This is a genomic window from Natronincola peptidivorans (assembly GCF_900111615.1).
In the GTDB taxonomy this organism is placed as follows: domain Bacteria; phylum Bacillota; class Clostridia; order Peptostreptococcales; family Natronincolaceae; genus Natronincola_A; species Natronincola_A peptidivorans.
This window is the reverse complement of sequence record NZ_FOHU01000009.1, coordinates 1-57,671: the sequence shown is the minus strand read 5'-3', so window position 1 is coordinate 57,671 and position 57,671 is coordinate 1. Positions and strand designations below refer to the sequence as shown.

Sequence of the window (57,671 nt, the reverse complement as noted above, 5' to 3'; positions counted from 1 at the left end):
AAGCTTTATATATTTGAAAAATAGCTGCATAAGGAGTATATAGAAGATGGAAAAAGTGTCAAATTTCCAACAGGTGATCATGTATACCATATCACTGATAGTGAAGAGTAATTTAAAAAGCTATTTAAAGAATTTGAATAGAATCCAGACATAAATTTTGTTGAAATACTCAGAAAAAAACAGACTGTTGAAAAGTCTTTGCTAGAATCTAAGCAATCAAGTAGATAAAGACCTTTCAATAGTCTAATTAAATTTTGTAATGCAGAACCATCATAATATTGCCACATAATTCTCTAACTAATAGATAGTGATTAAACATTTTTTCAACAGCATTAATTATTTGCCCCCTGGAGAGTTTAGACTGGACATCATTGATGATCTCATAAACCTCTACCTGGACGGGATCCCAGTGTAGCCGCTGCAGCTTAGTTGATTGTCCATCCTCTATTAATGCTAGAGGTACTGTTGCAAATATATTGCCTCCACAAACCTCGTGAGCCTTCCAGAATCTATTGTGAATATCAAAAGCACCTGAGGTTTTTAAATCAGAAGTTCTTATCTCTGAAAATCTTTCCAAATAATCACCATCATAATAGTTTTTAACCATGACAGATTTATATAAAAAGATCTCCTCTGATATTTTTTCAATTTGCAGATCCACATTATCTATATGGATGACTGCTTTTTCTTGTTTTTGGAGATTTTCTATATGTAGCAAATGCTTCTTACAAGCTTCGGCAGAAGCGATTAACTCCTGTAAAAGACTTATTTGTGACTGGGGATTTGAGTCCTTTTCTAAATCTAGTACAAGCGCTTTAATTTTTTTAACCTGATTATCCAAATTAGCCACCGTCCCTAACCCTATTCACTTGCATTTTCTCTTATATTATATTACAAATTCGACAATATAAAAATAGAATTTAAGTCATGAAATGATTTATTTTATTATCTATATCATTTGAAACATGATTAAAACAACAAAAACTATACATATAATAACCCTGCAAATAGGAATATCAAAGAAATATTATAATATAATTACTGAAAAAAATAAAGGAAATTGTAAAATAATGGAGAAGTATAATTCAAAATCAGTATATAGAAAACAAGTATTCTCTATTTTTATAGACTAGAGGAAATGCTTTTTAAAATCCTAGGAATGTTAATGAATGATAAGGCATCTATAATAGGTAATTAATAATAAAGGGAGTGGACGTACTGTGCTTGTTAAGAACAAATATTTTAGGGTGTTTGAAGAAAATGATCATGATGTTTTTATAGTTGTAGATAAATCGGGGTATGACATTAAAGATTTTAATGAAGACGTATTAAAGAAGAATCCGAGAATTACCATTACTAATTTTCTGAAACTAAAGGATACTCTAGAGGTTGAAACAGGTATCCCTATAAATATTGGGATATTAAAGCCAAAGATTCAAGTGGTTTTATCTTCTGACAAAATGGAAGCGAAAATAAAATTTAATGTTAACGAAGCAGAGTTTGAAAGTATGAAAAGCAACCTGCAGACAGAAATCCTAAGTGCCTTAGAATATGAAAATGTTACCTATGGTATTTTATATGATATTTTAAAGCAAGAATTACAATTTCAGAAAGAAATGGTTATAGCTAAAGGAGTAGCTCCTATCAATGGTGAAGATGCAAAGATAAAGTATGTAGATTTATTAGAAAAAAAGCCTGTTATTAGAGAAGATGGCAAAGTGGATTATTATGAAATGAATCTAATACACAAAGTCAATACCAATGATTGGATAGGAGAGAAAATATCTGCAACAGAAGGTGAAGCTGGAAGAACAGTGACAAATCAGATATTACCTCCAAAGGCGGGCAAAGATAATTTGTTGCGGTATGATACCAAGACCGTAAAGGAAAGCCTAGAGAACGGAAAAATTGTTTTGCGGGCATTGGTGGATGGTGCTGTTACTTTTGAAGAAGGTAAAATTAAAGTATTAAATCACCTTATTATCAATGGTGATGTTGATTTTGATACGGGAAATATCAATTTTAACGGTTATGTCACAATTAAAGGAATTGTCTCTGATGGATTTAGTGTCAAAGCCGATAAGGATATTTCCATAGAAGGTACAATGGGTATCGGTGCAATTGAGAGACTTACATCAAAGGATGGAGATATATTTATCAAGGGTGGTATTTCTGGTAAGGGGAAAGCAATAATTGAAGCGGGTAAAAATGTTTTTGTCAAATATGCTAATGATTGCACTATTTTTGCAAAAGAAAATATTAATATAGGCCTATATGCAATGGATACCCACCTTCATGCAAAAAATATATTGGTTAATTCAGAAAAAGGCAAGATTATCGGAGGCTCCCTCAATGCAGAAGCTAAGATAAAGGTTTATACAATCGGTAATATTTCGGAAAGAAGAACTGTCGTTAATGTGAAGGGATTTGATAGACAAGCCTTTAAAAAAGAATTAGATGATTTGCTGGTACTCTATAAGAAGCATCTGATAGATTTAGAAAAAAACAAAAGACAGATGAAAATATATGAGATGAAATTGAAAACTGACGATAAAAGTGTTCAAGGTCATGAATATAGTGCCTATATACAAGTAAATGATACCTTGCTAGCTAAAATAGCTAAATTAGAAGAAAGAAGAAAAAGGTTGATTGACTTTTTAGAATCAAAAGGTGAAGGAGAAATAAATATTCTAAGGAAAGCTTATCCTCAAACCTTTATTGAAATAAAAAATATTCAAAAGAGAATAAGCAAAATAACTAGTGGAACCTATTACGCAATGGATAATAAGCTACATTTCCTTTAGTAGGAGCTTTAGAGAGAGAGGAATTATCTTGAGAGAATCAAATATAACAAATACAATGTATAGATATGAGGCATTGATACAAGCAATAGGTTTTTTCACACAAAGGTTTAGCCTGCAACAACTAAGTGAGTATTCCTTTGATTTTACTAATGAAATCTTAGTACTAAATGCATCTGCTCTTTTTATGTTAGAAGACAATGAATACAAATTAAAAAACCAAAGGCTGTATAAGATTAATAACTATACTATAAAAAATAATGAAAAGCTTCAAAAAATAGCTACATTACATGGAAGCGTGATGCTTAATAATTTTAACAATTATTTTGAAAAGAAGGATATAGATCATCTAAACATGGCAATGGTTCTTCCTCTGATTATTGATGACTTATTGATAGGATTTATTGTTGCTGATGGAAAAGCTATGGGAAGCTTTCAAGAAGATGACTATATTATAGCCATGTCCTTAATGCGTTTATTTAATAACTCTCTTGAAAACAGCAAAAATTTTATGGATTTAAAGGATAAAAATAAGCAATTAGATGAAAAAATCTTTAATCTATTTGCAATTAACCAAAGTGCCAAATCGTTATTAGCAGAGTTGGGAATAGATAAACTGAAAAAAATGGCGGTAGATGTTTTTAGTGAAATTGCCTGTAGTAAAATCACATCCTTTGGAGTAGTAGATGATATATCCGGCAATCTAAAAATACTAGGTTATAGAAATATCGATAACTTCTCCACTTGTTTAACAGAATTTCACATAAAGCCATCTGTAGTTTTGGATCATAATAAGATTGTGCTTAATATAGAAAAAGATATGGAAATAGTAAAGGAAATATTTGTTAACTGGGAGGAATTTCATTCCCTCGGGGCTCAATATATCGTTTTACTTGTGCGAGACAAATTAATTGGGTTGGTTACACTAGGAGAACCCATTAATCAAACCCATTACCATCCATCCATGTTTGAGTTAATTGAATCTTTGGCATCTTTCACTTATATAGCACTTAAAAACGCAATGCTTTTTGAGGAAATCCAGCAGCAAAAACAGATTATTGAAGCAAAATTTCATATTTTAACCAAGCTTAATGGACTTATCAATAATATAAACCAATGTATTTCTATTGAAGAGTTATGCGATGTTACGCTGAAAACCCTGAATATATCCTTCGGTATACAGAAAGCATTTATTGCATTTAAAGAAGAAAATCAATACAAAATCCTCCATAGCATTGATGGTATAGGTGTAGGATTGTGTTTTCAACTAAACAACAAATGGGATGAAACCTTTGATGGTGATAGTGTTTATGATTTTGCAGCTGAAGGCATGTATGATTATTTAGATGAGGCATTATGTAGATCATTTCACGATGCAACAGGTATAGTTATAGCGCCTATCAAAACATGTGATTTCAGTTTTGAAGACAATACAAGTCCAGCGGCGTACCTTATTATATTGAAGACCTATAGCAACCTTCAACCAGAGGAAATATTATTAATTGATACAATTGCAAAAAATATTTCACCAATTATTTATCATATGAATGCATTAGAAGAATACAAGCAAGACTATGTACCGAATTATAAGAGGCTATTTCATCAGTCCCTCTGTAAAAAATTAGAGGATAAAAACAAATATCATGTTGACTTCAATGTTTATTATTCCATGATAAGAAAAAATCCATTAGACGAAGTGGATGTATCCATCTATGAAGCCTATGAGCATTATTTAATTGAGAACTATTTGTTCATTATTAGCTACGATGATTTAGACTTAAAGGACTTCAGAAAAACACCTCCTATTGAGGAAATTGAAGATATCTTGAAGTACGATTTTATAGAATAAATTGATATACATAAGCTTTAGGTTAAAAACAATCTCTTCAATTGGGAGATTGTTTTGTTGTCTAAGCATCTCAAATTCTTCTTTTAAAATATATGCATAATACAGAAAAAACTTTTAGCATTGCTTAATAAGCAGGGAAATGTCTATAATGGTAAAGAGGCATTTGATATATTCATAAGAAATGGGCTTAGACCTATGGGAGATGTGATAGATAATGATTAAGCTGTTTAAAGATTTAAAGGCATTTACAGCTGGTATTATAGCTGTTTTTATATTTGTTTTTCTACAATCCATTGCGGATCTATATTTACCCACCCTAATGGCAGATATCGTAAATAATGGTATGCTTCAAGGAGATATAGGCTATATATGGAGAGTTGGGGTTGTGATGCTTGCTGTAGCTGGAGGTGGCGCTATTGTTTCCATCATAAGCAGTTTTTTATCCTCTAGGATAGCTATGGGCTTCGGAAAAAACCTTCGAAACAAGATATTTTCCAGAGTGGAGAGCTACTCTCTCCATACTTTTGAAGAAATAGGAACAGCATCTCTTATTACCCGGACTACCAATGATATTACACAAATACAAACAGTATTGGTAATGATGCTTAGGATGATGGTTAGTGCCCCAATGATGGGCATTGGTGGTATCATTATGGCAGTGTCCATGAATAGAGGATTGACGATAATCCTAGCTGTTGCTCTGCCAATTTTAGTTATCTTTATTGCAACAGTTGCAAGAAAAGTGATTCCTTTATTTAAAGCCATACAAAAAAAAATAGATAAACTAAATTTAGTTTCCCGTGAAAATCTTACAGGGATAAGAGTTATACGTGCCTTTAATCGTATTGATGATGAAAAGAAACGCTTTGATGAAGCGAACCTTGATTTGACCAACACCGCAATAAAGGCTAACAAAATGATGGCAGCGATGATGCCTGTCATTATGCTGATTATGAATTTAACCACTGTAGCAATTATTTGGTTTGGAAGTATAAGGATTGATTTAGGGGACTTGCAAATCGGGGACATGATGGCTTTTCTTCAATACGCTATGCATATTATGATGGCTCTGTTAATGCTCTCTATGATGTTTGTTATGATACCACGAGCACAGGCTTCAGCTGTTAGGATTAATGAAGTACTTGATATGAAGCCGGAAATCACTGATCCATTAAATCCTAAAAAGCCAGAGATACAAAAAGGATACTTAGAATTCAAAGAGGTTACCTTTAGCTATCCTGGTGCTGAAAATCCTGCTATCAAGGATATCTCCTTTTCTACGGCTCCGGGGGAAGTGACAGCTATTATTGGAGGTACTGGCTCTGGCAAATCTACACTTATTTATCTCATACCCAGGTTCTATGATGTTGATCACGGTTCAGTATCCATCGGTGGTATTGATGTAAGGGAAATGGCTCAGGAAGACTTGAGGTCGAGAATAGGATTTGTTTCACAAAAAGCAGTACTCTTTACTGGCAGTATTATGGAGAATATACAATATGGGAAAGAAAATGCAACTGAAGAAGAAGTTAAGCATGCAGCTGAAGTGGCACAGGCTTCTGAATTTATCTCTAGTATGGAAAAGGGCCTTTATTCAGAAATTGCACAGGGGGGTGTTAATGTTTCTGGAGGACAAAAACAACGGCTTTCTATAGCCCGTGCATTGATTAGAAAACCAGAGATCTATGTCTTTGATGATAGCTTCTCAGCACTGGATTTTAAAACAGATGCAAGGCTAAGGACAGCTCTTAAGAGAGAGACGGCAGATGCTGCAGTTATTATGGTTGCTCAAAGAGTAAGTTCTATTATGGATGCAGATAGAATTATTGTATTAGACCAAGGAGAAATAGTGGATATAGGCACACATAAAGAGTTGTTAAAGAACTGTGATATTTACCGTGAGATTGTAGCTTCACAGCTTAGTCAGGAGGAATTAGCATGAAAAAAGAACAAAAATCCAATGACTCCAGACAAAGTGAAGGAAGAGGACCCGGTAGAGGCTTTGCTATGGAAAGACCGGCGGAGAAACCAAAAGATTTCAAAGGCTCTTTAAAAAGGCTCCTTGGTTACCTAAAGCCGCAGAAAATCAAGCTGATTGCAGTATTTTTTCTAGCAATAATAAGCACAGCCTTCAATATACTGAGTCCTAAGCTTATGGGGGCTGCAACCAATAAAATAGCAGAAGGTCTCAAAGCTGAACCAAGATCAGGGATTGACTTTCAATATATTTGGCGTATTGTCTTAATACTGATAGTGCTTTATGCTTTAAGCTCCCTATTTAACTTTGCCACCGGCTATATCATGTCAGGGGTTGCACAAAAAACTGTTTATAGAATAAGAGATGATGTAAATAACAAGCTTCCCCGGTTACCCCTAGAGTACTATGATTCCCATACTCATGGAGAGATATTAAGTCGTATTACCAATGACCTAGATACTGTAGGCAGTACATTACAGCAGAGTTTAACGCAGCTAATTACTGCCATTGTCACACTAGCTGGTGTCACCATCATGATGCTGACGATAAGTCCTGTATTGACCCTAATAGCTATTATTACTTTACCACTTTCGGCAGTTGTGACAATAGCAATAGCTAAGAAATCACAAAAACTCTTTGTAGTAAGGCAAGCCGCTTTAGGTGAATTGAATGGTCATGTAGAAGAAATGTATGCCGGTCATGAAGTAGTGAAGGTTTTTGGGCATGAAAAGAAATCTATTGCAAAATTTGATGAAATTAATGAAAGACTTTATGATGCAGGCTGGAGGGCAGAATTTATCTCAGGGATTATTATGCCGCTATTAAATCTTGTAAACAATATAGGCTATGTATTGATTTGTATTGTTGGAGGCATTTTTGTGGCAATGCAGAGAATCCAAATAGGTGATATACAAGCATTTATCCAATACGCCAGACAGTTTACCCACCCAATTGTTCAGACAGCCAATATCACCAATGTAATTCAATCCACCATCGCATCGGCAGAGCGGGTATTTAAGCTTCTAGATGAGAAGGAAGAGTTTCCTGACAAAGAGGATGGGAAAGTTATTGTCTTTCCAAAAGGAGAAGTGAAGCTTGAGCATGTACAATTTGGATATAAGAAGGACGAACTTCTTATAAGGGATATGAATATAGAGGTGAAGCAGGGGCAAACCATAGCAATCGTAGGGCCTACTGGAGCTGGGAAGACTACCCTTGTAAATCTATTAATGCGATTTTATGAAATAAAAGAAGGGCGTATTACCATAGATGGAGTAGATATTAGGGAGGTAAAGCGTGGAGATCTAAGGAGTATGTTTGGCATGGTATTGCAGGATACATGGTTATTTAATGGAACCATAAGAGAAAACATCGCCTATGGAAGACAGGGTGCTACTGAAGAGGAAATCATGAAAGCTACTGAAGCAGCCCATGCAGATCATTTTATAAGAACATTACCAGACGGCTATGATACAGTACTGGATGAAGAAGCCTCCAATATATCACAAGGACAAAAACAACTCATTACCATTGCCAGGGCTATACTAGCGAACCCAACTATATTGATTCTTGACGAAGCCACCAGTAATGTTGATACAAGAACAGAAGCACTCATACAGAAGGCAATGGCTAGGCTGATGGAGGGAAGAACAAATTTTGTGATAGCCCATAGGTTATCAACTATAAGAGACGCTGATTCAATTCTTGTGATGAACCATGGAGATATTATAGAGCAAGGTACCCACCAACAGCTTCTTGAAAAAAAAGGATTTTATGCTGACCTTTATAATAGTCAGTTTGTTGGTAGACATGGAGACAAAGCTATATAAAAGCTCATCTCTGGTAGTTAGTACAACTATCAGAGATGAGCTTTTATATACTTTCAATATATTTTTGTCTGCATTCCCAGCTGCAAAAATAATGGGTTCTATCATCCTCCACTACTTGATAAGCTTTTGGCTTTGGTACATAGGTTTCACATATAGTATCAAAGACCATATCAATAGCAACTTCTTTTTCCTTCTCCTCCACTTTAGAAAAGCTCTGTACAGTATCTATATCAGCTTCAATCTTTTGTTTTTTCCCAAGCTTTACTTTAAAAAGGATATTTAAAACTGTTCGAATAGCAAAAAATATTAAAAAGAATCTAAAAAAGCTTGTAATCAGCTCCAAAAGTCATACCTCCTTGTACGTACAATTTATTCCTTATGTATCTATTATAACAAGTAAGTATAAACTGACAATAAACAAATTCTTAAATATTTATAAACTAAAGAAAATAGTAAGAATAAAAGATTAAATATATAAGAACCTCTAGTTTAGAAAAATTTAAGAAATACTTTATTAGTAGTTTATAAAGGTCATATATAATAAAGTCATAGTATAAACTTTCTTTTTATAAAGGCTAATGTAGTTTTTGATAGAATTAAGTATAATATTCTTAAGGCAAATAAATTAGGAGGCTATTATGTCTATACGATTTAGATTATTATTATCCTATATAGCATTACTGCTGGTGCCAATTATCTTAACCATCATCGTAGGGGTATTTGCAGGATTTTACTATATTGAAGACGTTCATAGAAATTATCCTGGCATTGAAAAGGTGCACACTATGAAACAGGCAGTTACCAAGACAGAAGTTCTTTTTTCAGACATAAAGAAGATTTCTCTAAGGAATCCAGAGAAATTTCTAGAAGAAGAATTTTTAAATGATGTAGAAGAAAAACTGCTGACATTCAATGCTGCATTTATAGTAAGAAAAGGAGACCAAATAACTTATGGTAGATCGGTCTTTGAGTATATTTCAGAGACGGAAGAATTGCCGCAGTTTGGTGAATATGTCTATGATGTACCTATTACCAATGATGATATAGATGAGGGATTAAGACTAAACCAACATGATTTTTACTTTACGGATGGAAGTGAAGGAAGTATATTTATCATTACAAATATAGAACCTATGAGAAGGAACTTCCAAGAGTTAATCAACACACTGATGATCACCATTGTAATAATCATTGTTATTACCAATGGAACCCTAACCTATCTTGTAGCAGGCAGTATCGTAAAGCCATTAAGTAAGTTAAAGGACTCAGCCAATAGAATCAAAGAAGGAGATTTAGATTTTGAGGTTAAAATCAATGAAAAAGATGAGATAGGAGAGCTATCTCAAGCCTTTGAGGAAATGAGAAAAAGGCTAAAAAACTCTATCGATATACAGCATCAGTATGAGGAAAATAGAAAAGAATTATTTTCTAATATCTCCCACGACTTAAAAACCCCCATAACCACCATCAAGGGATATGTTGAAGGCATAAAAGATGGTGTTGCAGATACCCCAGAAAAAATGGAGAAATATATTAATACCATCTATGCAAAAACAGAGGATGTTGATCGACTAATAGATGATTTATTTCTTTTTTCCAAGTTGGATTTAAACAAACTACCCTTACACTTAAAAACCATCGATTTATCTAAATACTTTACAGATCTGTTGGAGGAATTAAAATTTGATTTAGAAGAAAAAAGTGTAGATATACATTATGATAATAAAGCAGGAGATTCAACACTTGTAGTGGCGGATGTAATGCAGCTGAAAAGAGTGATTGTAAACATTATTGAAAATGCAGTAAAATATATGGATAAGCCTCAGGGTATAATAAATATTATTCTTAGACCAGATAACGGGGATATGATTGTAGAAATCAAAGACAATGGGCAGGGTATTCCAACAGATACAATAGCCTTCATATTTGATAGGTTTTATAGAGGAGATCCAGCTAGAAACACTTTAACCGGCGGCAGTGGTTTAGGTCTTGCCATAGCAAAAAAGATTATTGAAGAGCATGATGGCAGGATGTGGGCGGAGAGTGTTGAAGGAGAAGGAACCAGTATATTCTTTACACTAAAAAAAAGTAAGAGTGGTGATATAGCATGAAAAGAATATTAATTATCGAAGATGATATCAGTATTGCAGAATTAGAACGGGACTATTTAGAAATAAGCGGATTTAAGGTAGAAATAGAAAATAGCGGCGACACAGGTATAGCAAAGGCTATAAATCAAGAATATGACTTGATTATTTTAGATTTAATGCTACCAAAGATTGATGGTTTTGAAATATGCAGACAAATTAGAAGAGAAAAAAATATTCCTATTCTTATGGTTTCTGCTAAAAAGGAAGATATAGATAAAATAAGGGGTTTAGGTCTAGGAGCTGATGATTATATGACGAAGCCCTTTAGTCCAAGCGAGCTAGTGGCGAGGGTAAAAGCACATATTTCAAGATACGAAAGGCTAACAGGAAATAAACAGGAAAATTCAGACGAAATTGAAGTAAAAGGACTTATGATAGATAAAAGCTCTAGGAGAGTTTTCATTAATGGAAAAGAAGTAATACTAACTACCAAGGAATTTGATCTATTGGTATTCCTTGCCTCAAACCCCAATAGAGTATTTAAAAAAGAGGAGTTATTTGAGAAACTATGGGGCTTGGATTCCCAAGGAGATATTTCCACAGTTACTGTTCATATCAGAAAAATAAGAGAAAAAATAGAAACAGACCCATCTCACCCCCAATACATCGAAACTATCTGGGGTGTGGGTTATAGGTTTGAGCTGTAAAAGTAAAACAAACAAAGGGACAGATAATGCGCTGGATAATAACAACCAAAGCATCTGTCCCTTTGACATTATTCAATAACAATAACAGCACCGTTTTCACTATCCATCCAGTTATAGAGAAATTCTGCATGACTAGTAAAATTACGAACACACATATTGGAGCGAGGGAACGTACCGATGGTGTGCAGATATTCTATCAGTCCTGGATCAACCTTCTCTCCATCCTCTTCTTCATAGGCAACCGGAACGCCGTGGATGTAGGCACCACCAGTAAACCGTATAGCAAAGGGTGCATAACCTGCAATTTCTAATGTACCGCTTTCCAGATACTCAAAACGATCCCTTTTGTGAATGGCTTTATAGCTGCCAAGACTGGTCTCAAAGGAAAAATCACCTGGAATCCCTGTGGTGGATAGGATATAGGAGACAAGGTTGAGGCCATTTTCCTCTAGTTCAAAGGCCGCCTGATTCTGCTGATCTCTATCTATTACGATTACATGGTTCAACTGATTTAGAGTAACATCTAGATGAATATATTGTCTAGGTATATAGAAATCTCCGCCAAAAGTCGGGACATTGACATGATAAAATTCATCCGTCTCAGATAGTATACGTACCAGCATGCCATCTGGTATATATCGGAAGTCGCTATCTGTAGTTGCTTGCTCATATGCAGGAGCACTGTGATAAACTCTATATCCATGCTCATCTACTGCAGTATCGCCCTTTTGAGGAGGTGCACCGTTTTCATTTTTATAGTTACTAATAAAGTGCAACGGCCCCTCAGCCACCTGCTGTCTTAGCTCATTTATGGCCTCCTGAATTCTGTCAAAGCGGAAGTTTCTAGGAGTACCTGTTGTTGAGTGAAGGTAACCCTCTTTTACTTGAGTATCATTTTCGAATGCTACCCTGTACCATATGTTTGAGTTCTCTAAATCTTCACCTTCGACCCTTTGGAGAAGAGAGACCTTGTCAAGATAGTCTACCTCGGCAACAACAGTAGCATCCGGTATTGGACTTTCTCGAATTTCAGCACCATCCTCTGCTGTTACAAGAAGATAATCAAAGGAGATGGTATATTCAAAATACTGCATTGTTTCATTGATTTCTTCAGGAAGGGGAGTGTCATATTCATGTAGGACAGTATTCGTGCTTTTAGAGCCTATGTTTCCCATCACCTGAGTTTTTTGCTGCTGACTAAGAGCCAGTATTTTGTTTTCTTCCTCCTGCTCTGTGGCGTCAGTAATCCTGAGGTCATCTTCAATATTGAAACCATTAATATTTTCCTCCACAGCCTCTTGATCAGATTTAGCCAGTAGATCCTCCCTGGGCTGGTCCGGCGAGAGTCTTGACTGTTGCCCTGGAGCAGGCGTTTCATCAGGAGGGACACCTCTACGATATGCACAGCCTGAGACAGTAACCATTATTATAAGTAGTATTATTAGAGTAGTTTTTCTATTTCTATACATATATATCCCCAATCTATTGTTTTATCGTTTGTTTCAGTATATATTTTTCTCAATTAATTTCTATATTATGCACCTTATAATCATGGGTGAAAAGTGATAGCCTGATGGTTTTCGTGACACAATTATTTAAAGTTGATATACTCAGTAATGGAAGTACAATAGGCGACAGAGAACCATCCCCTGACGCTAGACTTTTTATTAAGTTTAGAAATATTTAAGAATTTGTTTAGCTAGAGTTTATATTTTACTGTTATAATAAACTTGGCATAATAAATATACTTTAATGAATAAAGCAAAAGAGTAGGAAGTCCAAAGCGAATCGAAAGATTGGTTTTTATTTTAGTCATACCCGACCGGTGGGTCAGTTTATTTTGCCAAGACAATGAAAATTTTCAATCCAGGAGGAAGAAAAATGAAGAAAAAAGTGGCAGCCAGTCTATTAGTGATTGGATTGATTGTGGTACTTATAGTAGTAGGAGGCAGTAGAAATAGAACACAAGAAACAGTAGGTGTTGAGGAGGATTATGTACCGGTAGAAATCGAGACCATTAGCAAGGATACCATTGCAAACACTTCTGCCTTGAACGGTAGAATTTATGCCAATGAAGAAGTCATGGTGATGCCCCAAATGCCTGGAATTGTATCAAGAGTTAATGTGAAGCTTGGGGACTATGTGACGAAAGATCAGGTGCTCTTTGTTATGGACCAAAAAGATGTAAATAGAGGGATTGAACAGGCAGGCCATAGTGTAGATTTAGCTGAAAGAGGTGTAGACCAAGCAGAAAATGCTATGAAGTCAGCTGAAATCCAATACCAGTCTACAAAGGAAAGACATGAAGATGCACTATCAACCCTAGAGCGAATGAGAGCCCTGTATGAGGCAGGAGCTGTTCCAAAAACACAGCTAGAGCAGGCAGAACTAGCCGCCTCCACTACGCAATTAGATGCAGCAGAAGCGCAGGTGAAGCAAGCAGAAATAGGATATCAACAGGCATTAAATCAATTAAGTCAAGCACAAAGCGGCTATGAACAAGCAAAAAGCAATCTGGATAACACACTGGTAAAGGCACCTGTTAGCGGTGTAGTAACTAGCTTAACAGTTGTAGAAGGACAGCTAGCTAGCAATGCACAACCAGCAGCCACCATCGTGGACATGGATGAAGTATATTTACAGGTAAATGTAGCTGAAAACATGGTAAATAGACTTCAGAAACAACAAGAGGTGTCTGTAAGCATTCCTTCTGCCTTATCTGAGGACGTAGTGGGAACCATTGATTATATTAGCCCGGCAGTTGATCAAAGAACGCAATTATATTTAGTAAAGGTATATATACCTAATCAGGATCATGTCATCAAACCAGGTATGAGCGGGGCTATGTCAGTAGATACAGAAAGCCGTCAGGATGTACTGGTGGTAAGAAGGTCAGCTGTTCTTGATAGAGATAGAGAAATGATTGTCTATTTAGTAGAAGAGGACAAAGCTGTAGAACGCAGAGTAACCTTAGGTTTAGATATAGGTCTTTATGTTGAAGTAGTAGAAGGACTTGAAGAAGGAGATGTGGTGATTACAAGAGGTCAGCATTATGTAGCAGATGGCCAAATGGTGAAAGTAGTAAGGGGTGAGTAGTAGATGAATTTATCAAAATTAGCAGTAAATAGACCAGTATCCATAGTCATGCTGATGCTAATCATTGTGCTGTTAGGAACTGTTTCCTTAAGCCGATTGCCATTGGATTTATTGCCAGAAATAGAAGTGCCGGTTGCTATTGTAAACACCTCTTATTCAGGTGTAGGACCACAAGAAATGGAGAATTTAATCACCAGACCTATAGAAGGAGCAGTAGCTACTGTTAGCAATATTGAAAGCGTAAACTCCATATCCTCTCAGGGCAGCTCCATTGTTATTGCTCAATTTGACTTTGGTACAGATATGGATTTTGTTGCTCTGGAAATGCGGGAAAAGGTAGATATGATTAAAGGGATGCTGCCAGATGGTGCATCGGAGCCAATGGTAATGAAAATAGATCCTAATGCTACTCCCATTATCCAGCTATCCGTAACCAATAGTGGAGATCTAGCAGCTCTACAGACATTGGCTGAGGATACCATGAAATCAAGGTTTGAAAGACTGGAAGGTGTAGCTTCTGTAGATATATCAGGGGGCTATACCAATCAAGTACAGGTTAAGGTAAATCAACAAAGCTTGGATGCTTATGGTTTAAACATAGGGCAGCTTGCTCAATTAATAGGAGCATCTAACTTGAATCTCCCAGGAGGGACAGTAAATAGAGGGGAAGAAGAGCTTGCTATTAGGACGATGGGGGAGTTTCGTTCTATAGAAGAAATACAAGAGATGCCTATAACACTACCAACAGGTGGTATTATTAAACTACAGGATATAGCAGAAGTGGTTATGGAGCCAGATGAGATCAATACCATATCTAGGGCAAATGGTCAGGACAGTATTAATATGTCCATACAAAAACAATCTGGAACCAATACAGTACAGGTGGCAAATTTAATTCATAGAGAGATAGAAAGACTGCAGGAGGATTATCCTCATATAGAGATTACTTCAGTCTTTGACCAATCTATTTTTATCAATGAGGCCATTGAAAATGTATTTAAAAACGCAGTTTTTGGTGCATTGCTGGCGATAGCAATTCTATACCTTTTCTTAAGAAATATTAGAACTACCCTGATTATAGGGACTTCTATTCCCTTATCAGTGATCGCAACCTTTATATTATTATATTTTAATGATATTACCTTAAACCTAATGACCCTAGGAGGATTAGCCTTAGGAGTGGGTATGCTGGTGGACAATGCCATTGTTGTATTAGAGAATATCTATCGTTTAAGAACAGAAGGACTTTCCAGAAGAGATGCAGCCATTTCAGGGGCCTCAGAGGTAGCTATGGCGGTTACAGCCTCTACGCTTACTACCATAGCAGTATTTATCCCTATTGTATTTGTTGGGGGAATCACCTCTACCATTTTTAGGGAATTGGCTTTGACGGTAACCTTATCTTTATTGGCTTCTTTACTGGTATCCCTAACCTTGATTCCAATGCTGTCCTCTAAAATATTAAGAGTCAGTCATGCAAAGGGGCAGAGAAAAGAAGGAAAGGTCAAAAGATTTGATTTTGTCTACAATAGCTTTGATCGAATATTTACCAGCGTTGAAAACCGTTATAAAAAAATACTGAACTGGGGCTTAGGTCATAGGAAAACAACAGTATTAATTGCAATCCTAGTGTTTCTAGGCAGTATGATGTCAGTCTTTGTTGTGGGAGCTGAGTTTTTCCCTGCTGTAGATGAAGGAGAAGTAAGTGTTAGAGTATCCTTACCAGCAGGTTCACAGCTATATCAGACAAATGAGGTGCTTTTAGAGGTAGAAGAACTTATTGCCTCTGTTGAAGAAACAGATATCGTGTTCTCCTCCATCACTGGTGGAGGAATGGGTGCTATGATGGGTGGAGGTGCCAATAGAGGGACAGTGACAGTAGCTCTTACTCCATTAAGTGAACGAAGAAGGAGCTCAAAGGAAATTGCTGATGAAATTAGAATGTTGATTAGAGATATTCCTGGGGCAGAATTTAGAGTTACTGAATCAGCCAATATGATGATGGGATTAGGCGGAGATCCTATTAACATCAGCATTAAAGGAGATAGCTTGGAAAGATTAGAGGAAATAGCTGAAGATTTCAAAAGACTGGCAGAATCGGTAGATGGAACTAGGGAAATAAACACCAGCTTTAGTGAAGGAAATCCGGAGGTGCAGGTTACTATTGACAAGTATCGTGCCGCCACCTATGGTCTAACCACATCTCAGATAGCTAATAACATAAGAAACGCTGCATCAGGAATAACAGCTACAAGATATACCTATGATGGAAACGAAATCGATGTTGTCATCAAAGGAGATAGTCAGGTGACGGAAAGCATAAAAAACCTTGAACAAATAGGGGTAGCAACAGCCACAGGAGGAATTGTTCCCCTGAAGGAAGTAGCTGATATAAGTGTAGAAAGAGGACCTATCCGCATCAACCGTGAAGGACAGCAAAGAGTGGTTACCGTTTCTGGACAAATAGGGGATAGAGATCTTAGAAGTGTGACAGCAGACATTGATGCTCTGTTGAAGAACTATAATTTACCGCAGGGATATTTCTACGAATTTGGAGGCCAGAATCAAGAATTGAATGATGCTATTGCAGATTTAATGTTGGCCTTAGTTCTGGCGGTAGCATTGATTTACATGGTACTGGCAGCTCAATTTGAATCTTTACTACACCCCTTTACCATTATACTTTCAGTACCCCTTGCCTTCTCAGGAGGACTATTGGGTCTATTTATTACCAACCGCTCTATCAGTGTACCAGCAATGATCGGTGTTATCATGCTGGCGGGGATCGTGGTAAACAATGCCATTGTATTGGTAGATTATATTAACACCCTAAGGGCAGCTGGAAAGGATAGAAGGGAAGCCATTCTTTCTGCGGGGCCTATAAGACTGAGACCTATATTAATGACCACCCTTACAACAGCTTTAGGTTTACTACCCTTAGCTATTGGCATAGGTGAAGGCGCGGAAGTCCAAGCTCCTATGGCGACGGTCGTTATTGGTGGATTATTGCTATCAACCTTATTGACGCTGGTGCTAATACCGGTTGTATATACCCTAGTGGATGATTTTTCAATAGGTATAAAGAACAGAATTAAAGGAAGAAAAGAAACAACTATTGAAAGTCAGTAGATTGAGGTGGCAAAAATGAAAATAAACCTAAAAGAAAAAAGAGAGTTTGAAATCATTCAAGCAGCCTTCAAAGTTTTTTCTAAACATGGCTTTCATGAAGCAAAGATGGAAGAGATAGCAAGGAAAGCCGGTATTGGAAAGGGGACTGTCTATGAGTACTTTTCCAGTAAAAAAGAATTATTTCAGGAAATGATACGAAGAATGATAGAAGTCTATATAGAAGGAGCTAAAGGAATTGCTGCAGGAAAAAAGACTACTAGGGAAAAACTCATTGCTTTTGCAGACTATCATGGAAAATTTTTGCAGCATCATATTGATATGACAGAAACCACTGGATTTAAATATGATAATTTATCAGTAGGGATGAAGCAGTGGTTAAGAGAGGAACAAAGAAAAATACATGATTTCCTTTTAGCAATTATAGAAGGGGGCATAAAAAACCAAGAGTTTAGACAGGAGATAGATATCGAAACAGCTGCCCTTACCATTATGGGAGCAATTAACCTCAATTATGCAAAACAGATTTACTTTGATCAAAAGAAGGCAGAAGATATTGATCCCTCAGCCTTGATTGATCTAGTATTTAAGGGTATAGGCAATAGCAAATAAAAAATGGAATTAAAAGACATCAATCTATTGTAGAAGGATTGGTGTCTTTTTTTGTGGTAATGAGGACAATTATATAACTACTACAGGATAAAGTAGTACTAAAGAGAAAATAATATAGCTGTAATGGATAGAATTACTTAAGAAGAGAGGCAAAAAAATGGCTTTAAGTCTAGCTTTGATTATTCTTTTGGGATTATTATTTAACAAAACCTTTGATAGATTATATCTTCCGGGATTACTGGGTATGCTGACGCTGGGGATACTGATAGGTCCCCACAGCCTTAACCTGATAGATGAGGATCTGTTGGCAATTTCTTCAGAACTGAGAAAAATTGCCCTGATTATTATTCTTCTAAGGGCAGGACTAAGCTTAAATAAACAGGACCTAAAAAAAGTAGGAGGTCCAGCCATAAAAATGAGTTTTTTTCCCGTATTGCTGGAGGGCTTTGTTATTACAGCTGTTGCCAGTCTTATATTGGATATGTCTATGCTGCAAGCAGCAATCCTTGGGTTTATTATAGCCGCTGTGTCTCCCGCTGTGATTGTTCCAGAAATGCTGGATCTAAAGGAGAAAAAGCTAGGGGAAAAAAAAGGAATTCCTACTCTTATTCTAGCAGCAGCCTCTGTAGACGATGTCTTTGCAATAACTTTGTTTACTACATTTTTGGGTCTCTATGGAGGAGGAGATATCTATCTAGCAAGGCAGCTCTTTAACATTCCAGTTTCCATTTTACTGGGGATCGTATTGGGAGCAGCAATAGGCATGCTTCTAATCTATATATTTAAAAAGTATCCAATGCGGGATACTGAGAAGGTACTGGTGCTGCTGGGAGCAGCTATCATTTTGGCAGGGACAGAGGATTTATTACAAGAAATCGTACCAATAGCAGCTTTATTAGGGGTGATGATGACAGGGTTTATCTTGCTAGAAAAATACCCTAAAATAGCCAATCGGATTGGTAGTAAATTCAATAAAATCTGGGTATTTGCACAGCTATTGCTATTTGTATTGGTAGGTGCAGAGGTGAATGTCAGCACTGCTATTGCCTCTGGACTGGTAGGCTTGATTATTATTATTGCAGGGTTATTAGCTAGAAGCATAGGAGTATTGATTGCACTGCAAGGAACTAGTTTAAATAGGAAGGAAAAATTATTTTGCATCCTATCCTTTCTACCCAAAGCAACTGTCCAGGCTGCCATTGGCGCTATTCCTATGTCATTAGGCATTCCTAATGGAGAAAGCATGTTGGCTATAGCTGTCTTAGCCATTATCATAACCGCCCCTTTAGGTTCTCTAGGGATAAAAATCACGAGAGAAAGATGGTTAACAGTAGATGACATCCAGTAAGGTGTTGCAAGGTCAAAAAGCTTATGGTATAATCTTAGATAAATTAATAGTGTAGGCGATGGAGTTCGCCCTCAAGCACTGACTTTAAATATTTATTCAAAAGCTCGGTTAATGACTCCTGTAAGACAATTTAAACATTGTTTTATAGGGGTTTTTTGTGTTTTCAACATTATATTTTTAAAAAGAATAGGAGGAGTTGTAGGATGGCATTTAGTTTGGCATTAATTGTTTTGAGTGGTTTGTTACTTAATAAAATATTTAGGAAACTAAAACTACCAGGTTTGTTAGGGATGTTAATTGCAGGCATTCTGATAGGACCCTATGGATTGGACTGGATTGATGAAAGCTTATTAAATATTTCTAGTGATATCAGAAAAATAGCTCTATTGGTTATTTTGATTAGAGCAGGCCTAGGTATTAAAAGAGAGGCCTTGAGTAAAGTAGGAGTATCGGCATTTGGTTTATGCTTTATTCCAGCGATATTTGAAGGGGTAACCATTATGTTTGTAGCCAGTAGACTTTTATCGATTTCTAGATTAGAAGCCGGTATGCTTGGATTTATATTGGCAGCAGTTTCCCCTACTGTTGTTGTACCCCAGATGCTTTCCTTTATTGAAAGGAAAATGGGAGAAGCCAAAGGAATTCCAACAAGAATATTAGCAGGGGTATCTATAGAAGCAGTAGTGTCTATTACTATCTTTTCTGCACTGTTAGGTATGTATGGTGGGAAAAACGTTAGTCTTTTTAGACAGATGTTTGATATACCCATATCTATTGGGATAGGAGCAGCATTGGGGATTATATTGAGTATGGGATTACTCTTTCTCTTTAACCATTTTCATATAGAGAACACTAAAAAAATTTTATTGGTGTTGGGTTCAGCCATCATGCTGACAAAGCTAGAGGATGTGCTACAGGACATAGTTCCAATAGCAACATTATTAGCTGTGATGCTTATAGGATTCATTATCCTTGAGAAAAGCCCAAGTATAGCCAATCAACTTTCAGGCACCTTAAAAAAGATATGGGTTTTTGCAGAAATAATGTTATTTGTATTGGTGGGAACCCAAGTAAACATATATCTAGCGGCTGATGCAGGCTGGGTGGGACTAACCATCGTTACGATTGGTTTAATGGCTAGAAGCTTTGGGGTATTTTTATCTCTATTAGGAACAGGCCTAAATACAAAAGAAAAGGTATTCTGCACCATTGCCTATGTACCAAAAGCAACTGTTCAAGCTGCTATTGCAGGGGTTCCTTTAGCAAATGGAGTAGCTTCAGGAGATTTAATCCTAACAATAGCAGTGCTGGCTATATTAATAACGGCACCTTTAGGAGCTATTGGAATCAAACTTTCAGCAGAAAAAATCCTAACAGAAGAAAGAAGTCTACAAATAAATGAAATATCATGATATGATAATAACAGCAATATAATTAAATGAGAAAAAACAAAAAGCTCATTAAAGAAAGAAGGGAAGAATATGTTGTGGGAAAGAGTATTAATCCCAATAGATTTTTCCATAACTACTGAATTGCTGTTGAATTGGGCAGAAAAACTAAGTGCTATGGGATTAAAGGAAGCTGTGTTACTTCATGTGGTAGATAGAAATACTATTGAAAAAGATAGACCACAATTAATCAAGGAAGCAAAAAGGGGCTTAACAGAATTGGAGGCTAGATTAGAAGCAAAAAGTATACAGGTGAAAAGCAGAATTGAAACCGGGATACCCTCTGTACATATTGTAAAAATAGCGGAAGAAGAAGAGGTATCCATGCTTTTGATGGGAGCCATTGGGAAAGGTGTTTTTAAACAGGTTATCGCTGGAAGCACCGCCTTTAATGTGGCTAGAACCAGTAAGATACCTGTCTTTATAGTAAAACATTATGAAACAAACAATGAAGCAATATGGGAGACGAAAGAATTTGAAAAAATACTATGTCCTATAGACTTTTCCACCTGTTCCACCTATATGATTGAAAGATTGAAGGACCATCAAAATCACATTAAAGGACTGGTATTATTAACAGTAGTAGAAAAGGGAGAAACACAGGAAGAAGTCAATAAAATGAAAGAAAACTACCTTGGCAGACTAGTAGAACTAGGAGAGGATTTTTATGACTCTGGTAGTGAAATTGAGTTTCTTATTGAAGAAGGAATTGCATCTAAAAATATAGTAAAGGTTGCTAATGATAAAGGCGTTGAACTAATTGTAATGGGTATGACAGGAGAAAGCTTTATTCCATCTTTGTTATTAGGAAGCACAGCGGAGTCAGTGTTAAGAGCCTCAAAGGAACCAGTACTTTTTATTCCCTATGCCAAATAAATAGATAAAAGAAATATGTAGAAAAACCATCGCTTTTAGGTATCAGGTGATGGTTTCTTTTTATGAAGAAAAATCAAGAGGTTTAAACAATAGGACTTTTTAACTAATAATTGTTTAAAGTAAAGGTAAAGAACGTATATATAAAACATGATAAAGCAAAATTTCACGAAATTCTACAACACTTTTTCTTAAATATAGAGAAGGAGAGGGAGCTTGCATAACATAAACAAGCATAAATTAAAATAGATAATGAAATCAATACACACAAAGACAAGGGGGAAGGTATATGAAGAAAATAGGGACAAAGCTGATTGTTATTTTTTCTGGGTTATTGTTGGTGGTAAGCGCAGCCTTAGGGGGGATTGCATATCAGACTTCTGCAAATGCATTATTGCAGGAGGTAGAAAGAGCATTGCCAGAGAAAGCTTATGATGCTGGGAAACTAGTAGAAAGAAGTATACAAGCAAATATAGATGTATTAGACACCATGACAAAAAATACTGATATCATAAGTATGGACTGGGATACTCAATTATCTTTAATACAGGGAGAAATAAATAGATTGGAATTTGCCCTTATGGGTGTAGCTGCAACCAATGGATCGCTCCGTCTGAACGATGGTACAGAGACCCATATAGGAGACAGAGGTTATTTTCAGGAAGCTCTTACAGGGAAAAGTAATGTCTCTGAAGTTCTTGTAAATCGAGCAGACAATAGTATAAGCATTATCTTTGCTAGTCCTATATATAATGAGAATGCCAGAATCATAGGAGTACTTGTTGGAATTACAGATGATACATTTCTAAGCAGGATCACCAATGATATTACATTTGGAGAAACTGGTTATGCCTATATGATTGATGGAGAAGGAACAATCATCGCCCATAGAGACAGGGATCTGATAATAAATCAAATAAATTTTATAGAAGAAGCTAAGACAAATGAGGAATACATAGCACTAGCGGCATTATTAAGCGGTACCATTGAAGACAGAATCAATGTAGGAGAATATCATTTTAGAGGGAATAATATCTATATGGGGACTTCCTCTGTAGTAGGAACCAACTGGTATATTGCAGTTGGCTCCTTTAGAGATGAAGCATTAGCTGGTTTGAGTGAGTTACAAAGAGCATTTATTCTTTCTACCATTATTATTTTAGCAATAGGAATATTACTGGTTTTCTTAGTAAGCAGGGCTTTAGTGCAGCCTATTACATCAATTGCTACTGCAGCTAAGGAGATTGCAAGCTTAGACATTAGCAATAATCTATCGAAGAAACTTTTGCAAAGAAAGGATGAAATAGGTATCTTAGCCACTGCATTTCAGTCAGTAGTGGAGAGTATGAGGCAAACTATCACTAGCGTAGCTGAATCATCACAGCAGGTGGCAGCATCCTCACAACAGCTTACCTCAACCTCCCAACAATCGGCTTCAGCGGCGGAGCATGTGGCCATTTCAGCTGGAGAGGTAGCTGAAAACATGAACCATCAATTAAATGAAGTCATCAATACCACTTCTGTGATATCAGAAATCTCCGCCAGTATGGAGGAGGTTTCCAGCAATATGCAGGAGATAAATCAGATGAGCAATGACACGCTGCAACAAGCTAATATTGGGAAAGATGAGATACATAAAGTAAATCTACAAATGAGTCAAATCAATGACAGCACTGATAAAGTGAAGGGCGCCTTATTAGATATTACCAGCAGCTCTGACAAAATGAATGAAATTGTAAGACTAATCCGAGGTATTGCAGAGCAAACCAATCTATTAGCTTTAAATGCAGCTATTGAAGCAGCTAGGGCTGGAGAACAGGGCAGAGGCTTTGCAGTTGTAGCAGAAGAGGTTAGAAAGCTGGCAGAGGAATCTCAAAGAGCTACCCAAGATATCAATCAACTGATTCAAGAAAATCAAACCAGCATACAGGACGCAAACTTGATTATGAATGAAAATGCTAAAACCGTGGAAGAAGGAATCAGCATTGTTGAAAGCACAGAAAAAACCTTTGACAGCATCGCCAACCTAATCAATCAGGTTAACAATCAAATGGAAGGCATATCTGCTGCTGTCCAGGAAGTAGCAAAGGGAAGTCAGGACATGGTGACATCCGCTAATGCCATAGAAAATACAACTAAAACTGTTGCATCAGAAATTCAAAATGTTTCAGCGGCAACCGAAGAGCAAACAGCTTCTATGCAAGAAATTGCCTCCTCAACTGAAGCCTTAGCAGACTTGGCAGAAAGGCTTCAACAGGAAATACAAAAATTTAAACTATAAAATCATGGAACTGTACTTCCTGTGTATTATTTATTTAGACTCAAAATTGCTTATCTATAATAATCTTTAAGGATTATTGTCTTTTTCTATGATTATAGCAAAGTTTTTACAGAGTATTTACAAATAACTATTGTAATAGCATAAAGATAGGTTATATAATAGGAAACATATATTTACATCCATATACCAAACAATAGAGGAGGAAAATAGGATGAAATCTTACAAAGTAGCACATTTAGTAAAGGGTGAGGACCTAAATCATCATGGAACACTATTTGCTGGAAGAATGGCAGAATGGTTTACAGAGGCATGTTTTGTAGCCGCAGCAAGTAAATATGGTAAAACAGAAAGTATTGTATGTGTAAAAATACATGGGATGAGATTTTCTGCTCCAATGAATAAAGGAGATATTATAACCCTCAGAAGCAAGGTAGTTACCACAGGTACCACCAGCATTACAGTCTATGGCAAGGCAACCAGAGAAAATGATGACCGCGTACTCCTCGATGGATTTATCACCTTCGTTGTAGTAGATGAAAATGGTAATAAAATGCCTCACAACCTAGAAAAACCTCAACCATCAAATGAGGAAGAAGCTGCCCTCATTGAAGAAGCAAAAAAACTAAGATAGTTTTTAGAAGCAGATTTTCATGAAACAATGGAAATCTGTTTTTTAGTAGATAATACAATGATTTATTAATACTATTGCAATGACTTTCAAAAATAGTATAATTATCACATGAGCAAAAAATTTGAGAGATTCAAAACCAATAAGAAAGTGACAGAAGAAAGGGGGAAGGCTTTCAATACTGTAGTTGAAAGACAAGGAAAAGCTTATCTGGCTATAAATACACAAATTACAGCTGTTTAGGATTTGCCTTTTCCATTAACTGATCAAGATTATAGGAGTGATATCGATGAAGAAAATAAATATCAAAGAAGTAATTTGGCTTGGCATAATGGCAGCCATTAGCTACATTATTTATCATATGCTGTTGACAGGAAAGGTTCTAAATTTTGTATATGTAAGAATGAATCAATTTGTTATAGCATCCCTTATTGTATTTATTCTGCTAACAATACTTCAAATTAGAAACATTACTAGAAAAAGGCCTAATCAGAAAATAAAAATAGGTTTTTTTATACTTATAGTGCCTTTGATAATAGCAGCTGTTCTATCTCCTAAAGGATTAAATGAAGAAGAGGCAGTTAAAAAAGGGGTTACAATTGCAAATACCCAGAGTGTCAATGAAAATGGTTCTTTGGGAAAAACTATTGATGCATCATTAAGCCATAAGAAAGAAGGATTATTAGAGATTAAAGCAGAGGTTTTTGATGAAGTCTTACAGGATATTAGGAACAATACAGATGATTATCTAGGACAAAGGGTAAGGATAGCAGGTTTTATCGATAGACAGGAGAGTTATCCAGATCATCACTTTGTAGTAGCAAGAATGCTGATGGTATGTTGTGCAGCTGATACATTGGTGGTAGGATTGCTGGCAGAATGGGAAGGTATTCAAGACTTTGAAGAATTCCAATGGGTAGAAGTAGAAGGAGTAATTGATAAAACCGACTTTTATGATGTGTGGTTAGATCAGGAGTATGTAGCTCCTATCATAAGAGTAGAAGAAATAAAAGAAATAGAAAGGCCTGCAGTGGTTTATGTATATCCAGCTGACAATGAAGACGATTAAATTATCAAATGAACACAAGAAAAGCCTCAGTAAGTCTGAGGCTTTTAATTGTATACTAAAAATCTTAGGATGATAGGGGATAATAAAGATAATACCACGACCACTGTAACTACCCAAATGAAAATCTCTGTTGCTTTGCTTACTGGGCGGGTTGCTAAACGATAATGAGAATACATTAAGGAACCAACAGCAAAAACTCTGAAATAGACTTGATATGGTGCAAGAAAAGATAGATAGGATAATCCGATGCCACTTAACCCGAGTGACATTAAAAACACTGGGCCAATTCAACACAGGGTGGCAAGAAAAGCACTAAATATAGAGCCAACGCCTAAAAGCCTGTTTTTTATCTCCTTCATTGTAACACCTCTCTTTGTATAAAGTATATGTCTTTAAATAGAAACAAATCTGTAATGCTTTAAATATACCATAAATGATAACTATTATCAAAACATTTTAAAAAAAAGAGATAAAAGATTGACAAGGGTAAAAATATCCATTATAATAATGATAACAATTATCATTATCAATTTAAGAGATTGTAAAGGAGGTTTTTACATATGAAGGCATTGTTGATTGGAGCAGATCGATTGGGGAATATACCAACCACATTAAAGGAATACGGCATTCAGGATTACACTCATTGGACAGGCAGGAAAAAAGGAATGAGAAACCTAGACATACCCATAGAAACGGACATGATTATTGTTTTTTATGACTTTATTGAACATAACATCACCAAAATTGTAAAGGAAAAGGCGAAACAAAACAATATACCATGTGTTTATTCTAGAAGGGCCTGTAGTGATTTAGTAAGACAGCTAAACAACTGTAGTGGATGTAAGTTTAATAAAAGCTAATAGGATGGTTCTAATTAGTGGTAGATTATTGAATAAAGCCTTTTAAAAAAAAATAATGATTATGTGACATAGGTTACATTATTTTACCGGTCATTAGTATAGAATAATCAATATAAGAAGTATCATTGACAAAAATGATGAAAACACTATAGAAAAATAAGAGGAGGTATTATAATGGAAAAGAACACATTAATCAAAAACATCCCATTCTCTGAAGCTCTAACAATGGCAGGATTGGTTGACTATGAAGAAGGCAGGGTAGTAAGTAGAACTTTGGCACAAAGAAGTGACTTAAGTATCACCCTATTTGCCTTTGATAAAGGAGAAGGAATCAGCGCTCACTCCGCAGCAGGCGATGCATTGGTTCATGTACTAGATGGTAAGGCAGAAATCACCATTGGAGAAGAAAAAATCATTGCATCAGCAGGAGAAGTGGTCGTGATGCCGGCTAATATTCCACATGCTTTGGATGCAATAGAGAAATTCAAGATGTTCTTAGTTGTTGTAAAGCCACAGTATCAGCTGTAGATGATAATAAACCGTATAAAGAGAAAGATTAGCATAAGGCAGTAATAGCTGCTTGGATATAAAAAAATATCTAAAAAATTATCATATGGATAGAAAATTTGGTATACTTATAGAATGAGACTAGTTATCATGAAACATCGAGAACCATGAAGGCTGCTTAAGGTAGCAATTTCATGGTTTTCTCTTTACTTAAGGATATTACAAGAAAAGGAAAAGACTTAAAAGGAGGAATAAGGTATATGCATCTACCAGATGGAATTGTACCAGGACATATATCTGCTATTGGCTACATAGTGTCTGTGGGTATGTGCAGTATCACCCATAGAAGGCATAAGCTGACAATAGAAGATATTCCTAAAATCAGCCTAGTGACAGCAGCACTTTTTGTAGCATCCCTTATTTATATTCCAGTGGGGATGACCAGTGTCCACTTTTCTTTAGTGGGTTTGGCGGGTGTATTACTTGGACCTTTATCCTTCTATGCTGTCAGCATAGCTCTCTTTTTACAGATGATTCTTTTTCACCATGGAGGCTATACAACCCTAGGGGTAAATATCCTACACTTTGGAACAGCCGCCTTAATGGGATACTATGTCTTTTCCTTACATAAGAGATACGCTAAATCTTCATATTATCGAGGAATTTTTGCCCTGTTGGCAGGAGGAGCAGCTACCATCATCAAGGTGTTGCTGGGGGCATTTACACTACTTCTTTCAGGATTTCCAATAGAGGTAGTGGGCACACTATTTGTGGTGCATTTACCAGTAATTATGGGGGAGGCAGTATTAACAGCAGTCTTAGTGATTAGTATGGTTAAGCTGCAGAAAGGATATGTCTATGAAGGATAAAAGAAGATGGATAATCATAATGATGGTATTAATTTTTGTGTTAAGCTCCAGTACCACAGTTTTTGCCCATAGAATGCTGATAGAAGTCATAGGAGAGGAGGCTGTTCAGGTAAAATATGATAACGGCACCTTTGCAGGTATGGTGGAGGTAAGGATATATAATGAAGAAAATCAGCTGGTTTTTGAAGGAAAAACGGATAAGGATGGCTATTTAAGAGTTCCTGAAAATCTTAATATTTCAATAGTGATAGCGGAGGATGGATTAGGTCATCAAGCCCGTTGGCGACAGGGGCAAATGGACTTCTGGTATGGAGCACCCCTTTGGATGAGGGCGGCATTAGGAGTTGCTATACTTTTAATAGTAGCAGCAGTAACCTATTTTATAGGTAAAAATAAAAGAAAAATTTCTACAGAAAAGCTTTAAAGTCTATCATGATATTGATAGGCTTTAATTTTTGATTATAAAAATCCTCTTTTGGTATTAATATATAATAGGAAAAAAATTACTTTAGTAAAGGGTGAAGCTATGAAGGATTCATTAACCATTGTTATTGGGGGTATTCAAGGAGAAGGGATTGTCAGCACAGGGGTAGATCTTATTAAAATACTATCAAGATTAGGCTATTATGGATTTGGAAGTAGAAGATTTTCCTCAAGAATCAAGGGAGGAAATACAAACATTCAAGTAACCATCAGTACTAGAAAAATAACAGCTGTGGAGGACAAGATAGACATCATCTTAGCATTAGATAAAGATACGATAGCTTGTTATAGAGAAGAATTAAAGGAAGATGGCATCATACTATATGATAATCTGCTTACTATAGAAGAAACAGAAAATGCTGAGGCATTGCCTATGACGGAGATTGCTAAAAGGAAAGGATCTCCCATCATGAAAACCACTGCTGCACTTGCCTTTTTAGGAAAAGTTTTGGATATACCATCGGAGATCTTAGGTAACTTTCTTGACAATAGGTTCGGTCATAAGGGAGAAAAAATTCAAAGTGATAATATGGCGGTTTTAGAAGAAGCATTAATCTATGAAGAGGGCATTCATGAGAGGATAAGAAAGTCTTTAGCTTCTCCAATGAAGAAAATTTCTAGACCTGTCATGATAGGAAATGAAGCTATTGCTCTAGGGGCTTTAATGGCTGGGTGTCGTTTTATGGCGGCATATCCCATCACACCAGCATCGGAAATCATGGAATTCCTTGGAGCTGTATTTCCAAAGTATGGAGGTAGTATGCTGCAGGTGGAGGATGAAATTGCTGCCATTAACATGGCTATGGGAGCTGGGTATGCAGGGGTGAGAAGTATGACGGCAACCTCAGGACCGGGGATTTCATTAATGACTGAAGGCATTGGCATGGCAGGGATGGCAGAAATACCTGTGGTGATAGTAGACTGTCAAAGGGTAGGACCCAGTACCGGAATGCCTACGAAGCATGAGCAAAGTGATTTATTTACCCTTTACTATGGAGGTCATGGAGATTATCCTGCGATTATTTTGACACCCTCCACTGTAGAGGAATGCTTTGAGGATACAGGGAGGGCCTTTAATCTTGCAGAAAAATATCAATGCCCTGTAATTCTAGTATCGGATCTCATGTTGTCCTTATCACCCCAAACCATTGATCCCTTAGACTATGAAAAAATCAAGATAGATAGAGGTTCTTTACTAAAGGAAAAAGATTTAGAAAGCATTGTAGATGGAAAATATAAGCGTTTCACCCTCACAGAAGAGGGTATTTCTCCCAGAAGTATACCAGGAATGAAAAACGGGATTCACCATGTTACTAATGTAGAGCATACTGAAAATGGTTTGCCAACAGAAGATAGCGAGATTAGAAAGCAAATGATGGAAAAGCGTTTTAGAAAGATGGAACTCCTAAAAAAGGAAAATACTCTAAAGGTCATAGAAAATGATTCGGATTTTTTATTTATAGCAATAGGCTCAACCTTTGGGGTATTAAAAGAGGCTGTAGAGGCTAGTGGAAACAAAGTAGATTTTGGAAGTATCAGAATGCTGAAGCCTCTGCCAGCAGAAGAACTATCATGCACTTTTGAGAAATACAAAAAGATAATAGTAATAGAAAATAACTTTAGTCAGCAGTTAACTGCTATATTGAAGGAAAAGATAGGAAAGTCAGATAAAATAGAAGCCTTTACAAAATATGATGGAACCCCCTTTACTATCACAGAAATTATAGAAAAGATAGGAGGTATGGAAGCATGAATCCAGTAAAAAAATATAGCAACAACATCCAGCCTAATTGGTGCCCCGGCTGCGGTCATTTTTCTATCCTGAGAGGTATCCAGGTGGCTGCGGATCAACTGAGAATCCCAAATGAACAGCTGGTAGTAGCCTCTGGAATAGGCTGCTCAGGAAGATTATCTGGTTATATGCACTCCTATAGTTTCCATGGTATTCATGGAAGAATACTTCCCTTTGCACAGGGGGTAAAGCTTGCCAATAAAGATTTAGCTGTCATTGCTGTTGGAGGAGATGGGGACGGCTTTGCTATAGGAACCAATCATACCCTTCATGCCATGCGAAGAAACCTAAACATAACCTATATTGTCCTGAACAATCAAGTCTATGGTTTGACAAAGGGTCATACCTCTCCCTTAAGCGAAATAGGATTTGTTACTAAAAGTACACCAGCAGGTGCTGCAGATCTACCATTAAAACCTGGGATTATATCATTAGCAGCGGGTGTCACCTATCTAGCTCAAAGCTTCTCAGGAGATCAGGATCAAATGATTGATTTGATTATAAAGGGTATTCAGCATCAAGGGTTTTCCTTTATCAATGTATTTAGTCCTTGTATAACCTTTAACAAAACCAACACCTATCAATGGTATAGAGAAAATCTCAAGGATATAGAAGAAGATAAGGATTATGATGTAAACAACCTACAACAGGCTATGAGTAAGCTGATAGAGACGGATGGCTTATGTAAGGGATTAATCTATCAAAATACTCATGTGGAAAACCCCAGTCAGCATACCATCAAAGAAACATCTTTAGCACAACAAGAATTGAATATACCAGAAGAAGAATTTCAGTATTTAATGAAACAGTTTCAATAAATAGAAAGGCTCCTAGTTTAAATTGGAGCCTTTTTATTCTGGAAATATTTTGATATTTTCTTTAGTAAAAAGAAGGAAAAATATGGATTGATATAGAATCCCCTTTAATAAATATTACAGAAAAAATTATTAAAACCAAATCATAATGCATTTATAATTATATAACTATAGCTATAGTTTAGCTATGGTTTTTTCAGGGATATATGCATTTAACTTAACAGAAGAAGAATGATCATAAGAATTTTTTAAAGGATGGAAAAGAATATGGATTTGCATAGATATACCTGTAGGTGAATAAACCTAAAGGTGTTTGATTATATAGATAAGATAGTAAGTAGAAGAGATTATTTTGTTTTCAAAATAAAGGAGGTTCGTAATGGGGAATACCATGTATAAAATTTTGATTGTAGATGACAATGACAACAATCTTTTCACCTTAAAAACTGTCATACAGGAATATATTGATGCAGAAGTAATAGAAGCCTTATCTGGAGAAGAAGCGTTGCGAAAATTACTTAGAAAGCCCATAGACCTAATTATTTTAGATATACAGATGGAAGGAATGGATGGTTTTGAGATAGCCTCCGTTATAAAAAAAAGGAAGAAAACTAAGGATATACCTATTATTTTTTTAACAGCAGCTTATATAGGAGATGAGTTCACAAAGAGAGGCTTCCAAATAGGTGCTGTGGATTATTTAACCAAACCAATTGATGAATATCAGTTAATCAATAGGATCAATGTTTATCTAAAGCTTATTGAAAAGGAAAGAATGGCAAACATTACTTTAGATAAAAAGGTAAAGGAACAAACAAAGCAGCTAAGAAAAGCAAAGGAGCTTGCAGAGGCTGCCAATGAAGCAAAGAGTATGTTTTTAGCCAACATGTCCCATGAACTGCGAACCCCATTAAATATTTTGTTAAGCACAAATGAATTAGTAAGCTTGTATCTAGAAAACGAGGAGGAATTAGACATTGATAAACTAAAGAATAAGACGGTTATATTTAAACAGAACTGTTATCGTCTATTGAGACTGGTAAATAACTTGATCGATATTACTAAGATAGATACAGATCATTTGGAGCTTAACTTTAAACAATGTAATATTGTAGAAGTGATAGAAGCTATTACATTATCAATAGTAGATTATGCTACGAATAAAGGAATCGAAATAGTTTTTGATACAGATGTGGAAGAAAAAAGGATAGTTTGCGATTTAGACGCTATGGAAAGAATCTTGTTAAATCTTTTGTCAAATGCAATCAAATTTTCAAAACCAAGGGGAAAAATTTATGTCAATATAAGCGACTTACAAGACTTTATAGAAATATCTGTAAAAGATACTGGCTTAGGTATTCCTCCAGAACAGCTAGATATGGTATTTGAAAGATTTAAACAGGTAGAGGATTTGCTGACGAGGAAATTTGAAGGAAGTGGAATAGGATTAAGCCTAGTGAAGCTATTGGTAGAAATGCATCAGGGAAAAATCTTTGTTGAAAGCCAATATGAAAAAGGCAGTATATTTACCATAAAACTACCGACAGACTTAAAGGAAACAGAGGAAAATTCTGTGATGGAAAGTTATACACCCAGTGAAAGAATAATGAGAAAAATAAATATAGAGTTCTCGGATATATATCTACGACAGAACTGTTTTAACGGGGGTGAGCTATTACATGATTGAGATGAAAAACATTAGTATTAAAAATAGATTAATCGCTATTTTTTTGGTATGGATTATTTTTTTTGTAGGCTTTGGTATGTTTGCTGTATCAGAAATAAGAAAATTGAAGGAAGTAACCACAGAGATTTATGAGCAAGGTTTAAAACTAAATGATATCCAAGCGGATATACATGTCAACATGATAAAAATCCAAAGAACTATTCGGGATATTATTCTAACAGACACCCCATTAGAATTTCAACAGAGAATAGAAGAAATGAATGCGTTAGAAAGAAATGTAAATGAAAATATAGAAGGAATACGAGCCCTTGCTAAGACAGAGGAGGAGCTTCACTTAAAAACTCAGGTTAGAGATGTATTTGAGGAATGGAAGGAAGGCCGTAATGAAATAGTAGAGTTGGTTGCAGCAAATCAGCCAAGAGAAGCTATGCTTCTAACCATGAATCAACACAATTACTATATCAGGCAAATAGAAACTAGTCTAGACGCTCTAAGCGTCTATCAGACAGACAAAGCAAGTGAATTGATTCAACAAACCAATCAAATGGAGCGATCACATGTAATAACCTTTATTACTTTGATGATCTTCCTTTCTATCATAGCCATGATGACATTTTTTTTGGTCATGGGTAGCATACTCAATCCCATTATCTCCTTAAAAAAGACAATGTATAACAGCACAAATGAAGGGGATATGATGGAATTTGATATTGAAGGAGAAAACGAAATTGCTGATATGGCAAGACATTATAATTTATTGATCAAAAGGCTGAAAGAGCAGTTCTGGTTAAAGGATGGGCACAATCAGCTGAATGAAGAACTACACGGAAACCTATCTCTTCAGGAATTTACTCAGAAGGTGATTAATTATTTAGCAAGAAAGATGGATGCTGGGAAGGGTGTTTTCTATCTATACAATCATAAAGAAGAGACTTTACATTTATCTGCCGCCTACGCCTTCACTGAAGGAGAAAATCTATTCAATTGCTATTCCCTTGGTCAAGGTATCGTTGGACAGGCAGCATTGGAAAAAAGGCCCATACTGTTAAAGAATATTCAACCAGGAGAGGCTTTGATAGAAACTGGTACCATTAAAGAAGTGCCACTAAATACTTACACCTTTCCATTAATCTACGAGAAAAAAATCTATGGAGTCATAGAGTTAGCTTCCTTTGAAGCTTTTACAGACTTAAAGCAAAAGTTTATCAATGAAGCTATGCCCAAAATAGCCACTAATTTATATGCTACCATACAAAACAATGAAATTATAGATTTATTACAAATAGCAGAGGATGCCCAGAAAAAAGCTCAAAATACAGCTGAAAAATTGCAAATAGCTAATGATGAGTTAGAAGAAAAACAAATGCTGCTTCATGAGCAATCCAGTGAACTACAGGAAAATAATGCACAATTAGAAGAGCAACAGCAGCTGCTAGAGGAACAGAGTGATCAGCTGCAGCAAATCAATCTTCAGCTGGAGGAGAAGCAAAGACAATTACAGCAGCAATCAAGATTGCTAAGTATACAAAATGAAAATCTGGAGTTATCAAGGATAGAGCTAACAAAACGAACAGAAGAATTAGAAAGAAGCAATAAATATAAATCAGAGTTTCTTGCTAATGTATCTCATGAATTGAGAACGCCTTTGAATTCTATCATCCTCCTATCTAAGTTGATTCTAAAAAACAAAAAGGATGAATTTCACCAGGAGGGAGATTTAGAAAAACTAAATATTATTCATAGTTGTGGCAATGAATTACTGCGACTTATTAATGATATACTAGATCTTTCAAAAATTGAATCTGGAAAGCTGGCTGTAGAAGTCGAGGAATTTGCTTCTAAAGAGCTAATTGAAGAATTAAATCAGATGTTTAAAGGGACAGCTGAAGAAAAAAAGATACAATTTATTAAAAAAGATTTATGGAAGAACAAGATTATAGGGGATAAAAATAAGATATCACAAATACTAAGAAATTTTTTATCCAATGCCTTCAAGTTTACCAAGAAAGGTGAAGTCATTCTTGAAATAGCAGAAGATAAAGAGGATCAAGATAGTATTCTGTTTTCTGTAAAAGACACAGGCATTGGCATAGCAGAAGATAAGCAGGAAATCATATTCCATGAGTTTAAACAGGTGGATGGATCAATCTCTAGAAAATATGGGGGGACGGGGCTGGGTCTTTCAATAGCTAAAAAGCTTGCCAAGCTTATGAAGGGTGAAATCCAGCTTAACAGCATAGAAGGAGAAGGAAGTGCTTTCACCTTGCGGCTAAAAAAGGCAGAGAATATGTTTAACAAAGAAAACAGCTGTGATATGGAACCTTATTACGACATTATTAGGACAGGACTTTCACAGGTTAGCAGTACATTAAGTAATGACACTGATGAACAAAACAAAAAAAATATTTTGATTATTGAAGATGATGAAAGCTTTGCAAATCAAATCAAAGGTATTAATCACGCCATGGGATTCAATACATTGATTGCATATACTGGCAGCCAGGGATTACAGATGGCCAGTCGACATAAGGTGGAAGGAATTCTGCTAGATTTGAGCTTGCCCGATATGTATGGCTTAGAGGTTCTAAAAAAATTAAAATCAATAGAGGAACTAAGAACAATACCAGTACATATTATTTCAATTTCCGATAAGGATATGGAGGCACAAAAAAATGGTGCTATAGGCTACAATGAGAAACCGGTGGATGAGGCAGAGATCATAGACTTGATTTCTAAGATGATGACTTTCTCACATAAAGAACCTAAGGAGCTGCTTATTGTAGAAAACAATGGGACATTAAAGGAATTAATTGGAAGAGAAATACCTAAAAATGAAATAAAGATAAACACAATAGCTACAGAAGCCGAAGCCGTTATAGAACTAAGCAATGGAAACTACGATGCGATTGTATTAGATGTAGGCTTGCAAGAGGGTAATGCGCTAAATATTTGTCAGTATATGAGTATGCATAAGATTGAGATTCCCACTATCATCTATACCCAAGAAGATTTATCTACGCAGCATAGAGAAGTATTACAACAATATTCCAGGAATATTGTTGTAAAGACTGTAAATTCAAGAGAAGGTCTGTTGGATGAAGTGACACTATTTTTACATAAATTAAAAAATAGTGTAGTAGAGGACTACTATGATCTTGGAGATATAGATGAAACATTGGGTCTAGACCTAACGGGAAAAGATATATTAATCGTAGATGACGACCCAAGAAATATATTTGCTTTAGCAACAGGTCTTGAAAATTATGGAGCTACGATATACGATGCAGATAATGGTGAAGTTGCTTTGGAAAGATTAAATGAAATCACACCAGATTTAATACTGATGGATATTATGATGCCGGTAATGGACGGATATGAAACCATTCAATATATTCGACAGAATAGAAAATTTAGAAATATCCCGATTATTGCTATAACTGCAAAAACCTTAAAGGAAGATAGGGCTAAATGTATCGAGGCAGGTGCCAATGACTATATCACCAAACCAGTTGATTTTGATACTTTGATTCGCTTAGTAAAAGCTTGGATGAATAAGCATCAATAAAGGTAGGAGGCCTCAATTTGTGGATATTTATATTGGTCATAGTCATAGGGTAAGGGAAATTTTTATCCAAGGTGAGTTTCAATCTAAAGAAGATATTTGTCATTTTTATGATAGTGTAAAAAATTGCAAAACAGAAATAAAAATTACTTTTTTAACCGCTAACACACTCCCTTGTGATGTAATAGAAAAACTATTATATTTGAATAGCCTTGGAAACTGTTGCATAGAGGTCTTTGCAAGAAACTTATACTTTTATTTATACAGACTAGGAATAAATTGCACCTATCTACACTATAGAAATAGACAAGAAAAAATTAGAATAGAATCTAGTAATAAAAAGAGGTATTCTCTTAATGAAGAAGAGATTAAAGTACTGTTACAAGCTATTTATCATAAATATGGTTATGATTATACCCAATACAATATGCAATCCATAAAACGAAGAATCCATAATATAATGACGAGATTAAATCTACAAACCATTGAGGAGCTGGAAGCAGACGTATTAAACAATAAAAACACTTTTAAAGAGGTTTTTTTAGAATTCTCTATTAATATTACTGATTTTTTTAGAGATCCAGAGGTATTTGCATTCATACGCCAAAGCCTTCTCCCAGCTTTATCTGAACATAAACACATAAAAGTATGGTGTGTAGGATGCTCTAATGGCAAAGAACCTTATTCCTTGGCGATTCTATTAGAGGAGCTAGGCATGCTTCATAAAACTCAAATATATGCTACAGATATAAATCCATATATTATTGAAGAAGCTAAAAATGGATTTTATTCTTCTGAAACCATAGAAAGAGATAAAAAGAATTATGAGATGGCAATGGGAAGCAATGCTTTTGTTGATAGCTTTCATTTAGAAGAGAAATATATGAAGATAAGAAAGAAGTACAAAAAAAACATACTATTCTTTCAGAATAATGTTGTAAACAGTAGGTTATCTCATGAATTTCAAATGATTATTTGTAGAAACCTATTAATGTATTTTGATGTAAATTTACAGAGAAAGGTATTAGAAAAATTCTATAGCGGGATGGATAGAGAAGGCTATTTAGTATTAGGAAGATCAGAAGAAGTAACAAAGGAGCAGAAAGATAAACTTTTTGATGTAATCCATCATACTCATAAGATCTATCGAAAGAAATAGCGGGAGTAATGCCAGCACTTGCCATAGAAGATAATAAAGCCTGAGTCAATTTAAAGACCTAGGCTTTATTTTATGACAATTGGAAAGGTTCTGGGGCTGTGATAGCATGTACCAAAAGGACCCCAAGTCTTTCTATAAGGAGGCAGCCAAAATCTTGCATTTGGGGTAACCATCTAGTTGATTCACCCAGCTGCGTTGATAGACACAGTTCTTATATAGCTGCAGATAGCCTCTGTCATTTCCTCTGTAGTAGCATTACCACCGATATCCTTTGTGGTATGCTTACCTTCCCTGATTACATAGGCTACAGCTTCTCTGATAAGATCTGCAGCAGACCTTTCATTGATATAATCCAGCATCATAGCAGCAGACAATATACATGCTGTTGGATTAGCTTCGTTTTTTCCTGCTATTTGTGGAGCACTGCCATGGACCGCTTCAAAGATAGCAATATCTTCTCCAATATTGGCTCCCGGTACCAAGCCTAAGCCGCCAACTAAGCCAGCTGCTAAATCAGAAACAATGTCTCCATAGAGGTTAGGCAACACCAAAACATCGTACTTTTCTGGATACATCACTAGCTGCATACACATATTGTCTACAATAACCTCTTCATATTCAATCTCTGGATACTTTTTTGCTACCCTTCTAATACAATCTAAAAACAATCCATCAGAGATTTTCATAATATTGGCCTTATGAACAGAGGTCACTTTGTTTCTTCCATGCTTTTTTGCATACTGAAAGGCGTATTCTCCTATCCTTAGTGATGCCTTCTCTGTAATAACCTTGATAGATTCCGCTACACCCTCTGTCACAAGATGCTCTATACCACAGTATAAATCCTCTGAATTTTCTCTAATGATGACTAAATCTACGTTATTAAAAGGAGTTTTGATGCCCTCCATGCTTTTTACTGGCCTTACATTGGCAAAGGTATTATACTTTTGTCTCAAGGTGACATTGATACTTTTAAAACCTTTACCAATAGGTGTAGTAATGGGCCCCTTGAAGGCAATCTTATTGGTTGAAATACTATCTAAAAGAGCATCAGGGATGTATTGACCAGTGGCTTGATAGGCTCCCTCACCACCATTGACAATCTCCCAGGCAATTGATTGATTGGCGGCGGTAAGTACCTTCTGTACAGCAGCGGTAACCTCTGTTCCTATGCCGTCTCCTGGTATTAATGTGATTTCCTTCATTTTGATTCCTCCAGACTAGCTTTGATATAGTTTAAATAGCCTCCTGTCAACAGAATATCGATATCCCGTTGTGAGCCTGTAAATCTTGCTTTTATCACGGTATCCTTCGTTTGATTATATATCTCCATAAACGCACCCTGCTGTAAAGAGTCCTGTAGATCCTTGATGATGCAATTATCTAGTACATCAATAGCATCATAATCACTGCTATCCACAAATTCTAAGGGAATAATACCACTATTGATTAGATTTCCCTTATGAATTCTAGCAAAAGACTTAGCAATAACTGCCTTTACCCCTAGATACAGGGGAACCAAAGCTGCATGTTCTCTACTGGAGCCCTGGCCATAGTTTTCTCCTCCTAAGATAAAACCACCATCATTTTTCTTGCATCTTTCTCCAAAACCTTCATCTATCCCACTAAAACAATACCTAGAAAGATAAGGAATATTGGATCGGTAAGGCAATAGCTTCGCATTAGACGGCATAATGTCATCAGTGGTAATATTATCACCGGTTTTTAACAATACTTTTCCCTCTAGACTTCCAGCTAATGCTTTACTTGTTGGAAAGGGTTGAATATTTGGACCCATACTGATGGATACATCTGGATTGTTTCCATAGATAAAATAATTGTCATTTTGATCATATAAGGCGGGCTCTTGGATAACAATATCTGGTCCCAAACTTGCTGGGTCCTCTAGAGAGCCTTTTATAGCAGATATAGCAGCTGTCTCAGGACTTACTAAATAAACATCAGCATTTTTTGTACCACTTCTACCGCAAAAGTTTCTATTAAAGGTTCTCAGAGAAACAGCATTATTCTTTGGAGATTGGCCCATGCCAATACATGGACCGCAGCTGCATTCCAGTATTCGAGCTCCTGCAGCAATAAAGGTAGATAAGGTGCCATTGTCTGCCAGCATCTTTAAAATCTTGCTTGAGCCTGGTGAAATCCCTAAGCTTACATTTGGATGAACCTTTTTCCCCTTCAAAATAGCTGCTGCCTTCATAAGATCCTTATAGGAAGAATTGGTACAGCTCCCAATCAATACTTGATCCACTGCTATATTACCAATAGCTTTTATACTATCTACATTGTCTGGACTATGAGGTTTAGCGGCCATTGTAGAAATCTCTGAAAGATCAACCTCTATACTCTCATGATACTCAGCGTCAGCATCCGCTGAGAGCTCTACCCAATCCTTTTCTCTCCCTTGGGCCTTTAAAAAATCATAAGTAATAGCATCACTAGGAAAAACAGAGGTGGTAGCCCCTAGCTCTGCTCCCATATTGGTGATGGTAGCTCTATCTGTCAAGGATAGTCCCTTTAATCCATCACCAGAATACTCCACTACCTTTCCGACGCCACCTTTTACTGTGAGGGTTTTAAGGATATACAAAATCACATCTTTAGCAGAAACCCAAGGCTTTAGCTTTCCTGTAAGATGAATATTTAGAACCTTCGGTACCTTCATATAGTAGCTGCCACTAGCCATAGCAGCAGCTACATCCAATCCACCAGTTCCTATAGCCAGCAAACCCATACCACCACTGGTGGGAGTATGACTATCGGACCCCAGTAGTGTTTTACCGGGTATAGAAAAACTTTCTAAATGAAGCTGATGACAAATACCATTCCCTGGTTTAGAAAAGATGATGTCGTATTTTTCAGCTACGCTTTGTATAAAAGCATGATCATCAGCATTTTCAAAACCAGTTTGCAGGGTATTGTGATCAATATAGGCTACTGATAATTCTGTTTTAATTTCCTCTATATCCATAGCCTCCAGTTGAAGATATACCATTGTGCCGGTAGAATCCTGTGTCAAGGTTTGATCTACCTTGATAGCTATTTCCTCACCCGGTACCAGCTTCCCTGAAAGCAAGTGATTTTCTAATATTTTATAGGTTAAGCACTTTCCCATTACAACCATCTCCTTTAGTATCTATGCATTCTTTAATAAATTTCCGTCTTGAAGACTCTCATTATACAAGTTTAATAGTTCTATATCCGTCAAGGTCCTCTTTAAAGAGATAGCTGTATTTCTAACCTTGCTCAGCAGGTGATAAGCAGTATTATCATCCGTATAGATATTGTAATCCAACAGTCTGTTTTTAATGGCAGCTGTACCAGAATGCTTACCAATAAGAATTTTTCTTTCCAATCCTAAATCATCTGGCTTAATGATTTCATAGGTAAGAGGATTTTTAATAGCTCCATCTGCATGGATACCAGACTCGTGATAAAAGATTCGTTCTCCTGTAACAGCCTTCCAAGGTGAAATCTCCCTATTAGAAGCCTTTGCAACATAAATACATAAATCCCTCAACTTTTTGATATCAAAATTTGAGCTATCCAAATGCATTGCATGCTTTAGTGAAAGAATTACTTCCTCTATGGATGCATTTCCAGCTCGCTCACCTAGACCATTGACAGTGACACCTAAGTAAGTGGAACCAGCCATAGCTCCAGCGATAGCATTGGCAGTGGCCATACCTAAATCATTATGGGTATGCATTTCTACCTCGATGTCAACCTCTTCTATGATACGTTTAATAATGTTATAAGTACTGACAGGATCCATAGTCCCTACTGTATCACAAAAACGTACCCTATCGGCGCCAGCTTCCTTTGCAGTTTTAAAAAACTTAAGTAAAAATTCTGCATCAGTTCTAGAGGCGTCCTCAGCGTTAACAGATACATACAAGCCATTAGCCTTAGCAAATTCTGCTGCCTTTACCATTTGATCTAGAACCTTACTTCTTGTTGTATTTAACTTATGTTTAATATGAATATCAGAAGTGGAGATAGATATGGCTACAGCATCTACTCCACAATCGATAGAAGCTTCTATATCCTTGACAACCGCTCTGTTCCAACCCATAATGCTTGCCTTTAGATTACTTTGAACGATTTTTTTAATTACCTTTTTTTCGTCCTCACCCATGACAGGAATACCTGCTTCGATTTGATCTACCCCTAAATCATCTAACATTTTCGCAATAAATACTTTTTCTTCATTGGCAAACACAACACCTGCAGTTTGCTCACCATCTCTCAAGGTTGTGTCCAATAGTTTGATTTTCTTATCCATCCTAAAATCCCCCTTAAATAATTAACGATTTAATTAATGATTTATACAACATTATAAATGCAATAAACATAATAGTCAATACCAATTATTAAATAAATGAAATATTTTATATTAAATCTTTCATTTATTTAATAAAAACATAGATCAGATAGGCAAAAATGACATGAAAAAGAATGAAAACGTTTCTATAATTCATTTATTGCATTGATGGCAATTTCTCCAAGAGAAATTCAACAAGAGTAAAAATGATTATTTCAACTGAAATTCACTATATTTCATAGAAAATTAAATGGTGCAATCATGACCTGTACTATTCATCAACAAACAAATGAAAGAAGTGTTCTAAAAATTGCAACATACTATCCCAAACTCATGAAACGGCATTTTTCGAAATAGATTTACAATTTCACAGGAAATTGATAAAATATTATCAAGAGCTATGGATTTTATTATAATAAAATCTAGAAAAAGCAGAAATTTTACAAAAACCGCTATAAAATTCAAAAATTATGGTATAATTTTAATAAAAGGGGGTCAGTGGAATGGCAGAAAAACAATATGTTATTTTTAAATTATGTGGTGAAGAGTACGGTGTAGAGATCGATCATGTGCAGGAAATCACAGAGTATAAAAAAGCTACCAAGGTTCCTAATGTACCTAGTTTCATTGAGGGGGTTATAAATCTTAGAGGAAATATTACTCCAATCGTTAGTTTAAAAAAGAAATTTAATTTACAAGAAGATGAAATAAAAGACAGTAATAGAATCATTATTATCAATCTAAAAAATAGGCATGTAGGATTTATTGTGGATGATGCTTCTCAGGTACTGACAATGGATGAAAAGCAAATCGATAATCCACCAGAGATTTTGACGGGAATTGATAGACAATACATAATAGGAATAGGAAAGGTAGAAGAAAAAATCATCATTATGCTGGATTTAGAAAAAATCTTGTCAGAGGATGAAAAAGAAGAAATACAGAATATGGAATAAATAAAAATATGAAATAAATAGAAAACATGCAGATGTGCCAACTATGGCACATCTTTTATTGTATAATAAAGTTAGTATATAATAGAAAATAAAAACATCCTAATCAAAGGAGGATGAAGAATGAGGATTTTACATACATCTGATTGGCACCTAGGAAGGACGCTAGAGGGCAAAAGTCGTCTCCCAGAGCAGAGGGCCTTTATCGACGAGCTGTGCTATATTTTAGAGAAGGAAAAGATTCAGTTGGTGATTATTGCTGGCGATGTATTTGACACCTACAATCCATCTGCAGCTGCAGAGGAGCTTTTTTATCAGGCGGTGGAAAGGATATCTGATGATGGGAAAAGAGCAGTAGTGGCTATTGCAGGGAATCATGATAGTCCGGAAAGATTAAGAGCTGCTAATCCTTTGGCATGGAAACAAGGGATTTATCTGCTGGGTATGCCAGGGGAGGATATGGGACAAGCTTTAGCAGCTACTAAAGCCTTGGAGGAAATGGCTGCTGCTGCAGATGCATTATCCATAGGAAAAGAACAGGTAAATCTAGTGAATGCAGGAGCTGGATGGATAGAAATCTCTATTCCTGATTGTGAAAACAATGCAGTAATCACTGTGTTGCCTTATCCTTCTGAAAAAAGGTTAAATGAATTATTATGTGATTCTATGGAGGAAGGTGATCTGCAAAAAGCATATTCCCAGAGAGTAGCCTTAGCCCTACAAGAAGGTGCCCAACATTTTCGTCAGGATACCGTTAATATTGTCACCAGCCATCTCTATGTATTGGGAGGCATAGGCTCCGACTCTGAAAGAGATATACAACTGGGGGGAGCTTTTGTGGTAGAACCTGCAGCCATGCCAAAGGAGGCTCATTATGTAGCATTGGGACACTTACATAGAAAGCAGAAAATAGGAGGGACAGAAGTTCCTTGCTACTACTCAGGGTCACCCTTATACTATAGTTTTTCAGAAAGTATCCAGCAAAAACAAGTGTTGGTAGTGGATATTGAACCTACAGGAGAAACTCATGTTGAAGGAATTCCATTAACAAAGGGTAAACCTATGTATATAAAGAGATTTTCCTCCTATCAGGAGGCTTATGATTGGTGCGCCAATGAAGAAAACCAAGAAATATGGCTTCACTTAGAAATAGAATCACAGCAGCCATTATCCAATTTGCAGCTGGAGGAACTAAACAAAGTCCATGAAGGGATTATTTATAGGAGAATAATTTTGCCAGGAGCCGTTATAAATGAAGAAGAGGAACCAAGACTGCAGGAATTATCTTTAGAAGAACAATTTCTAAGATTTGTAGCGAAAGAAACAGGAACCACTGCTAGTCAGGAATTGATAGATCTATTTTTAACCCTTGCCCATGATGGAGGTGATGAAAATGAAACCGATTAAACTGAAATTTGCAGGCTTGCAAAGCTACAGAGAAGAACAAGAGATTGATCTCTTAGAAGTGGGAGCCTTGGGGATATTTGGAATATTTGGTCCCACGGGTGCAGGTAAGTCTACGATATTAGATGCTATTACTTTAGCTTTATATGGCAATGTAGAAAGAGCTCCCAATGGTATCAGGGGTATCATGAACCATTTTACAGATCTGCTGTACGTTTCCTTTGAGTTTGCCTTAGGAGAAAAACAGTATCTTGTGGAACGAAGCTATAAAAGGAATAAAAGGGAGGATACCATCACCAACAAGGTATCCCGTCTTATAAAAGTCCAGGAAGAAAAAGAAATCTTAGCTGATAAAGCAAACGAGGTAACAGAAACAATAGAGAGCCTCCTTGGGATGAAATTTAGAGATTTTACCAGGGCCGTCATTATTCCACAAAATAAGTTTGACCAGTTTCTGAAGCTCACTGAAAAAGATCGAACAGAAATGCTGGAAAAAATTTTTTGTCTTGAGGAATATGGAGAAAGGCTTACAGAAAAAGTAAAAAAGCTAGAAAAAGACTTGGAAAGTAAATATGAAGGCAATAAAAGTCGTATGGCGGAGCTAGGAGATGCATCACAGGAAACCATACAGCAGGTGGAGGAACAGCTAAAGGATAAACGGAGGATAGCAGCAGAAAAAGCTAAAGAGGGAAAACAGTTAGAAAAACAGCTAAAAAAACTGGAGATAGCTGCCGGTATTCATCAGGAAATGGTGGATAGACAGCAGGAAAAAGAAAAACTGCAGCAACAGAGAACAGAGATAGAAAAACAGCAGCAGCAGCTCCGCCTTGCAAAAAAAGCTGAAGGTTTTGAAGATACCTTAGAGCAACTAAAAAAGCTAAAGCAAGAGATGCAAGAAAAGAAAACTGAGCTAAAAGCAGAAGAAAAAGCAGAAGCCAATATTGACGAAGCTATAAAAGAGGCACGGGTACAGCTAGAAAATTCTAAAGAGAAGCAACAGCTGGTGAATCGTCTAAAGGAAGAAGAACTACCAAAGCTTCCCTTAGCAGCAAACTACGAAAAACAAATAGAAGAGCTGCAGGGAGAGACGAAGGAGCTAACAAAGGAGATAAATGAAAAAAAGAAAAAGTTTGTGATGTTAGAGAAGGAGCATAAGGAAAACAACAAAATTCTAGAAAACGAAAAAAAGGCTATCCTTGAGTTGAGAAAAACCAAAAAGAGAATGAATAATATCCTCCTTTGCAGGGAGGAAGTAGAAAATGCTATTGCATCTTTGCAAAGACTAGAGGTAGAAGAAAAACAAGAAAAGGATGCAAGTCATGAGCTGCAGAAAAAGGAAAAAGAACAAAAAAAGGAAGAAGAAGCATTAAGGATTCTACTGAAAAAATACATTCATGATACAATGCTGGATACAGAGAAAGCGAGCCTACAACAATTAGTAGGTTATGCAGAAGGCATAGTAAAGGAAGTAGAGGAGAAGCAAACTATAGCCGAGGAAATGGTAACAACGGCTATAGAAAAAAATATGGCGGGAGAATTGTCTTCGAAGCTAAAGGAAGGAGAGCCTTGTCAGGTTTGTGGCTCTACACACCATCCTAAGCCGGCAATAGCTGAAGAAGAAACAGAGAAGGACCCTCTACAAAGAGCTAAAGAAAAATTGCAAACAATAAAGAAGGAAGCCAAAGAAATAAGACAGTGGCTCCAGCAGGTAAATATCCAATATACTACTGAAAAAAACATCATGAAGGAAATACAATCCTTTTATAAGGATAGATGGATGAAAAAGGTAGCAGATTTACAAAAAATAAAAGCTGATTTCGAAAGTGCACTAGTCCTCCTGCAAGAAAAAATCAACCAAATTACTGCCAACTATAAAGTCACTGATAGAAACACAGTAAAGACCTTAAAAGAACATTTGCGGGAAGCGGAGGAAGCCTATCAGAAGGTGACGGAGGAAATAGAATCCAAAGAGGATGCAGTAAAGGATCTGGAAAAGAAAATTCATGGTTTGAAGGAAGAGTGCAATCATCTGGAGACCAATGTGAAAATCTCCCTTGAAAATATCGAAAAAAATAATAAAAAAGCCCAGCAGCTAAAGGAAAACATAGAGTCACTTATTGGCAATACCACTGTTGCAGTATATGAGGAACAAATAAAAACACGTATTACTGAATTGGAAAAGCAAATAAGAACAGCAGAAGAGATTTGGGAGAGTACCAATAAGAGAAAACAGGAAATACAACAACGTTTAGCTATACTAAAATCCAGCATTGAAAATAGTATAAAACATCTGGAAACTATGGAAAATCATCTAAAGGATAGATTAGCCAATGCTGGCTTTAGTGACATTGTTCAGCTGGAAAATGCTCTGATAGAAAAAGAGAAGCAAGAAGCAATGGAGGAAAAGATTAACAATTATGAAAAGGCTTGGGACTTCACATTAAAATCCCTCGAAACATTGGAGAAAAAGGCAGAGGAGAATCCCTTTGACAAAGGACTGTTTGAAGGCACCAAAGAGCTTAACGATAAAAACAGTGAGGAATATGAAAGAATAGTGAAAGAAGAAGGAGGCCTGCAAAAGAATCTAGAGGATCTAAAAGAAAAACAAAAACGCTGGAAGGAGTTGCAGGAAGTCAATAAACAAATAGGAGAAAAAATAGATTTGGTGACAACCTTGTTTAATCTCTTAAAAAGGAAGCGATTTGTAAAATTTTTAGCAGAGGAACACATGAGGGACATGGCAGTAGAAGCCTCCATCAAGCTGGGGGAGTTGACGGGACAGAGGTATCGGCTAGAGCTGGATGATAAAGGCAACTTTATCATGAGGGACGATTATAGTGGTGGAGAAGGCCGGTTGGTAACCTCCCTATCAGGAGGGGAAACCTTTCTTACTTCCTTGGCCTTAGCCCTTGCCCTTTCCTCTAAAATACAGCTTAAGGGGGAGCTACTAGGATTCTTTTTCTTAGACGAAGGCTTTGGAACACTTGACAATGAAAAGCTGGAGCTTGTTATGAACACCTTAGAAAAACTAAGAAAGGATCAAAGGATGGTGGGAATCATTAGCCATGTTGGCGAGCTAAAAAATAGAATGCCTAGATATATGGAAGTCACTGCTGCCCAGCAAAATGGAGCTGGCAGTAAAGTAGTGGTAAAGCACAACTAAGGATAGATTAACCTAAAACACTACATAAAGCAAGTGGGGTTGCAATACAGTGGGGCTAAAAATCCTACCGATGTAAGTATGACTATAGAAAAGGGGTTGAAGAGGATGCTGGAAATAGATATTCCTGGAAGAGGAAAGCTTACCATTGAAAACATTGTATTTGATTATAACGGTACTTTGGCTGTAGATGGGGTACTGACTCAAGAAACAAAAGATTTTCTCATAAAAATCCAAGACTATGTAGAAGTACATATTTTAACAGCAGATACCTATGGTACAGTCTTAAAAGAATGCCACAACCTTGGTGTTATACTGCAAACCTTTCCCTATGAAAATGCAGGTATACAGAAAAAAAGAATTATTGAGGAATTAGGAAAGGAAAAAACTATTGCTATTGGCAATGGCTATAATGATATCATGATGCTGGAGGAAAGCATCCTATCAATAGCAGTGATGGGAAAGGAAGGATGCAGTGGGAAGCTGCTGATGACGGCAGATATTGTTGTAAATTCTATAGAGGACGTATTTACAATGTTATTAAAACCTTCTAGAATCAAGGCAACTTTGAGAAACTAAATCAGGATAGGATATAAAGATCAAAAAAGAGAATTATGTAGAGAGAAGGATATGGTGACTTTCAAGTCACCATATCTATTTAAAGAAAAAAGATGGATTTATGTAGATAGAATATGGGTATATAGAATATACAGTAAAATACAAAATCCATAACAAGGGGGTTAGAGCATATGAGATTTACAAGCTTGGTTGAGGATATGAAAACAATAAGAGATTTTAAAAAGGTGGTAGTTGATAAAAGCTTAATTGAAGAGGTTATGGGGACAGACAATGACATAAGAGGAATCATAGAAGATAGCAATGATTCAGTAGTTTTCATAGAAAATGGCAAAATGTTTTACCAGACACTAGTTGGAGGAGCAGGGTATTATGGTAAAATAATCGAAGCACCTCATTATTTAGCAATCGTGTCAGATGTATACCCTCATCATAAAGAAAACAGTGGCTATATCATGGAATGGTTAAGGGTAAAGGCATGGAGGCTTGGATTAGGCACCTGCTGGCTAAGCATTGAGGACGAAAAAGAGCTAAAGAATTATTTGAGGATTAAGGAAGAACAAGAGGTTGTTGCTCTGATTGCCATCGGACATCCATATAAGGGGATCTTTAAAACAGATGTATCTCCTAAAAGTAGTAGAATGGGAATCGAAGATTTAGTTTATCTAAAGGGCTGGAAAAATCCTTGTAAAATCGAATACTTAGATTCTCGAGGCCTTACCAATATTTTTTATTATGCAAAGTTTGCTCCATCCTGGGGAAACAACCAACCTTGGCGCTTTATCATTGATGGAGAAAAAGTATTTCTTGTGATTGATAGAGAAGAAAAAAGCAGTGGAATAGATAGAGGTATTATTATGCTTTACTTTGAAAAAGCAGCCCATGAAGAAGGGTTTACAGGAAAATGGAACCTAGATATAGAAGAAAATCTAGAGGATAAATACAACATTCCTCAAAATCATAAAATAATAGCTTGTTACAATTTATAATAAAAAATAACAGCCGGTTACCACAAATAAATGGTAAAAGGCTGTTTTCATTTTATACATTAAATCTAAAGTTGATGATATCTCCATCCTGTACGATGTACTCTTTACCCTCTAGTCGTGCTAAGCCCTTCTCTTTAACCTTGGCAACAGAACCTAGTTCTTCTAAATCCTTAAAGGCAGTAACCTCTGCACGAATAAAGCCTTTTTCTATATCGGAATGAATCTTACCTGCAGCCTTTTTAGCAGGAGTATTCTTTTTAATAGGCCATGCTCTAACCTCATCTTCTCCGGAGGTAAGAAAGGAGATAAGCCCCAAATAGTTGTAGGCAGTTTCTGCCAGCTTATCAATACCAGGTTCTGTGATACCTAGTTCTTCCATAAATAATATCTTGTCCTCTTCATCCAACTGATTGATTTCTAACTCAGATTGAGCAGATATCTCTATAAATGGAACATTTCTTTCATTGGCGTAAGCCATGATGGCCTCTTTTCCAGGATAATCATGGGATGTCAGCTGAGATTCATCAATATTGGCTACTAAAATCATAGGCTTTTCTGACAGGAAACCAAAGGTTTTTAAATGCTCTCTTTCCTCATCAGATAAATCGATATTGTGGATCAATAACCCTTCCTCTAAGCCTGCTTGGCACTTTTTTAGCACCTCAAGCTCTTCAAGATTCTCTTTTGTAACTTTTTTTGCTGTTTGAATACGCTGGATACGATTTTCAATAACACCTAGGTCAGAAAATAATAGCTCCATGTTTACAGTTTCTATATCCCTCATAGGATCTACATCACCATCAGCATGGATAACAGCATCATTTTCAAAGACTCTAACGATATGTACCAAAACATCCACCTTACGGATAGCATCCAAAAATTGATTTCCTACACCTTTGCCAGCACTAGAACCACTAACCAGACCAGGCACATCAATTACTTCGATGGTGGCAGGGGTTATTTTTTTTGGTTTGTACATAGCTGCTAAAAAGTCAATTCTTCTATCAGGAATCTTGGCGATTCCAACATTGGATTCCACCTTGCCAGTGGAAAAACCAGATATTTCAATATTTTGTCCTGTTAATAGATTAAACAATGTGGTTTTGCCTACAGTAGGCAGCCCCACTAATCCTATCTTCATATTCCTTCAAATCCTTTCTATATGTGACTATCATTTTCTCTCATATCCTTGTTTTCTCAGCACATTATATTATAGCAGGGAAAACCTCTATATGTAAAGATTATTATAGTTTGTTAATCATACTTGCCATATAACCGGCCCCAAATCCATTGTCTATATTGACTACTGCAGTACCACTGGCACAGCTGTTTAACATCGACAGCAAAGCAGCCAAACCACCAAAATTTGCCCCATAGCCAACACTGGTGGGGACAGCAATCACTGGCTTATCTACAAGACCTCCAACCACACTGGCCAATGCACCCTCCATACCAGCAACAGCAATCACAACCCTGGCATCAGTGATTAACTCCAGTTTTGAAAACAACCGATGAATGCCGGCTACCCCTACATCATAGATTCTTTCCACCTTGTTGCCTAGGATCTCAGCAGTTACCGCTGCCTCCTCAGCAACAGGCATATCGGAAGTACCGCCAGTAACAACGGCAATATATCCATTAGATGGTTGGATTTCCTTTTGCACAATGGTGATGGTTCTAGCAGATTCATTATAAGCAGCCATAGAAAACTGTTTTTTTACAGCTTCAAACATTTCCTCAGTAGCTCTGGTACCCAGAACATTGCTACCTCGGTGCATCATCACCTCCACTATATGGACCACCTGATCAACGGTTTTACCGCTGCAGTAGATAACCTCTGGATAGCCCTGTCTCAGCTCTCTGTGATGATCAATTTTTGCGAAGCCTAAATCCTGGTAGGGAAGCTGTTTTAAAGTAGACAAGGCCTCCTCTACATCTATTCTATTTTCCTTTACATCCATTAGAAGCTTCTCTATTGCTTCAACCTTCATCTATAACACCTCATTTTAATCAATCTGTTTTATTGCAACGGACTAGAGGACGCTATCCATCCGAAAACTGCTATCTATGCAGATTATTAAAGTATAACTGCTGAACCATGCTATATACCTCGTGAATAGAAAGAGCATGCTCCTCAGCAATTTTTTTGCAATCCTCATACTCAGGCTTGTACTTAACTACCTCTCCATTTAAGAGGGCTAGCTTCATTCCAATAGAGCCATAGGGGGTATTGACCTTTACCACTTCTCGAGACATCATGTTTTTTACTACTTCATAGCTTCGAATCCCTAAAGTAGTAGTTTCCTTAAATAAAATTTCTGTTAAAGAAGCCTCTAACTCCTGACTGCACAAAACACTGAGCTTCATAGCTGGTCTATTTTTTTTCATGGTGATAGGCGTAAGATAGACATCCATCGCACCTTTATCTAAAAGCTTCTCCATAACGTATTGATATAATTCTGGATTCATATCATCGATATTACAGTCTATCATTTTAGCGGTTTCTCTGTGTTGATGCTGTACTTCTCCAAGAAACACCCTTAGGACATTGGGGATGACATTATCTCTATGACCTATACCATAGCCAACCTTTGTAATGGTAAAGTCCTTATCAGTAGTAAATTCCTCCCCCAGCACTTTAGCAATGGCTGCTCCAGTAGGGGTGGTCATCTCCTTTTGGATTTCACCTGAAACAATAGGAATCCCCTTTAATATCTCTGTGGTAGCAGGTGCCGGCACAGGAAATCTACCATGGGCACAATCAACAAAGCCTCCTCCTACTGTGATAGGAGAGAAAATAACCTTGTCCACCTTAAGGGTATCATAACAAATAGCAGCACCAACAATATCAACAATAGAATCTATAGCCCCCACCTCGTGGAAATGGACTTCATCTATAGGCCTGCCATGGATTTTTGCCTCAGCTACAGCCACTTCTCTAAATATTTTTAAGCTTAATTCCTTCACCTCACTACTCAAATGGCTGTTATGAATAATAGTTTCAATATCATGAAGATTTCTATGGTGATGATGATCCTCCTTATGGTGATGGTGGTCTCCATGGGAATCAGTGCTCTCATGATGATGATGATGATGGGGGTGATCCTCATGATGGTGGTGGTCAGGCAGAGGGTGTAACAGCTGGATATCCACCTTGGTTCCAGTGATACCCTTTCTCTCATCCTTAGTAACCACTAGTTGATATTCATCCAAATGGAGCTTTTTCAGTTCTCTTCTCAATACTTCTTCACTGACGCCCAGATCCAGCATAGCTCCTAAGTTCATGTCGCCGCTGATGCCAGAAAAACAGTCATAATACAGTACTTTCATATATATACCTCCTGAGAATAAAGATGATGCATGGTGATAAAGGATACTTCATGCAAAAATATGATATTATATGTAGTATTTCCTTATTATACTATATTAACAAATGATATGAAAATCCGTAAAAAAGAAATAAGATATTGAATATTTAAATGAAAAATACAAAAAATAAATTTGATCACGAATTCAAAATATATGAAAAGAGGAGGATGAGTATGCCACATAAAAATGCCAGACAACAGGTTCAAGATACGTTTAATCAGCTTCAAACATGCAAACAAAATTTATTGCAGGCTGTCAATTCAGTAGAAAAACAAGAAAACAAGGTGCAAATCCAAAGCACGATAGCTGCAATAGATAGTGCAATATCTACTGCCAATAGAACTCTTTCGAACTATCAAGAATAATTATTTTAAGAAAGGTCAAATAATAAACCCACATAGATAAAGCCACTCATGAATAAAGAGTGGTTTTTCTAAAGGAAAACAAGTGAACAGGTATCTTTTCTAAAACAGCATACAAGTCCACAAGAAAACTTTTTTTCAGAGCGGAGAGTTAAAATACCCAACAACAAAGATAGTAAAATAGATGGATTACTGGAAAATTATAAATATAAGAAAATAAGAAGGGTATTATAATTAAAAAGGAAAGAGATGCACAAAAAATGAAAACAGATCATGATTTATCTCAATTAACCATAGCTTAAAGCTATTAAAATTCATTTATTCAAGGGGGAATCAACAAATGAAAAAAATAATCAGTCTGATAATATTAGTCTTACTGGCTCTAACGATTTTTACAGGGTGCTCCTATGAGACTGAAAAGTCAGAGGAAGCACTGCAAGAAGGAATTACAGAGGAAATAGAAGAAGAAATACCTCAGGAACAAGAGGTGGATATAGCTGATGAGAACCAAGAATCAACCAGTGATTTTGCCACAGATGAGGAGAGAACATTTTATCTATCAAATCTTAGAAATGGTGATGAGGTAGGCGAAGGCCTTATCATAAGGGATATTTATATTGAGGATGAATACACAAGTTTTATTTTAGCAGGAGATATTGCTCTAACAGGGGAGCTTTCATATGATCATCAATATTACGAAGCAATGATGTTTACTTTTCCTGATGACATTTTTCCTACCATAGTTATAGAGGGAGAAGGATATAATCAAGAGCACATTGAATTTACTTATAAACCTTCACATTTTGTGTTTCGAAATGAGGATGCTCTTTTTGAAGCTCTTCCCCACAGTGACTTGATTGAGGTAATAGAAGAGGGCAAAACTATGAATGTAGGAATAGGTGTCAAAGATCTGAACTTCATCGGATATTGGCAGTCAGAGTATGGAGCTAGCGTTGAGTTTGTAGAAATTATTGATATAATGTAATACTTAGTATTCAAAAAATACTCATGCCTTCATTTTTGTATTAACTACAAACAGTAATATACGTGTATTTAATTACTCAAAAAACTGTAAAAGGACTAAAGCTATTGTTTTAGTCCTTTTAGTATGAAAAATTTTTAAAATTAATTACTCTTTATGCATTCTAATCTTAGCTTGAAGGATTCTAATACAGAAAGCCATAAGTAAAGTAAATGAGAAATAATATATACTCCAACAAAATATTTCATTATTCTTTCTCTTCTGGCACTATATTCTTCTTCCATAAAGGATTAATGCCTCCTTGGGGTAGTTTTGATTTTGATGCTAGTTCTCTGTCCTCAATAACAACGGGCTTCTTAGATAATAAAACAATAGAGGTTACAATCAAAGCAAGACCCGCAATATGTCTAAAATAAACAGCCTCATTTAATATAAAATAAGAAAGAAGAAAAACGCTTACAGGAAAAATTCCATAATAGGCACCTGCTGTACTGGCAGACACCTTGGATACTCCCGCAAACCACAAGCAAAAGGAAAGTACCGTCACAAATCCACCATAGTAAAGTATTGCAAGATAATGCATATAGGTCAAACTAGAGAAGTTGAAATGATACTGCTGATATAGAGCCAATGGCAAAGCCAGCAAAAATCCATAGAAAGAAACCATAAAGGTGCTAACGAGGGGAGAAGGTACAGGAGACAGCTTTTTACGTAAAAAAGTAAAGAGGGATTCTCCTAAAACAGCACAGAAGACAAAAATATTTCCCAGAATACGATAAGAAGGGTTAACCACAGCACTGGAGGCCGTAAAATTAAAAATCACAATGCCAAGGATACTGAAAATAATCCCAATAATCTTGTAATAGGACATTTTTTCCTTTAAGAAAATCCAAGATAAGACCATAATCACAGCTGGAATGGTGCTGAGAATAATACCGCTTTCTCCAGCACTGGTAAAACGAAGACCATACAACAAAAATACACGATATAGGAAAGTCCCCATTAAAGCCTGAAAAAATAGAATCAATAAATTATCCTTAGAAAGCTGCTCTTTAATAGAGCTACCCCTTCTAAAAAAAAGAATAATCCCCGAAAAAGCCATGGCACAGGCCAAAGTATACATCTGAAATAGAAAAACTGGCATATCCACCACCACCATTTTTCCCACCACAACAGCACTTCCTGAGATAAACATACCTAAAGCCATTTTTACATAGGCTCCATAGGATTCTTGCATCTAACCACTCCTTTACATTTTATGGTATTATAATAGCATGAGAAAAGTGGAGCAATGTAGATACACTTTTTGTCAATTTACATAGTACCAATTTGGAGGAATGAAAATGATCTGGATTACCCTTGATAAAAAAAATCATACCCCCATCATCCAACAAATCTATAATCAAATGAGAGAACGGATATTGTCAGGAAAACTAGAGGAAGGGAAAAAACTGCCATCCACAAGAGCTTTAGCCCAAGAGCTGAATGTCTCTAGAAATGTGGTGATAGAAGCCTATGACCAGCTGTTGAGTGAAGGCTATATACAAAGCAAGGAGGGTTCCGGCACCTTTGTAACAGAAGGACTTCAGATAGACACCATAGTAAAAACTTCATCTAGACAAGGACAGCCAAAATCAAAGCATCAGGAACCAGAGATAAAAATAAATTTTCGTTCCGGTATCCCAGCCTTAGACTACTTCCCCCAGAATAAATGGGGACAGCTCTATAAAAGCATTTGCGGGGAAATCAATCCAGCAGATTTAGGCTATGCAGAAACCATGGGACATCCAAAGCTAAGAAAAACTCTAGCAGACTATCTACAGCAGATGCGAAAGGTCCACTGCAATGAAAAGCAAATCATGATTACCAATGGTGCAGTACAGGCCCTATGGATCATAGGTCAGGTGCTATTAAAAGAAAGGGATAGCTTTATCATTGAAGATCCCACCAATGTAGATATAAGAAACTCCTTTGAAAAGAGAGAGGCAAAGGGTATATCCATCCCTGTAGATGAACAGGGGTTGAAAACAGAATTATTGCCAAAGGATATCAACCCAAAGCTCATTCTGGTAACCCCCTCCCACCAGTTTCCCATGGGGGGAGTGATGCCTATCGCAAGAAGACTGGAGCTTATCCAGTACGCAAAGGAAAAGAGCTGCTATATCATAGAAGACGACTACGACAGCGAATACCGATACCAAGGCTATCCCATTCCCTCTCTGCAAGGGCTGGCACCAGAAAATGTCATCTATGTAGGAACCTTCAGCAAAATATTATCACCTGCTCTAAGAATCGGATACTTAATCTTACCAGAAAAGCTAGTAGACAAATCCAAGGAGGAGAAGCATATCTCAGACCTACATAATGACACCCTAACCCAGCTGACATTAGAAAGATTTATAAGAGAAGACCATTTGATGAGATATATTAGAAAAATGAAAAAGGTCTACAAAAAAAGACAAAACCTATTAATCCATGAGCTAAAAAGCAGCTTCCCCAATATAAAAATCCTAGGAGAATCCACAGGGATGCATCTAGTAGCCCAGTGGGAGGATATAAGCTTTACAAAAGAACACTTAGACACGTTAAGAAACAAAGGCGTAAACATCCACTCCGTCAGTGAATATACAATCCATAAAGACCAGCACCAAAACCAACTAATCTTTGGCTATGGCAATGTAGAGGAAAAGGAGATGAAGGAAGGGATAAAGGCGTTGAAGGAGGTTGTGGGGTAAACAACTGATACATAAAAGCAAAAGAAGATTAAAGCTATTTACACAAAAAAACATACAAATCGACAAAACTACCCTTTTTTCAACAAAGGGGTTTTGTTGTTTTTGGTGGAATAGAGTAATTATGGAAGATTTTGTAGATTTTTCTGCAAAAAATATACAGCACTCTAAGGTGTAATATAATCATAAAATTAATCTAGGGCTATGAATTCCACAAAGGGTGATGAGACTAGAAGGTTTTTATATTAAAACAAGTATGCATTATGTCATAATTGGAAGTTAAAAAGGAAAAATGAGACAGCTTTTATAGAACTTCCTGCTTGATGGGATATAAAAGTAATTCTATGTTAATAGCTTAGGGGTTAAATAAGCAAATATTTACGACATAGCGTCGCTAATCCATCTATATTCATAGGTAAAAGCGACATGGGCGTCGGGAACGCAAAAGTTATCGGACAGATGAGGCAAAGGCCGCGCGTCCTGCGCGGATTTTAGTAAGATGAGCTTTGGAGTTTTAATATTTAGTAAAGTGATAATAGTAAAATGACTATAAAGAATAATAAAATAGATTTTTGTGAGGAGTGATTATGTGATAAAAGTAAACAAGTTTAGACACATTGCGATTGTAGTTAATGATTATGAAAAGATGGTTGACTTCTATTCAAATACGCTAGGATTTGAAGTAATTAGAGAATTTGAAATAGCCAGTGAGGATTTTAGAAAAGGAGTAGGTATTTCTGATGCTAAGGCGAGAGGAGCACATTTAAGTATTCCGGGGAATGGTGTAGAAATTGAAATGTTTGAGTATAACCAAAAAGTAGATAGGATAAAGGAACTGTCAATTGCAGATTATCCAGGTTTCAGGCATATAGCCTTTTATGTGGAGAATTTAGAAGATACATATAGGGGTCTAAAGGAAACAGGTATTGAATTTTTTTCTGAGCCTATTATAGTGAAAGAACCACAGAGTGTTGCTGGTTTTAGATTTATATATTTTAAGGATCCAGAAGGGAATATTATTGAATTAAATCAATTACCAGACAATAAATTATGATTATGTATAAAGTGCAGTTGAAATGTAATTTTATAATTAGTTACAGGTAGGATTCAAGGATGCCACGTCCGTGTGGCATTCTGGTCTCTGGAGGCCTCATCCGTCCGATAACCATGTGTCTCCGCAAGGGTTGCCAGAAGCATTTGCGTTGGAGAAGGGCAGGCAACCACACTCCCTTCGCTAACTGAGTCGGGTCGATTTCACCAAGAACTTGTGAACAAGTTCTAAGACTCAATTCTTCCCTGTAAGCTCAGGGGTGTCGGAGACACGAGACGTTAT

Annotated in this window: 44 protein-coding genes and 1 riboswitch (1 of these 45 running past the window's edge); of the genes, 34 read left to right on the top strand and 10 right to left on the bottom strand. The window is 36.4% G+C overall.

Annotated features, from left to right (window positions below; all coding sequences use genetic code 11):
- A protein-coding gene (locus tag BMX10_RS10700; protein ID WP_090443689.1) for a phosphoglycerate mutase family protein crosses the window boundary here: on the top strand, positions 1 to 24 show its end. The gene continues 501 nt to the left of window position 1, outside the view; the window shows 24 of its 525 coding nt (coding positions 502–525); its start codon lies beyond the left edge, outside the window; the stop codon is at positions 22 to 24.
- 223 nt (positions 25 to 247) lie between these two features.
- Here the strand turns inward: BMX10_RS10700 and BMX10_RS10695 are convergent, their stop codons facing one another.
- Entirely contained in the window at positions 248 to 850 is a 603-nt protein-coding gene (locus tag BMX10_RS10695) for a hypothetical protein (RefSeq protein WP_090443686.1), read from the bottom strand.
- 370 nt (positions 851 to 1,220) lie between these two features.
- Between BMX10_RS10695 and BMX10_RS10690 the strand changes: the two genes are divergently transcribed.
- The 4 genes from BMX10_RS10690 to BMX10_RS10675 all read left to right on the top strand — a co-directional run bounded on the left by BMX10_RS10690 (position 1,221) and on the right by BMX10_RS10675 (position 8,457).
- Positions 1,221 to 2,804 (top strand): DUF342 domain-containing protein, encoded by a 1,584-nt coding sequence (locus BMX10_RS10690; RefSeq protein WP_090443684.1) that lies wholly within the window; start codon positions 1,221 to 1,223, stop codon positions 2,802 to 2,804.
- 28 nt (positions 2,805 to 2,832) lie between these two features.
- On the top strand, positions 2,833 to 4,650 hold the full coding sequence (locus BMX10_RS10685; RefSeq protein WP_090443680.1) for a GAF domain-containing protein: 1,818 nt from the start codon (positions 2,833 to 2,835) through the stop codon (positions 4,648 to 4,650).
- 214 nt (positions 4,651 to 4,864) lie between these two features.
- A complete protein-coding gene (locus BMX10_RS10680) occupies positions 4,865 to 6,592 on the top strand; it encodes an ABC transporter ATP-binding protein (protein WP_090443677.1) in 1,728 nt (575 codons plus the stop codon).
- Positions 6,589 to 8,457, top strand: coding sequence for an ABC transporter ATP-binding protein (locus tag BMX10_RS10675; protein ID WP_090443674.1), 1,869 nt, complete (start codon positions 6,589 to 6,591; stop codon positions 8,455 to 8,457). The genes BMX10_RS10680 and BMX10_RS10675 overlap by 4 nt, the downstream gene beginning before the upstream one ends.
- 43 nt (positions 8,458 to 8,500) lie before the next feature.
- Here the strand turns inward: BMX10_RS10675 and BMX10_RS10670 are convergent, their stop codons facing one another.
- Positions 8,501 to 8,800 carry a hypothetical protein gene (locus tag BMX10_RS10670; RefSeq protein WP_090443671.1) on the bottom strand — a complete coding sequence of 100 codons (300 nt, stop codon included), beginning with the start codon at positions 8,798 to 8,800 and terminating at the stop codon, positions 8,501 to 8,503.
- Positions 8,801 to 9,095: 295 nt separating this feature from the next.
- On the opposite strand from BMX10_RS10670, the gene BMX10_RS10665 reads away from it, so the two are divergent.
- Entirely contained in the window at positions 9,096 to 10,568 is a 1,473-nt protein-coding gene (locus BMX10_RS10665; RefSeq protein WP_090443669.1) for a HAMP domain-containing sensor histidine kinase, read from the top strand.
- Positions 10,565 to 11,254 carry a response regulator transcription factor gene (locus tag BMX10_RS10660; protein WP_090443666.1) on the top strand — a complete coding sequence of 230 codons (690 nt, stop codon included), beginning with the start codon at positions 10,565 to 10,567 and terminating at the stop codon, positions 11,252 to 11,254. Before BMX10_RS10665 ends, BMX10_RS10660 begins: the two co-directional genes overlap by 4 nt.
- A gap of 68 nt (positions 11,255 to 11,322) precedes the next feature.
- On the opposite strand, the gene BMX10_RS10655 is transcribed toward BMX10_RS10660, so the two are convergent.
- Positions 11,323 to 12,723, bottom strand: coding sequence for a L,D-transpeptidase (locus tag BMX10_RS10655; RefSeq protein ID WP_090443663.1), 1,401 nt, complete (start codon positions 12,721 to 12,723; stop codon positions 11,323 to 11,325).
- A gap of 412 nt (positions 12,724 to 13,135) precedes the next feature.
- On the opposite strand from BMX10_RS10655, the gene BMX10_RS10650 reads away from it, so the two are divergent.
- The 18 genes from BMX10_RS10650 to BMX10_RS10565 all read left to right on the top strand — a co-directional run bounded on the left by BMX10_RS10650 (position 13,136) and on the right by BMX10_RS10565 (position 37,469).
- Positions 13,136 to 14,350 (top strand): efflux RND transporter periplasmic adaptor subunit, encoded by a 1,215-nt coding sequence (locus BMX10_RS10650; protein WP_090443660.1) that lies wholly within the window; start codon positions 13,136 to 13,138, stop codon positions 14,348 to 14,350.
- Between the two features lie 3 nt (positions 14,351 to 14,353).
- Positions 14,354 to 17,479 carry an efflux RND transporter permease subunit gene (locus BMX10_RS10645; protein ID WP_090443657.1) on the top strand — a complete coding sequence of 1,042 codons (3,126 nt, stop codon included), beginning with the start codon at positions 14,354 to 14,356 and terminating at the stop codon, positions 17,477 to 17,479.
- Positions 17,480 to 17,494: 15 nt separating this feature from the next.
- Positions 17,495 to 18,088, top strand: coding sequence for a TetR/AcrR family transcriptional regulator (locus BMX10_RS10640; protein WP_090443654.1), 594 nt, complete (start codon positions 17,495 to 17,497; stop codon positions 18,086 to 18,088).
- Between the two features lie 157 nt (positions 18,089 to 18,245).
- On the top strand, positions 18,246 to 19,436 hold the full coding sequence (locus tag BMX10_RS10635; protein ID WP_090443651.1) for a cation:proton antiporter: 1,191 nt from the start codon (positions 18,246 to 18,248) through the stop codon (positions 19,434 to 19,436).
- A 45-nt stretch (positions 19,437 to 19,481) separates the two neighbouring features.
- Positions 19,482 to 19,564, top strand: a riboswitch (Fluoride riboswitch).
- A 75-nt stretch (positions 19,565 to 19,639) separates the two neighbouring features.
- Positions 19,640 to 20,848, top strand: coding sequence for a cation:proton antiporter (locus tag BMX10_RS10630; RefSeq protein WP_090443648.1), 1,209 nt, complete (start codon positions 19,640 to 19,642; stop codon positions 20,846 to 20,848).
- A gap of 69 nt (positions 20,849 to 20,917) precedes the next feature.
- Positions 20,918 to 21,760, top strand: coding sequence for a universal stress protein (locus BMX10_RS10625; RefSeq protein WP_090443645.1), 843 nt, complete (start codon positions 20,918 to 20,920; stop codon positions 21,758 to 21,760).
- A 286-nt stretch (positions 21,761 to 22,046) separates the two neighbouring features.
- Positions 22,047 to 24,038: a methyl-accepting chemotaxis protein gene (locus BMX10_RS10620; protein WP_090443642.1), complete on the top strand. Its 1,992-nt coding sequence runs from the start codon at positions 22,047 to 22,049 to the stop codon at positions 24,036 to 24,038.
- A 211-nt stretch (positions 24,039 to 24,249) separates the two neighbouring features.
- Positions 24,250 to 24,669, top strand: coding sequence for an acyl-CoA thioesterase (locus tag BMX10_RS10615; protein WP_090443639.1), 420 nt, complete (start codon positions 24,250 to 24,252; stop codon positions 24,667 to 24,669).
- Positions 24,670 to 24,955: 286 nt separating this feature from the next.
- Positions 24,956 to 25,735, top strand: coding sequence for a TIGR03943 family putative permease subunit (locus tag BMX10_RS10610; protein ID WP_090443636.1), 780 nt, complete (start codon positions 24,956 to 24,958; stop codon positions 25,733 to 25,735).
- 560 nt (positions 25,736 to 26,295) lie between these two features.
- The gene (locus tag BMX10_RS10605; RefSeq protein ID WP_090443634.1) at positions 26,296 to 26,595 is read left to right on the top strand and encodes a DUF2325 domain-containing protein; all 300 of its coding nucleotides are present in this window, start codon (positions 26,296 to 26,298) and stop codon (positions 26,593 to 26,595) included.
- A 174-nt stretch (positions 26,596 to 26,769) separates the two neighbouring features.
- The gene (locus BMX10_RS10600; protein ID WP_090443631.1) at positions 26,770 to 27,123 is read left to right on the top strand and encodes a cupin domain-containing protein; all 354 of its coding nucleotides are present in this window, start codon (positions 26,770 to 26,772) and stop codon (positions 27,121 to 27,123) included.
- A 239-nt stretch (positions 27,124 to 27,362) separates the two neighbouring features.
- Entirely contained in the window at positions 27,363 to 27,971 is a 609-nt protein-coding gene (locus BMX10_RS10595) for a CbiM family transporter (RefSeq protein WP_170834777.1), read from the top strand.
- On the top strand, positions 27,961 to 28,395 hold the full coding sequence (locus BMX10_RS10590) for a hypothetical protein (RefSeq protein WP_090443625.1): 435 nt from the start codon (positions 27,961 to 27,963) through the stop codon (positions 28,393 to 28,395). The genes BMX10_RS10595 and BMX10_RS10590 overlap by 11 nt, the downstream gene beginning before the upstream one ends.
- A gap of 102 nt (positions 28,396 to 28,497) precedes the next feature.
- Positions 28,498 to 30,207 (top strand): 2-oxoacid:acceptor oxidoreductase subunit alpha, encoded by a 1,710-nt coding sequence (locus BMX10_RS10585; RefSeq protein ID WP_090443623.1) that lies wholly within the window; start codon positions 28,498 to 28,500, stop codon positions 30,205 to 30,207.
- A complete protein-coding gene (locus tag BMX10_RS10580; protein ID WP_090443620.1) occupies positions 30,204 to 31,064 on the top strand; it encodes a 2-oxoacid:ferredoxin oxidoreductase subunit beta in 861 nt (286 codons plus the stop codon). The genes BMX10_RS10585 and BMX10_RS10580 overlap by 4 nt, the downstream gene beginning before the upstream one ends.
- Positions 31,065 to 31,440: 376 nt before the next feature.
- Positions 31,441 to 32,748, top strand: coding sequence for a hybrid sensor histidine kinase/response regulator (locus tag BMX10_RS10575; RefSeq protein WP_090443618.1), 1,308 nt, complete (start codon positions 31,441 to 31,443; stop codon positions 32,746 to 32,748).
- On the top strand, positions 32,741 to 36,313 hold the full coding sequence (locus tag BMX10_RS10570; RefSeq protein WP_090443614.1) for a response regulator: 3,573 nt from the start codon (positions 32,741 to 32,743) through the stop codon (positions 36,311 to 36,313). Before BMX10_RS10575 ends, BMX10_RS10570 begins: the two co-directional genes overlap by 8 nt.
- Before the next feature lie 19 nt (positions 36,314 to 36,332).
- A complete protein-coding gene (locus BMX10_RS10565) occupies positions 36,333 to 37,469 on the top strand; it encodes a CheR family methyltransferase (protein ID WP_090443612.1) in 1,137 nt (378 codons plus the stop codon).
- A gap of 182 nt (positions 37,470 to 37,651) precedes the next feature.
- On the opposite strand, the gene BMX10_RS10560 is transcribed toward BMX10_RS10565, so the two are convergent.
- The 3 genes from BMX10_RS10560 to nifV are packed head-to-tail and all read right to left on the bottom strand — an operon-like array spanning position 37,652 to position 41,772.
- Complete coding sequence (locus BMX10_RS10560; RefSeq protein WP_090443609.1) at positions 37,652 to 38,674, bottom strand: isocitrate/isopropylmalate dehydrogenase family protein; 1,023 nt, start codon at positions 38,672 to 38,674, stop codon at positions 37,652 to 37,654.
- A complete protein-coding gene (locus BMX10_RS10555; RefSeq protein WP_090443606.1) occupies positions 38,671 to 40,602 on the bottom strand; it encodes an aconitate hydratase in 1,932 nt (643 codons plus the stop codon). Before BMX10_RS10555 ends, BMX10_RS10560 begins: the two co-directional genes overlap by 4 nt.
- Before the next feature lie 21 nt (positions 40,603 to 40,623).
- A complete protein-coding gene (gene nifV / locus BMX10_RS10550) occupies positions 40,624 to 41,772 on the bottom strand; it encodes a homocitrate synthase (RefSeq protein ID WP_090443603.1) in 1,149 nt (382 codons plus the stop codon).
- A gap of 542 nt (positions 41,773 to 42,314) precedes the next feature.
- Between nifV and BMX10_RS10545 the strand changes: the two genes are divergently transcribed.
- From BMX10_RS10545 to BMX10_RS10525, 5 genes are all read left to right on the top strand, one after another.
- Positions 42,315 to 42,767 carry a chemotaxis protein CheW gene (locus BMX10_RS10545; protein ID WP_090443600.1) on the top strand — a complete coding sequence of 151 codons (453 nt, stop codon included), beginning with the start codon at positions 42,315 to 42,317 and terminating at the stop codon, positions 42,765 to 42,767.
- A gap of 120 nt (positions 42,768 to 42,887) precedes the next feature.
- Entirely contained in the window at positions 42,888 to 44,171 is a 1,284-nt protein-coding gene (locus BMX10_RS10540; RefSeq protein WP_090443596.1) for an exonuclease SbcCD subunit D, read from the top strand.
- Positions 44,158 to 47,331 (top strand): SbcC/MukB-like Walker B domain-containing protein, encoded by a 3,174-nt coding sequence (locus BMX10_RS10535; RefSeq protein ID WP_170834776.1) that lies wholly within the window; start codon positions 44,158 to 44,160, stop codon positions 47,329 to 47,331. Before BMX10_RS10540 ends, BMX10_RS10535 begins: the two co-directional genes overlap by 14 nt.
- A 105-nt stretch (positions 47,332 to 47,436) precedes the next feature.
- Positions 47,437 to 47,907 carry an HAD family hydrolase gene (locus BMX10_RS10530; protein WP_090443589.1) on the top strand — a complete coding sequence of 157 codons (471 nt, stop codon included), beginning with the start codon at positions 47,437 to 47,439 and terminating at the stop codon, positions 47,905 to 47,907.
- Between the two features lie 170 nt (positions 47,908 to 48,077).
- A complete protein-coding gene (locus BMX10_RS10525; protein ID WP_090443587.1) occupies positions 48,078 to 48,893 on the top strand; it encodes a nitroreductase family protein in 816 nt (271 codons plus the stop codon).
- Positions 48,894 to 48,945: 52 nt separating this feature from the next.
- Here the strand turns inward: BMX10_RS10525 and ychF are convergent, their stop codons facing one another.
- The 3 genes from ychF to larC form a co-directional block, all read right to left on the bottom strand.
- Complete coding sequence (ychF, locus tag BMX10_RS10520; RefSeq protein ID WP_090443584.1) at positions 48,946 to 50,034, bottom strand: redox-regulated ATPase YchF; 1,089 nt, start codon at positions 50,032 to 50,034, stop codon at positions 48,946 to 48,948.
- A gap of 103 nt (positions 50,035 to 50,137) precedes the next feature.
- Entirely contained in the window at positions 50,138 to 50,884 is a 747-nt protein-coding gene (gene larB, locus BMX10_RS10515) for a nickel pincer cofactor biosynthesis protein LarB (RefSeq protein WP_090443581.1), read from the bottom strand.
- A 70-nt stretch (positions 50,885 to 50,954) separates the two neighbouring features.
- A complete protein-coding gene (gene larC / locus BMX10_RS10510) occupies positions 50,955 to 52,223 on the bottom strand; it encodes a nickel pincer cofactor biosynthesis protein LarC (RefSeq protein WP_090443579.1) in 1,269 nt (422 codons plus the stop codon).
- 206 nt (positions 52,224 to 52,429) lie between these two features.
- On the opposite strand from larC, the gene BMX10_RS10505 reads away from it, so the two are divergent.
- Entirely contained in the window at positions 52,430 to 52,627 is a 198-nt protein-coding gene (locus BMX10_RS10505; protein ID WP_139176426.1) for a hypothetical protein, read from the top strand.
- A 337-nt stretch (positions 52,628 to 52,964) separates the two neighbouring features.
- Positions 52,965 to 53,609 carry a hypothetical protein gene (locus BMX10_RS10500; protein ID WP_090443574.1) on the top strand — a complete coding sequence of 215 codons (645 nt, stop codon included), beginning with the start codon at positions 52,965 to 52,967 and terminating at the stop codon, positions 53,607 to 53,609.
- 244 nt (positions 53,610 to 53,853) lie between these two features.
- On the opposite strand, the gene BMX10_RS10495 is transcribed toward BMX10_RS10500, so the two are convergent.
- Positions 53,854 to 54,843: a DMT family transporter gene (locus BMX10_RS10495; protein ID WP_090443571.1), complete on the bottom strand. Its 990-nt coding sequence runs from the start codon at positions 54,841 to 54,843 to the stop codon at positions 53,854 to 53,856.
- A 106-nt stretch (positions 54,844 to 54,949) separates the two neighbouring features.
- On the opposite strand from BMX10_RS10495, the gene pdxR reads away from it, so the two are divergent.
- Positions 54,950 to 56,341: a MocR-like pyridoxine biosynthesis transcription factor PdxR gene (pdxR, locus tag BMX10_RS10490; RefSeq protein ID WP_090443567.1), complete on the top strand. Its 1,392-nt coding sequence runs from the start codon at positions 54,950 to 54,952 to the stop codon at positions 56,339 to 56,341.
- A 586-nt stretch (positions 56,342 to 56,927) separates the two neighbouring features.
- The gene (locus BMX10_RS10480; RefSeq protein WP_090443562.1) at positions 56,928 to 57,392 is read left to right on the top strand and encodes a VOC family protein; all 465 of its coding nucleotides are present in this window, start codon (positions 56,928 to 56,930) and stop codon (positions 57,390 to 57,392) included.
- Positions 57,393 to 57,671 lie beyond the last annotated feature (279 nt).

What these genes read in the sequence shown, in the direction of transcription:
- BMX10_RS10595 (WP_170834777.1), top strand. Translation starts at nt 27,363, where the DNA reads ATGCATCTACCAGATGGAATTGTACCAGGACATATATCTGCTATTGGC.
- BMX10_RS10505 (WP_139176426.1), top strand. Translation starts at nt 52,430, where the DNA reads ATGAGTATGCCACATAAAAATGCCAGACAACAGGTTCAAGATACGTTT.
- BMX10_RS10605 (WP_090443634.1), top strand. Translation starts at nt 26,296, where the DNA reads ATGAAGGCATTGTTGATTGGAGCAGATCGATTGGGGAATATACCAACC.
- BMX10_RS10680 (WP_090443677.1), top strand. Translation starts at nt 4,865, where the DNA reads ATGATTAAGCTGTTTAAAGATTTAAAGGCATTTACAGCTGGTATTATA.
- BMX10_RS10545 (WP_090443600.1), top strand. Translation starts at nt 42,315, where the DNA reads ATGGCAGAAAAACAATATGTTATTTTTAAATTATGTGGTGAAGAGTAC.
- BMX10_RS10500 (WP_090443574.1), top strand. Translation starts at nt 52,965, where the DNA reads ATGAAAAAAATAATCAGTCTGATAATATTAGTCTTACTGGCTCTAACG.
- BMX10_RS10590 (WP_090443625.1), top strand. Translation starts at nt 27,961, where the DNA reads ATGAAGGATAAAAGAAGATGGATAATCATAATGATGGTATTAATTTTT.
- BMX10_RS10610 (WP_090443636.1), top strand. Translation starts at nt 24,956, where the DNA reads ATGAAGAAAATAAATATCAAAGAAGTAATTTGGCTTGGCATAATGGCA.
- nifV (WP_090443603.1), bottom strand. Translation starts at nt 41,772, where the DNA reads ATGGATAAGAAAATCAAACTATTGGACACAACCTTGAGAGATGGTGAG.
- BMX10_RS10660 (WP_090443666.1), top strand. Translation starts at nt 10,565, where the DNA reads ATGAAAAGAATATTAATTATCGAAGATGATATCAGTATTGCAGAATTA.
- BMX10_RS10635 (WP_090443651.1), top strand. Translation starts at nt 18,246, where the DNA reads ATGGCTTTAAGTCTAGCTTTGATTATTCTTTTGGGATTATTATTTAAC.
- BMX10_RS10625 (WP_090443645.1), top strand. Translation starts at nt 20,918, where the DNA reads ATGTTGTGGGAAAGAGTATTAATCCCAATAGATTTTTCCATAACTACT.
- BMX10_RS10655 (WP_090443663.1), bottom strand. Translation starts at nt 12,723, where the DNA reads ATGTATAGAAATAGAAAAACTACTCTAATAATACTACTTATAATAATG.
- BMX10_RS10530 (WP_090443589.1), top strand. Translation starts at nt 47,437, where the DNA reads ATGCTGGAAATAGATATTCCTGGAAGAGGAAAGCTTACCATTGAAAAC.
- BMX10_RS10620 (WP_090443642.1), top strand. Translation starts at nt 22,047, where the DNA reads ATGAAGAAAATAGGGACAAAGCTGATTGTTATTTTTTCTGGGTTATTG.
- BMX10_RS10580 (WP_090443620.1), top strand. Translation starts at nt 30,204, where the DNA reads ATGAATCCAGTAAAAAAATATAGCAACAACATCCAGCCTAATTGGTGC.
- BMX10_RS10675 (WP_090443674.1), top strand. Translation starts at nt 6,589, where the DNA reads ATGAAAAAAGAACAAAAATCCAATGACTCCAGACAAAGTGAAGGAAGA.
- BMX10_RS10525 (WP_090443587.1), top strand. Translation starts at nt 48,078, where the DNA reads ATGAGATTTACAAGCTTGGTTGAGGATATGAAAACAATAAGAGATTTT.
- ychF (WP_090443584.1), bottom strand. Translation starts at nt 50,034, where the DNA reads ATGAAGATAGGATTAGTGGGGCTGCCTACTGTAGGCAAAACCACATTG.
- BMX10_RS10535 (WP_170834776.1), top strand. Translation starts at nt 44,158, where the DNA reads ATGAAACCGATTAAACTGAAATTTGCAGGCTTGCAAAGCTACAGAGAA.
- BMX10_RS10495 (WP_090443571.1), bottom strand. Translation starts at nt 54,843, where the DNA reads ATGCAAGAATCCTATGGAGCCTATGTAAAAATGGCTTTAGGTATGTTT.
- BMX10_RS10560 (WP_090443609.1), bottom strand. Translation starts at nt 38,674, where the DNA reads ATGAAGGAAATCACATTAATACCAGGAGACGGCATAGGAACAGAGGTT.
- BMX10_RS10555 (WP_090443606.1), bottom strand. Translation starts at nt 40,602, where the DNA reads ATGGGAAAGTGCTTAACCTATAAAATATTAGAAAATCACTTGCTTTCA.
- BMX10_RS10615 (WP_090443639.1), top strand. Translation starts at nt 24,250, where the DNA reads ATGAAATCTTACAAAGTAGCACATTTAGTAAAGGGTGAGGACCTAAAT.
- BMX10_RS10640 (WP_090443654.1), top strand. Translation starts at nt 17,495, where the DNA reads ATGAAAATAAACCTAAAAGAAAAAAGAGAGTTTGAAATCATTCAAGCA.
- larC (WP_090443579.1), bottom strand. Translation starts at nt 52,223, where the DNA reads ATGAAAGTACTGTATTATGACTGTTTTTCTGGCATCAGCGGCGACATG.
- BMX10_RS10585 (WP_090443623.1), top strand. Translation starts at nt 28,498, where the DNA reads ATGAAGGATTCATTAACCATTGTTATTGGGGGTATTCAAGGAGAAGGG.
- larB (WP_090443581.1), bottom strand. Translation starts at nt 50,884, where the DNA reads ATGAAGGTTGAAGCAATAGAGAAGCTTCTAATGGATGTAAAGGAAAAT.
- BMX10_RS10575 (WP_090443618.1), top strand. Translation starts at nt 31,441, where the DNA reads ATGGGGAATACCATGTATAAAATTTTGATTGTAGATGACAATGACAAC.
- BMX10_RS10570 (WP_090443614.1), top strand. Translation starts at nt 32,741, where the DNA reads ATGATTGAGATGAAAAACATTAGTATTAAAAATAGATTAATCGCTATT.
- BMX10_RS10650 (WP_090443660.1), top strand. Translation starts at nt 13,136, where the DNA reads ATGAAGAAAAAAGTGGCAGCCAGTCTATTAGTGATTGGATTGATTGTG.
- BMX10_RS10645 (WP_090443657.1), top strand. Translation starts at nt 14,354, where the DNA reads ATGAATTTATCAAAATTAGCAGTAAATAGACCAGTATCCATAGTCATG.
- BMX10_RS10600 (WP_090443631.1), top strand. Translation starts at nt 26,770, where the DNA reads ATGGAAAAGAACACATTAATCAAAAACATCCCATTCTCTGAAGCTCTA.
- BMX10_RS10540 (WP_090443596.1), top strand. Translation starts at nt 42,888, where the DNA reads ATGAGGATTTTACATACATCTGATTGGCACCTAGGAAGGACGCTAGAG.
- BMX10_RS10630 (WP_090443648.1), top strand. Translation starts at nt 19,640, where the DNA reads ATGGCATTTAGTTTGGCATTAATTGTTTTGAGTGGTTTGTTACTTAAT.
- pdxR (WP_090443567.1), top strand. Translation starts at nt 54,950, where the DNA reads ATGATCTGGATTACCCTTGATAAAAAAAATCATACCCCCATCATCCAA.
- BMX10_RS10665 (WP_090443669.1), top strand. Translation starts at nt 9,096, where the DNA reads ATGTCTATACGATTTAGATTATTATTATCCTATATAGCATTACTGCTG.